Source organism: Streptomyces barkulensis, assembly GCF_002843305.1.
GTDB lineage: Bacteria > Actinomycetota > Actinomycetes > Streptomycetales > Streptomycetaceae > Streptomyces > Streptomyces barkulensis.
In genome coordinates this window covers 1-55,855 of record NZ_PGSG01000009.1, presented here as the reverse complement: position 1 = coordinate 55,855, position 55,855 = coordinate 1, and the positions used below count along the sequence as shown (strand labels likewise).

Below are 55,855 nucleotides of genomic sequence, written 5' to 3'. Positions count from 1 at the left end.
TGCTCGGGTACGACGATCAGCTCGTGGAGATCGAGGCCGTCGCCGCCGTGCTCGATTCCTGAGCCGGCGGCCGCGGCCCGCCCCGAAAGGGTGATCCGGGCGCCCGTGGAACCAGGACGGGCCCCGGGGACGTTGTGATGACGGACGGTGAACGAAGATCTGCGGCCCGCGTCGGGCGGGCGGCGGCCGAGGACGGGATGGCTCAAGTGGCGATGTGGGACCGGCTCAAGGACCAGGCCAGGAACCTCCAGCAGTCCCGGGGCGGGCAGGGCACGGGCGGGCCGGGGGCAGGAGGGCCGGGGGCCGCCGGCCAGGGCGTGGTCGGCCAGGGCCACGGTTCCCGCCCCGGATCCGGCTCCGGCTCCGGAGGGGGGACGAAGGCCCAGCTGGTGGGCCTGCTGAAGTCCCAGCTCGCCTCGGCCAAGGCCGAGTTGAAAAGCGGTGCGTACCGGGACGCGAGCATGGCGATGTGCGCGCTGGTGGCCGCCGCCGACGGACATGTGGACCCGTCGGAGCGGCAGCGCATGGAGTCGATGATCGTCGACAACGACGTTCTGCGGAACTTCCCGCCCGAGCAGCTGCGCCAGCGCTTCAACCGCCATGTGGACCGGCTTACGGCCGATTTCCAGGCGGGCCGGGCGGAGGCGCTGCAGGAGATCGCCAAGGCCGCCAAGAAGCCGGCGGAGGCCAGGGCCGTCGTTCAGACCGGCATCGTCATCGCCGGCGCCGACGGCCACATCGACCAGTCCGAGCAGCAGGCCGTCCGGGAGGCCTGCGCCGCGCTGGGGCTCTCAGCGGCGGAGTTCGGCATGTGAGGACCGGACGGAACCCGGACGGGAGCGCTTAGTCCCGCTCCGGGGCGTGCTCCGGCTCCGGGGTGGCGGGCTCGCGGGGGCCGTCGGGGAGGTCGGCGAAGGTGTAGGGCGGCCAGGGGCCGAGGAAGCGGATGCGGGCGGCGGGCTGTTCGTCCCGGACGGCGGCCAGCACGGCGCCGACCGCCTCGATGTCCTCCGTGCGCACCAGCAGGGCCGCCGAGAGGACGTCCGCCTCGCCCGGGTCGCGCACGCCGCGCGACCGCTCCCGCAGGTCCTCGGCCACGGCCAGCAGCCTGCGGCGCACATCCGCGTGGAGGACGTCGGCCAGGCGCTCGGAGGACTCCCGGCGCAGCTGTTCGAGCTGCTTGGCCAGCAGGCGGCGCAGCCCGGGGGAGCGGCTCGCCATCTCCGCCTCCAGGGCGCGGGCGCGCTCGTCGTCACGGGCGGCCTCCGCGCGGTCGACGGTGATCTCCACCCGCAGTTCCGCCCGGCCCTCCAGCGCCTCCAGCCGGGAGCGGAGCCCGGCCGCGCTGGAGGTGAGCCAGTCGAGCAGGCGCTCCCCGGCGGTGCGGGGGTCCTGGGGTGAGGGAGCGGGGGCGACCAGGACGTTGAACGTCATCGGCAGGAGCGCGCCGGTGCGCTCCCACACGGCCACCACCGCCCGGTCCTGCTCGGCCACCCGGCGCCGTACGTCCTCGTCCGTGCCCTGGTAGGGGGCCGGTTCCGTGTCGTGGACCAGTGCGGCCAGCCCCGTGTCCGGGGCGGCCAGCAGACGCAGAGGGCGCCCGTCGATCCCGGTGACGCCGTCGGCGGCGCCGGGCCGGTCGGGCACCACCGCGTACACGTACAGGGCCTGCTCCGTCACCGCCGTGCCTCCTCGGCCCAGCGGGCGGGGTTGACCAGTTTGTCCACCACGTCGTCCACCACCTCGTCCAGGCCCCGGTGCAGGTCCGCGACGGAGTCGGTGATGCCGTGGTCGGACTTGATCTCCTCGACGGCCTCGTCCAGCTCCAGCAGGGCGTCGCCCAGGCGTTCGAGCTCCTCCTCGGTCAGGTCGCCGCCGTTCATCCGGCGCAGCGCCTGCCGCTCCAGGGCCTCCTGGATCACCTCGACCAGGGTGACGACCAGGGAGAGCACCCCCTGTTTGAGACTCTTCTCGTCGACTGTGATGGCCATGGTCTTCTCCGTCCTTGTCTTCCCGGCCGCTGCCCGCCCGCTGCCCGCCCGCCGTCCTGAGAGGCCGCCGTCCGCGTAGCTCGGGCCGACGTCAGGCCGACGTCAGGCCGAGGGCAGCGGCTGCGCGGTGCGCAGTGAGTCCAGTGCCCCGGCCCAGCGCCCCGGTTCGTCGGCCGTGAGCGTCACCGGCCCCTGCGAGGCCGTCTCCACGGTGACCACCGTCCCTCCGCCGGCCGGTGAGCGCCCGGGCGCGGTACGGACGGCGGTGATGTCGTCGGTGGTCAGGACCAGAGCGGGGCGGGCGTCCAGCGGCGACTTCCACACCAGCGCGTCCGGGGTGAGCCGTCCCTGCCCGCCGCGCCACAGCGGGCCGTCGCGGCGCGGCTCGTGGTACCAGAGGTGGCCTTCGAGGACCGCCCGGCCGCCCTCGCCGCCGTCACCTTCGCCTCCGTCGCCGTCCTCCCGTTCCGGGCCGGCGGGGGACGTCTCCAGCGGGCCGGGGCACGTACCGGCCAGCAGGGCGCGCAGCCTCTCCGGCTCGGTGCAGGACAGCAGGGCCTGGCGTCCGTCCGTCAGGACGACGCGCAGTCTGGTGCGCTGTTCGCCGCCGACGCTCCGCTCGCTCTCCGGCCGCACCGCACGCACCGCCGCCAGCTCCGTCTCCCACAGCACCTCGCGCGGCTCGCGGCGCATCACGACCAGCCGCCGGTCGGTGAGGTGGACGGTGCCGGGGCGCCAGGTGGTCTGGAAGCCGTCCTCCAGCAGATGGCCGCCGCGCATGTGGACGATGTGCCGCTCCCCGGCGCGCGGTTCGAGGTCGCGGTGTCCGGTGGAGCGCTCGGCCCAGGCGCGGGTGTCCTCGTCCCAGCGGCGCAGCATGCCGTACTCCAGCATGGTCTCCATGCCCGCTATCGCGGCGCGCAGACTGACGCCGATCAGCGGGATGTCCGCCACCGAGACGATGAGGTCCAGGTGGAGGACGGCGCCCTTGTTCAGCAGGACCTCGACGAGGTCGTCCAGCGTCACGCGCGGGTCCCTGGTGGGCTTCATCGGCGGGCGTTCAGCCGTCACGGCCACCGCCTCCGCCGCCCTTCGGGTCCCCGCCGTCCTCCGGGTCCCCGCCGTCGTGCGGACCGCCGTCGCCGTCGCCGTCGCCGTCGCCGTCGCCGGCGAGGGCGCGCGGGGCGGCGCGGCCCCGGGCCAGCCGGGCCCGGGCGCTGCGCCAGCCGCACCACGGGCACATGTCCTCCAGCAACTGGTGCACCGGAGAACGCTTTCCGCACTCGGGACAGCTGTCCTTCTCCTCGCGGGCCTCGCGCCAGGCGGCCGTGTCGACATCGGTGCCGGAGGGGAACTCCAGCCCGTAGCGCGCGGCGGTCTCGAAGGAGGCCAGCGCCGCCCGCAGCCGGATGCCGAGGAGTTCGACACCGGCCACCGACACCATGATGTCCGCGTTGAGCACCAGCCCCTTGTCGAGGAGGGTCTCCACCACATGGGCGAGGCTGCCCTCGCCGTCCCGCCGCGGCTCCAGCGGCTGGGGTGTCAGCGTCCGGGCCCGCGGCGCCGCGGGTACGCGCGGCGGCGCGGGCCGGACCGCGTCGGCCTCGGCGGGAACGCCTCTCTCCTGGTAATCGCTCACCCGTTACGCCTATCCGGGTGACCGCCTCCCATGCGTGCGCGGTGCGGGTTCGGCCGGGCGCGCGGCCCGACCCCCCGTCACCCGGCGGCCTCCGCGGCCTCCGCGGCCTCGGCCGCCGCGGCGGCGCGGGCCTCGGCGTAGGCGTCGCGGAGGTCGGGTCCCCAGGCGGGCGCCCGGTCCGAGGGGCGGACGATCCAGCCCCGGTTGCCGATCGGATCCGGTTCGACGACGTCCGGGTGCGGCAGCAGCACCAGGGTGCCGCGGCCCAGGACGGACATGCCGGCGACCTCCAGACCGTCCGCCGAGCCCAGGGCGACGACGAAGTCCGCGCCGAGCGGGGTGGAGAGCACGGGGCCGAGCGGGGCCCGCGCCGCCCGCATCCTGCGGACCGTCTCCCGGGCGAGGGGCAGCGGGATGCGCACCACGTCCCAGGCGATCCCGGCGGGCACCTCGCCCAGTGCGCCGTGCTCCCAGGCGGCCAGGACGGCGGGTACGCGGCCGGTGGGGTCCAGCCAGCCGGTCGGCGGGGGCTGGACGGCGGTGCCGGCCGGAGCGGAGTGCGGGGAGATGGTCACGGTGTCGCCTTCCTGTTCCACTCGGGGGTCTGCCGCAGCAGCCATCGGCAGTCGTGTGCGAGGGACCTCACCTGCTGCCGGGCGGAGTGCAGTCCGCTGTCCAGCTCCCGCCCGGCCTGGTTGGTGATCCAGTCCAGCCGCGCCCGGTAGCGCAGCCACTGGGCGGTGCTGGGGCGCAGGACGGCGGCGCGGGCCCGCGCGATCGGCAGCAGCAGCCGGATGTGGTCGCGCAACCGGGCATCCAGCTCCACCAGTTCCCTGTGGCGCAGGGGCGCGCTGCCGTGGGCCAGGGCGCGGCCGATGGTGTGCTGGACGGCGGCGGCGTCCACCAGGACGGCCGCCTCCGGCGGGTCGGCATCGGCCGCCGGGGCCGGCGGGGCGGTCTCCTCCGGGACGGCCCGGCCGAACGGGCCGTCCCGGCCGGGCGGTTCGCCGGTCGGGGCAGGGGCTGCGGGTGGGGTGGCGTCTGGTGTGGTCTGCACGAGGTCCCCCGGACTTGTCACGGTCGCTTACGGACACAGAGTGGCGGCGCGGCCGGCTCTCAACTGTCACTCTTCGGTGACAGGTGCCGTCGGCGTATGCGCGCGGGCGTGTACGCCCCGGCGTCCGGGGCCGGCCGTCGCACGCCGCCGGACCGTCACACGCCGACCCACGCGGCCATCCGGGTCAGGGTGTCCGGCGACCTGCGCCGCAGGTTCAGCAGGCCGCGCACCGTCTCCCGCACCCGGGGGTGGAAGCGGGTCTGCTGGGGCGCCAGCGCGCGCGCCTGCGCCAGCGAGGCCAGCGCCGCCTCGATCCGGCCGGTCTCCATCTCCGCGCGGGCCCGGTCCACCAGCAGGGCGGCCCGCCGGGAGGCGGCCCAGCCGCGCGGCGGGCGCACCGCGCGCGCCGCGCTCAGCGCCGCGTCGTACTGGCGCAGCTCCAGCCGGGCGAACACCTCGTGCGTCCCGACGTTCGCCGGACCGAAGGACAGCCAGTGCACCGCTCCCACCTCACCGGTGCGCCGGGCGATCTCCCCGGCCCGCGCGAGGTGAAACTCCACGGCCGCCCCGTCGCCCGCGCGGGCCGCGATCACGGCCGCGCCCAGGTGGAGCTGGCCGGCCACCGCCAGGCTCTCGGTGCTCTCCCCGGTCTGGCGCAGCAGATCGTGTCCGACCGCCACCATGCGCAGGCCGATGCGGTGTTCGGCGTCCCGGCTGCGGTAGGACAGGGCCCGCTTGTACTGGCGGATCGCGCCGAGCAGCGGGTCGCCGGCGTGCTCGGCGGCCCAGCCCATCCGGTCCAGCGCCACGACGGCCAGGTCGTAGCTGCCGAGCTTCGTCGTCACGTCGTGCGCACTGCGGTACGCCGACGCCAGGGCGCGCCACAGCTCGGTGCTCGGATGCTCCCGGCAGGAGACGGTCAGGTCCGTCAGGAGGCCCGGCAGGCAGGCGGCCGCCTGGTACAGCCGGGCGCCGCGCACGTCGCGGCACAGCGTGTCGGCGGCCGCGACCAGTTCGGGTGCGGGGAGGGCGGGACCGCAGGGGTCGGGCGGCAGGTCGTACAGGTCGAGCGCCTCGCGGATGGGCCGGACCAGGCCGTCGACGCGGTCGGGCCGGGGAGGGTGCGCGGGCTGCCCCGTCAGGGTGGCGACATCGGTGCGCAGCGCTCTGGCCACGGCGGCCACGAACTGCGGGGAGGCGCTCTTGTGACCGCTCTCGACATGGCGCAGAAGGCTGTAGGAGTAGGGGATGCGCTGGGCGAGCCCCTGTTGTGTGAGTCCGGCGCGCTTGCGCTGGGCGGCGATCCGGTTACCGATGTGCTCGTCGTCGGATGCGGACATACCGGGCCCTCCGTTTCTCGCGGCATCTGAACGGTACCCGCGACCCGCCGCCCGTCCCAGTGAGTTCGCGCTGATCAGGTGTGGTGAACTGCGGAGTATGAGGAACCGAGTCATGTACCTGTTCGGTTGCGCCTCCCCGCCCGTCGTCCACATCGACCGCGCGATCCGCGACGCGCAGGCGCGGGGCTGGCAGGTGTGCCTGGGGCTGACGCCGAACGCGCGGGAGTGGCTGGAGGACCGGCTGCCGGAGCTGGAGGAGCTGACCGGCCACCCGGTGCGCAGCGCCTACCGGTCCTACGACCGGCCCGAGACGTGGCCCGGGACGGATGTCGTGGTGGTGGCGCCGGCGACCCTGCACACGGTCAACGCCTGTGCGCTGGGCATCACTTCGACGTTCGTCGTGGGCTTCGCCGCGGAGGCGATGGGCAAGCGCATCCCGCTGGTGGTGATGCCGTGCCTGAACTCCACCTACGCCCGGCATCCGCAGTTCGAGCGTTCGCTGGAGGTCCTGCGCGGGGAGGGCGTACGGGTGCTGTACGGCCCCGGCGGCTTCGTGCCGAACCCGCCGGGGCAGGGGCGCCCCGAGGAGTACCCGTGGCACCTCGCGCTGGACGCGGCGCACGAGGCGGTGCGGGGGCGCTGACCGGCGGCGCGCCCCGCCCCGGCGCGCCCGCCCGGCGCGCCTGCCGGTACCGGCCCCGCGGCGGCTGCCGGGCGCCCGTGGGCCGAGGGCCGGCGGGGGAGGACCGGCAGGGGAAGGCCCGAGCCGCCCCCACGCGGCTCGGGCCTGGTCCTTGTCTGCAGGGCCCGGGTCCCCTCCCCTCGCCGGGAGGGGACCCGGGCCCTTGCGGTCATCCGGCTCCGGACGGCTCAGGGCCGGATGACGGCCCACACGATGTGGCCCAGTCCGAGTCCTGCGGACTCCACCCCCCAGGCCTGTGTGAGCGATTCGATCAGCTGTAGTCCCCGGCCGCGCTCCTCGTCGGCCCGGGGGAAGCACAGGACCGGGGTGCTGGCGTAGCTGCCCTGGTCGCGCACCTCGATGCGTATCTGGTTGTCGGCGACGTACAGCAGGCAGCCGATGCGGTCGCTGTCCGTGTGCAGCACGGCGTTGGTGAACAGCTCCGAGACCACCAGCCGTGCCGTGCGGCAGACCTCCGGGGAGAAGCCCCACTGGAGCAGCCGCTCGAAGGCGCGGTCGCGGGCGTCGGCGACGGAGAAGGGCTGGGCCGGCAGCTCGAATGTCTCCTGGCGCAGGTCAGGGCACACGCCGACCGGTCCCGGGAGCGTCATCGTGCCTGGGGAGAGCGCCACGACCGTCCGCCTTTCCGTACTTCTGCCTGTGGGGACCCTCACTATCCTCGCTGCGGTAGGCAGAAGGCAAGAGGCGTCTTGCAAATTGCAGAATATTCGAGGCAGGCTGCATACGTCATAGACGGTGTGTCAGACTCACTGTTCGACCAGGGGTTTCGAGGGAGGGAACGTGGCGACCGTCGGGCGGATCGTGCTCGGTCTGCGACTCCGCGACCTGCGGGAAAAGGCCGGATGCTCCTTCGAGGAGGCCGCCGCCGCGCTCAGCGTCAACGCCGCGACGGTACGGCGGATGGAGAAGGCCGAAGTCGGCCTGAAACCGCTGTTCGTGGAGAAGCTGCTGGAGACCTACGGTGTCGAACGGCAGGAGATCGACTCCTTCCTGGCGCTGGTGGAGGAGTCGCGCAGACCGGGGTGGTGGCACCGGTTCCGTGACGTACTGCCCGACTGGTTCGGCCTGTACGTCAGCCTGGAGGGATCCGCCTCCGTCATCCGCGGCTACGAGCCCCACTGCGTCCCCGGCCTGCTCCAGACCGAGGACTACGCCCGCGCCCTGCTGCGCACCGGCTTCCCCAACGCGCCCGAGGACGAGCTCGAACGCCGGGTCGCGCTGCGCCTGGGCCGGCAGCGGCTCATCGCGAAACCGGACGCCCCGCGGCTGTGGGTCGTGGTTGACGAAACGGTCCTTCACCGGCCCGTCGGGGGACCGGAGGTCATGCGGGCGCAGATCGACCGGCTCCTGGAGGCGACCGCGCTGCCGAACGTCACCCTCCAGATCCTGACGTTCGGGGCGGGCCCGCACCCGGGCATGTTCGGGCCCTTCCAGCTGTTCCGCTTCGACATACCGGAACTGCCGGACATCGTCTACACCGAGAGCCTCACAGGGGCCGTCTATCTGGACGAGCGCCCCGACACGGCCGCCTACCTGGAGGCACTGGACCGCATGGGTGCGCAGGCCGTATCAGTACGACACACCGAGGAGTTGCTCGGTGACATTCGCAAGGAGTTCTGACCGATGGGTCACATTTACAACGGAATGCCGGCCAAGGAGCTCGGGACCGAGGGCTGGCACAAGCCGTGGAGCGGCACCAACGGCGGCAACTGCGTGGAAGCGATGAAGCTCGGCGACGGACGGGTGGCCCTGCGGCAGTCCAGCGACCCCGACGGCCCCGCGCTGATCTACACCTACCAGGAGATCGAGTCCTTCATCCGGGGCGCCAAGCTCGGGGAAGCCGACTTCCTGCTCGCCTGAATCCGGTACCACCACCGACCACGACCACCCCCCACGGGAGACCAGATGACCGCCCAGGGCTTCTCCGCCGACGACATCGACACCAGCAGACCGCACTCGGCGCGCATGTACGACTACTTCCTCGGAGGGAAGACCAACTACGAGGCCGACATCCAGGGCGCCGAGGCGGTCATCTCCTTCTGGCCGGGGGTGCGCACCGGAGCCCGCGTCAACCGCGCCTTCATGCACCGGGCGTCCCGCTGGCTGGTGCGCGAGGCGGGCATCCGGCAGTTCCTGGACATCGGCACCGGCATACCCACCGAGCCCAACCTGCACCAGGTCGTCCAGGCCATCGCGCCCGAGGCCCGGGTCGTCTACGCCGACAACGACCCCATCGTGCTGCGCTACGCGCAGGCGCTGCTGCGCAGCACCCCCGAGGGCCGCACCGTGTACCTGCACGCGGACGCGACCGACCCCGGCTCGATCCTGGACCACCCCGAGCTCCACGAGACCCTGGACCTGAGCCGGCCGGTCGGGCTCTCCCTCAACGCGCTGCTCCACTACATCAGCGACGAGAGCGGGCCGCACGAGATCGTCGCACGGCTGGTGGAGGCGATGCCGTCGGGCAGCTACCTCACCCTCACCCACTGCACCCCCGACCTCGACCCCGAGACCTGGGAACGCCTGAGCAGCCTCTCCATGTCCGGCTCCGCGGCCTCGGCCAAGGCCCGGACACACGAGGAGATCCTGCGGTTCTTCGACGGGCTGGAGTTCGTCGAGCCCGGTCTGACCGTGCCGCACCGCTGGCGGCCGGAGCCGGACCAGCCACTCGCGGACGTCTCCGACGCCGAGGTGTCCCTCTACGCCGCCGTCGCCCGAAAGCCCTGACGGGCGGGTCCGCGTCGCAGGCCGTACGCGCAGGCCGCCGCCTCCGCACGGAGGCGGCGGCCTGCGGCGTTCCGGCGTCCGGTGCCGCCGGGGCGGGGACGGCGGGGACGCGGCGGGGGAGGGCGGACACGCGCGCGGCCGGCCCCGGGGAGCGGCCGGGGGGACGTCACCTCCGGCCCGGGGACGGACGGTCCGCCACCGGCGCGGCCCTCTGCGCGGGCGGCCGGTCAGGAGGTCTGCGCCGCCCGCGCCCCCGGCGCCGGTCTGCGCCGCACCAGGAAGGCCGCCAGGGCGCCCGCGCAGAAGAGGGCCAGCACCGAGACCGCCGTCCCCAGCCACGTCGCCCCGAGCCACTGCCCGCCCACATAGCCGGCGCCGACGCCGTATCCGGCCCAGACCAGGCCCGCCAGGGCCGACCACGGCAGGAACTCCCTGGTGCGCCGCTGCTCCACGCCGGCGATCAGGCTCATCACCGAGCGTCCGCCCGGGGCGAACCGGGCGAGGACGACCAGGGGACCTCCGCCGCGCGCCAGCGCGTGGCCCAGCCGCTCCCGGGCGCTCGCCAGTTGCCGTGAGCGGGCGACGGCACGGGCGAAGCGGTCACTGCCGCGCCGGGCCAGCCGGTACACCGCCAGATCGCCCAGGACCGACGCCGCGGCCGCGCACAGCACCAGCGCGCACACGGTCGGAAGCGGGGCGTCCGGGGCCGGCGGGGCGATCGCGGCCGGGTCGGCCGCCGTCCCCGCGGCCGCGGTGCTCGCGGCGGTGGCCGCGGCCGCGATCACGATGACGCCGCTGGGCAGGAAGGGGAGGAAGACGTCGAGCAGCACCGACAGCGCTATGAGCACGTAGATCCAGGGGGCGTAGATCAACTCCCCCAGTGTTTCCTGCACGTTCACTCCCCGGTGCGGCCCCTGTCGCGGGGCGGCCTACCGCCGATCAGAGTACGCCCGCGTCACCCGTGAGGATCAGCTGGGGTGCCGCGGCACGTCATCCGCCCGCCGTCCGGCCGGAGTCGGCGGAGCATGGGCGGCCGTACGGAACGACACGACGAACCGAGCAGGAGGGGCCGACATGTTCAGGGGCAGGAAACCGGCGGACAGGACGGCGAGCAGAGCGGCGAGCGGAACGGGGAGCGGGACCGCCCGCAGGACGGTGGCCGCGGCCGCCGCGACGGCCGCGGCGGCGGCGCTGCTGACCGCCGCGGGACCGGCGGGCGGTGCTGGAGCGGCCGAACCCGTCAAGGCGGCCGAACTCCTCGGCGCCGTCGAGTCGGTCGCGGACATCGGCATCGGCGGTTTCGGCATCGGGGGCAGGCACCGGGTGGCGTGGGCGGGGGCCGAGTTCGCCCCGCCGGGCAAGTCCACCGTGCCGGCCGCGGTGACGTACGACCGGGCCCTCGTCCCCGTCGGAGCCCGGGTCTCGGTGGCCCGGTACGACAGCCGCCAGGGGATGACGGTCGCGCTGGGCGTGCGCGGACTGCCCGAGGACCGCGACTACGGGGCGCACGTCCACACCGAGCCGTGCGGCGCCCGGCCCGGTGACTCCGGCCCGCACTACCGCAACGTCCCCGCCCCGCGGGGCTCGTCCGCCGGCCCCCGCCACGCCAACCCCGAGAACGAGGTCTGGCTGGACTTCACGACCGACGAGCACGGCGAGGGCAGGGCGCTGTCCAGCCACATGTGGCGCTTCCGCGCCGGCGAGGCGCGGTCCGTGGTGATCCACGAGCACCGCACGCGGCACGACCCCGGGCACGCCGGTGACGCGGGCAGGCGGCTGGCCTGCGTCACGGTGGCGCTCGACCCGGAGCCCGGGAGGTAGGGGCGGCGGATTCCGGCAGGAGTACGGCGGGGCCCGGCCGATCGCCTCGGCCGGGCCCCGCCGTCCCGTCATCCCGTCGCGGCTCCCGGCCGCGACGGGCGGGCGACGGGCGCCGCGGTCGGTCAGCAGCCGCTCAGCACGCTGCCGAGCCTGCTCTTCTCGGCGGAGTCCACGGACAGACCGTAGCTGTACTTCACCCAGACCCACATCCGGGCGTAGGTGCAGTGGTAGGCGGAGCGCGGCGGCATCCACTCCGCGGGGTCCTTGTCGCCCTTGGACTGGTTGACGTTGTCGGTCACCGCGATGAGCTGCGCGATGGACAGGTTGTTGGCGAACGACTGCCGCTTGGAGGTGGTCCAGGAGTTCGCGCCCGAGCGCCACGCCTCGGCCAGCGGCACGACGTGGTCGATGTCCACGTCGGAGGCCGCGTACCAGGTGGCGCCGTCGTAGGGCGAGTACCAGCGGCCGCTGGTGGCCCTGCAACCGCTGTCCTGCACCACGCCGGTGCCGTCGCGCTCGAGGACGACCTCACGGGTGTTGCAGGTGCCGCTCTGGGTGATCCAGTGCGGGAACTTGTCGCGGCTGTAGCCGTCCGAGGAACCCTCGGCGCGGACCGTCAGGGAGGCGAGGTAGGAGCGGGCGGTGGACGCGCTCGGCGGAGTGGGGGGCGCGGCCTGGGCGGTGGGGGCGCTCAGGAACAGCAGGCCGGCGCAGAGGGCGACGAGTGCGCCGAGGGTGGTGGATCGACGCGCGTAGAAGCCGCGCCGCGAAGCGGGCAGGCGCATGCCGTGCATACGAACTCCCTGTGAATGGGGGGAAGTTGAGTTGAAGGAACGCCGTCAGGGTGGCGCCGAAAGGTTTCCTCCCGGCGGGCACCAGATGACAGAATGACGACATGGGCACGTCAGATCAAGGCCGTTGCCCGGACCGGTCGACGCGCTCGGAGCACCGGGCCCGCGTGCGGGCCCGGCTCGGAGCGCCGGAGCCGCCGCGCGAGGTGTCTCGGGCCGCCGGGCCGGGGTCAGGGGTCAGGGGGGCAGGAGGGGCAGGGGGCCGCCCGGTTCGGGTCGCCGTGCTCGAGCCGGTGCCGGGTGCCTCCCGGTAGTGCCTGCGCCCGGTGGCCCGGTGGCCCGGTGGCCGCCCGGGGCCGGGTCCGGCGCGGTGCGGGACCGCACGGCTGTGGTTCCGGTCACACCGGCGGTGCGGCCCGCCGCCGCGCGGGCGCGGGCACCGCACCGGCGTCCTCACTGGTCACGGCGGTGTGCCGCCGGCCGGGGGGAGGTCGTACGCGGGCGGCCCGGTCCACGGCGGGCGCGGGAACGCGCGGGGCGTCGCGTAGGCTGGTCGGCGTCTGAAGGGGAGTAGCTCTTCGCCGGACCGTCGACATACTGGCCGCGCCGTACCCGTACGGCCGGCCCGGCGCCCGGAGCCGGTGCTCGCGCACCGTGCCAGCGAGACCTTCGGCCGCAGTGTCCACGGCTTCACACAAGCCACCCGCGACGCTGCCGTGCCGAAGCGTGCTCGCCTCCCGCGGGCCCCTCGGCATGGCGGCCCGAACGACGAGGGGTTCTTCCCGCATGTTCAGCATCACCGCCGCCGCAGTGACCTTCGGCGTCGTCTTCCTCGCCGAACTGCCCGACAAGACGGCGCTCGCCGGACTGGTGCTCGGCACCCGCTACCGGGCCTCGTACGTCTTCGCCGGAGTCGCGGCCGCCTTCGTGCTGCACGTGGCGCTGGCCGTCGCCGCGGGCAGCGTGCTGACCCTGCTGCCGCAGCAGCTGGTGCAGGGGATCACCGGAGCGCTGTTCCTGGCGGGCGCGCTGATGCTGCTGCTGCGGAAGGACGACGGGGACGAGGAGGTCCGCAAGCCCTCCGACCAGTCCTTCTGGAAGGTGGCGGGCAGCGGTTTCATGCTGATCCTGGTCGCGGAGTTCGGCGACCTCACCCAGATCATGACGGCCAACCTCGCCGCCCGCTACGACAGCCCGCTCTCGGTCGCCCTCGGCGCGGTGACCGCCCTGTGGTCGGTCGCGGCCATCGGCATCCTGGGCGGGCGCGCGCTGATGCGCCGGGTGCCCCTGCGGCTGATCTCCCGGATCGCGGCGGGCGTGATGCTGGTGCTGGCCGCCCTCAGCTTCTACGAGGCGTTCACCGGCTGACCGGCTGACCGGCCGCCCGGCCCGCCACCGCCGGTGCCCCGGCCGCCCGGCCGGGGCACCGCGAGTGATCACGCCCCCCACCCGGAACCGGCGGGGAGGAAGGTTCCAGGCGGGGGGCGTGCGTTCGGGGGAGGGGAGGCGGTGCGGGCTCAGCGGGGCCCGGGCGCCAGGTGCAGGCGCAGCCCGCCGCCGGGCAGGGGCTCCACGCGCACCCCCTCCAGCGTCGGCACATGGGCGGTCGGCCCGAAGGCCGCCGCCCGGGGCCCGACGCCGACCACCCGCATGCCGGCCGCGCGGCCCGCCGCGACGCCGGCCCCGGAGTCCTCGAAGACCACGCAGTCCTCCGGCGGGAAGCCCAGTTCGGCCGCGGCCTTCAGAAAGCCCTCCGGATGAGGCTTGCTGGCACCGACCGACTCAGCGGTGACCCGCACCGGCGGCATGCGCAGGCCCGCCGCGTTCATCCGGGCGGTGGCCAGGGGGACGCTGGCCGAGGTCACCAGTGCGTGGGGGAGGTGCTCGATCGCCGCGAGGAAGGCGGGAGCGCCCGGCACCGGCACCACGCCCTCGGTGTCGGCGGTCTCCCGCTCCAGCAGGCGCCGGTTCTCGGCGTGGTTGACCTCCATCGGGCGGCCGGGCAGCAGCTCGGCCATCGTGGCGTAGCCCTGCCGGCCGTGCACCACCTTCATGACCTCGGCCCCGTCCAGGCCGTGCCCGGCGGCCCAGTCGCGCCAGACGCGCTCGACGGCGGCGTCGGAGTCGACCAGGGTGCCGTCCATGTCCAGCAGCAGTGCGCGGGCCGTCAGCGGTTCCGCGGGCCTGCCCCCGGCGGGCCGGGCGTCCTGGACGTCCTGGGCTTTCGGGGAGTCCGGGGTGTCCGAGGGCATGGCGGGTGGCTCCAACGGCTGGAAGGCGGGGCAAGTGGCCCGCCCGCCGGGTCAGGGGCCCCCGTCGTCAGGAACGGGGAACGGGCGGAGCCACTTTGTTCCTCCACGATACAAAGCATTCCGCGTTTGCGCCAATCGGCCCGGCGTCAGTCTCTGCGCGTGACCCTCTCCAGGGCGCGCCGGGTGTGCGGCCCGTAGACGCCGTCGGGGTCGCCCCGCACCCCGTACCAGGTCTGGAACGTAGCCACCCCTTCGGTGACCTCGCCGTCGTACACGCCGTCCACGCCGTGTTCTTGGGCGTCGTAGGCCCCCACCGCGGCCAGCCGGTACTGCAGCTCGGCGACGTCCGGGCCCGAGTCGCCCTCGCGCAGCGTGCGCGGCGGGCCGCCGCCGTCGTCCCCGTCGCCGTCCCAGCCCCCGCCCGGAGCGGTGGGAGCGGAGGGCGCCGGGGAGATGCTCGCGGACACCTCGGCGGTACGGGAGGGAGTGGGGGAGGAGGACGGCGTACGGCTCCGCGAGGGACTCGCGGAGGCGGAGGCGGAGGGGGAGGCCGTGGCCGACGGGGAGGCCGAGGGGGAGGCGGAGCCGTCGGGATCGGTGTCGGCCGACTCCCCGCCCTTGCCGTCGGTGGGCACCACCGCGGTCGGGGCGCCGCCGCGATCGCCGAACCGGGCCTCGTCGAAGGGATCGTCACCCCGTGTGAACAGTCCGGCCACGAGGACGCCGGAACCCACCACGGCCACCGCGGTGCCGCCCACGGCCAGCGCCATGCCGCGTCCGATGCGGCGGCGCGGGGCGGCCCGGCCGCCGGTCACCAGCGGCAGGGGCGCGGTGTCGCCGTCCGCCTGCCGCGCCCCCTCGGGGAACATCGCCAGGTCGGCCGGATCCGGCCCCCGGTCCGGCTGCGTCACCGGCCGCGGCAGCACCTCGACCCCGGCGCACCGGCAGCTCGCCCGGCCGGAGTCGTCCGCGGGCCTGTGGCATATGGGGCAGATGGGCGTATCCGCCACTGAGGGCTCCCCTCCATCGGAAAGTGCCACAGAGGTTACTGGACGCTCTCGGCCCTCTTTGTACCCGCCGGTCACTTCCGTCCGCCCGGTCCCGCGGGGCCGCGCTGCCCGCGGCCCCGGCCCCGGGCGAGACGCCCGGGGCCGGGGTGAATCTCAGTCCTCCGCCCCGGGCTTCGGAGCCGCCTGCTGGACGACCTCGAAGGTCCAGACGGTGGAGTCGGACGCCGCCGGGCCCCGGCCCGCGCCGCCCGGGCTGCCTGAGCCGCTGCCGCCGCCCTGGTGCGCCGACTTCATCGGACCCGACATCCACGCCCGGAACGCGGCCTCGTCGCGCCAGCGGGTGTAGACGAGGTAGCGGTCGGTCCCCTCCACGGGGCGGAGCAGCTCGAACCACTCGAAACCGTCGGAGGACTCCACCGCACCCGCCCGGGAGGCGAACCGCCGCTCGAGTTCCTCCCGCTGCTCGGAGGGGACGGTCAGAACGTTGATCTTCACGATGCTCATGCCCCCATCGTGCCTTCCGCCCCGGTCCGCAGGGACCGCGGCACGGCGGCCGGTCCGGCTTGTGGCGCTCTGCGGCGCTCTGCGGCGGACAACTCCGGGGGCGCGGGCGGCGGTGCGGGTATACGGCGGCGGCCCGGCCCCGTGCCGTGATCGGGGCCGGGCCGCCGGATGCGGCCGCCGGTGCGCAGTCCTCGGCTCAGAGCCGCAGCAGCCGGTCGGCCGCGTCGCGGTACTCCCGCAGCGCCCTGCGCAGATCCTCCGTGTGCTCCGCGGAGTCCTCGCCGTGCCAGGGCTCGCGCAGTCTGCGGTGGTTCTCGGTGAGCAGTTCGGTGATGCGGCGGGAGATCTCCTCGAACACGGCGTCCGCCTCCTCGACCGAGCGCCGGGGCCCGTCGACGAAACCCGTCACCGCCTCGTGCAGCCGCCTGCCGAACCGCTCGCGCTCCCCGGAGGTCAGCAGGCCGGCGCCGGCGTCCCCGCCCTCCGGGCGGTGTCCGTTCGCGTCGCCGTGCGCCGCCGCTCCCGGTCCCGCCGCCGGGTCCGTGGCCGTCCCGGTGCTCTTTCCGGGCGGCCCGTGCGGTGAGGAGGCGGGCGGTGCCTGTCCGTCCGCCCGGTCCGCGGACCCGGTCGGCGCCACCGGCTCGACCGGCTCCACCGCCGCCATCGGTTCCGTCCGGCCGGCTCCGTCGGCCGGGGGCGCGTCGTCCGTCCACTCGGGCCGGCCGGCGCGATCGGCCAGCGGGGCCCGGCGTTCCGCGGGGATGTGTCCGTTCGTGCTCATGCCCTGCCTCCGGAGGTGTCGTGGCGGCGCACCGCTCCGGGCAGGTGCAGCCGCTCGGAGAGGCGGCCGTGGCCCCGGGATCCGGAACCGCCGGCGTGCGCGTGCTCACGGCCGTGGTCGTGCTCGTGGTCGTGCTCGCGGTCGCGGTCGCGGCTGTGGTCGTGCTCGTGCCGCCGCCCGCCGCCGTGGGAGTCGTGTGCGGACTGCTCCATCAGGTCCTCGTACAGGGCGCGGGCGTGCACCAGCGCCTCGCGCAGCCGCTCGGTGTCGGCCTGGCCCTCGCGGGCCAGCACGGCCACGGCGTGCACCTCGCGGTAGCCCTGGACGCGCCGGGGGTGGTGCACGGAGAGCGCGGAGACCTGCTCGTCGTACCCGTCGCCGGGGAAGCCGCGCGCCTCGGCCAGCCGGCTCAGCAGCCGGTCGGCGGAGACGACCGCCTCCACCGGCGCGTCGACGAACCGCTCCTGCACGGCGGCCCACTGGGCCGTGTACTCCTCGCGCTCCTGCGGGCTCAGCGGCTTCGCCCGCAGTTCGCCGTGGCGCCGGAGCCGCTCACTCAGCTCCCGCTCGGCGGCCCTGGTGTCGCCGTTGTGCTGGGCGACGGTCCGCTCGTACTCCGGGCCGAACCGCCGCTTGACGGAGTGCGGTCCACCGCCGCGCCTGGCGAGGAACAGGGCGATCGCGAGGACGACGACCGCCGCCACGATCAATGTGATGATCAAACCTGTGGACATGGCTCGCCTTCCACGAGTGTCCCCTTGCTCGGGCTGTCAACTCTCCGCGTTGCCGCCCTCGCTCCGCGCAAACGGGGCCCCGGTGAAGGCCGCCGGCGCGTCGAACGCCGCCCGCCGTGTGGCGCGGCGCAGCGCCCGCAGCACCGTGCCGCCCACGGTGAGGGTGAGCACCACGGTCAGCAGGGCGCGCGGCAGGTCCCAGCCGAGGGAGGTGGCCAGGACGTAGGCGGTGAACTTGGCCAGCTTCACCTCCAGCGGATCCCCGGGTACATGGGAGATCCCGCCGGCCAGTCCGCTGATGAACGGCCAGCCCTGGAGGTTCATCACCACCCCGTACAGCACCGAGGCGACGGCCCCGTACGCGGCGAGCATCGCCAGCTCCCGCCGCCCGCGCAGACTGTGGGGGCCGGGCAGCAGGCCCGCGCCCATCGCCACCCAGCCCATCGACAGCATCTGGAACGGCAGCCACGGCCCGACCCCGCCGGTCAGCAGCGCCGAGGCGAACATCGACACCGCACCCAGGACGAAGCCGAAGCCCGGCCCCAGCACCCGGCCGGAGAGCACCATCAGGAAGAACATCGGCTCCAGGCCCGCCGTGCCCGCCCCCAGCGGGCGCAGCGCGGCCCCCGCGGCGGCCAGCACGCCGAGCATCGCGACGGCCTTGGCGTCCAGCCCGGTGTCGGCCACGGCCGCCACCGCCACGGCCAGCAGCAGCGGCAGCAGTGCGGCGAACAGCCAGGGCGCGTCCCCGGAGTGGGCCAGTCCGGAGGCGGAGTCGGCCAGCAGCGGCCAGCCGAAGGCCGCCACGCCGATGGCCGAGACGATGCCCAGGGCCGCGGCGGAGCGCGGTCCGATCCGTACGGCGCGCACCTGGCGGTCGGCCTGTCCGGCCTGGCCGGCCTGTCCGGTCTGTTCGGTCTGTTCGTTCCGTCCGGAGCCGGGGGAGCCGGGGGTGTCCGGGGCGCCGGTCACACGCTCACCCCCGCTTCCTCCAGCGCCGTCCGCACCTGGCCGACCGTGAGCCAGCGCCGGGGGGCGAGGATCTTCGCGGTCTGGGGGGCGAAGGCGGGGGAGGAGGTGACGACCTCGGTGCTCGGACCGTCCGCGACGATCTCGCCGTCGGCCAGGATCACCACCCGGCGGGCGAGTTCGGCGGCGAGTTCCACGTCGTGGGTGGCCAGGACGACGGCGTGGCCGTCGTCCGCCAGTGCGCGCAGCACACCCGTCAGCCGCTCCTTGGCCGAGTAGTCCAGACCGCGCGTCGGCTCGTCCAGGAGCAGCAGGGGAGGGGCCGCGGTGAGGACGACGGCGAGCGCCAGGGCCAGGCGCTGGCCCTCGGACAGATCGCGCGGATGGGTGCCGTCGTGGACGTCCGGCAGCAGGGTGGAGACCAGGGCGCGGCAGGTGCCGGGCTCGGCGTCCGCGTCGCGGTCCGCGCCGGCGCACTCGGCGGCGACGGTGTCCGCGTACAGCAGGTCGCGCGGGTCCTGCGGCACCAGGCCGACGCGGCGCAGCAGCTCGGAGGGCCGGGTGCGGTGCGGCACGGCGCCGGACGCGCCGCCCAGGCGCACCGTGCCGCGCGCGGGCTCGTACATGCCGACCAGGGTGCTCAGCAGGGTGGACTTGCCCGCGCCGTTGCGGCCCATCAGGGCGATCGTCTCGCCCGGCCGCACCGTCAGGTCCACCTTCTCCAGGGCGGTGATCCGGCCGCGGCGCACGGTCAGCGAGGAGACCTCGGCCAGCGGTTCGCCGCCGCCCGAGCCGCCCGAGCCGCCCGGTCCGCCCGGCCCGCCCGGCGAGCCGGACCCGCCGGACCCGTCGCGTTCGGCGGGCGGCTCCAGCGCGTCCAGCCGCTCCCGCAGCCCGGCCGCCCTGCGGCGCGCGTCCCGCACCGACAGCGGCAGCGGGGACCAGCCGGCCAGCCGCCCCAGGGCGACGACGGGCGGACGGACCGGGGAGAGCGCCATCACCCCGGCGGGTTCGCCCAGCACCGGCGCGGCGCCGGGCGCGGGCAGCAGCAGTACCTGGTCCGCGTACTGCACCACGCGCTCCAGGCGGTGTTCGGCCATCAGCACGGTGGTGCCCAGGTCGTGCACCAGGCGCTGGAGGACGGCCAGCACCTCCTCGGCGGCGGCCGGGTCGAGCGCGGAGGTCGGCTCGTCCAGCACCAGCACCTTCGGGTGGGTGGTCAGCACCGAGCCGATGGCGACGCGCTGCATCTGCCCGCCGGAGAGGGCGGCGACGGGGCGGTCGCGCAGATCGGCCAGGCCCAGCAGGTCCAGGGTCTCCTCGACACGGCGGCGCATGGTGTCCGGCGGCAGTCCCAGGCACTCCATGCCGTAGGCGAGTTCGTCCTCGACGGTGTCGGTGACGAAGTGGGCGAGCGGGTCCTGGCCCACGGTGCCGACCACGTCGGCCAGTTCGCGCGGCCGGTGCTCGCGGGTGTCGCGGCCGTCCACGGTCACCCGGCCGTGCAGGGTGCCGCCGGTGAAGTGCGGCACCAGCCCGGAGACGGTGCCCAGCAGCGTGGACTTGCCCACGCCGGACGGGCCGACGACGAGCACCAGCTCGCCCTCGGGCACGGTGAGGTCCACCCCGTGCACGACGGGGGCGGCGCCGTCCCCGTAGGTGACGGAGACCTGGTCGAAGCGGATCATGCGCGGGTCGTCTCCTTCGCCGGCGGGGTCTGCCCGGTGCGGGAGACGGACCCGGCGTCGGTTTCGGTTCGGGGGGCGGGTACGGGGGCGACGAAGGCCGGGAGCAGCCCGGCCAGTACGGCCGCGGCGGGCCACAGCGGCAGTTCGGGCGCGGTCAGCGGCACCGGGGGCGGGTCGAGGGCCTCCGGGAGGCGGGAGGCGGCCCAGGCCACGGCCGCGCCGACCGCCGCGCCGGACGCGGACACCAGCCAGGCGCGCGTACCCCAGCGGTCGGGCCGGTAGCGGCTGCGCACCGCGCGGCGCCCGCCCAGCCACAGCCCGCCGAGCGCGGCGGCCAGCCCGAGCAGCAGCACCGGCAGCCCCAGAGCCGCGCCCTGGGCGGCCAGCAGCCCGTACGTGCCGGCGCACACACCCAGCAGTCCGCCCAGGGTGAGGGCGGCGGTGGTGCGGCGCACGGCGGGCGGCACCCGCGCGGTGCGGCCGTAGCCGCGCGCGTCCATCGAGGCGGCCAGCGCCACCGAGCGCTCCAGCGCGCCCTCCAGGACCGGCAGCCCGATCCGCAGCACCGCCCTGATGCCCCTGTCGTCGCGGCCGCGCAGCCGGCGGGCGGCCCGCAGCCGGCGGACGTCGGCGATCAGATGGGGGGCGAACGTCATCGCCACGACCACGGCCATCCCCGCCTCGTACAGCGCGGCGGGCAGGGACTTGAGCAGCCGGGCGGGGCTGGCCAGGGCGTTGGCCGCGCCGACGCACACCAGCATGGTGGCCAGCTTCAGCCCGTCGCGCAGCGCGAACACCAGCCCCTCGGCCGTGACCCGGCCGCCGATGCGCACGCCCTGCGCCCAGTCGGGCAGCGGCACCTCGGGGAGGGTGAACAGCACGGTGGTGCCGGGGATCGGGGAGCCGAGGAAGACGGCGAAGACCAGCCGGATCACCAGCACCGCCAGGGCGATCTTCAGGAAGGCGCCGTAACCGCGCGCCCAGGGCGCGTCGGTGCGGCGGGCCGCGACGACGTACGCCGTGACGGCGATGATCAGGGCCAGCAGCAGCGGGTTGGTGGTGCGGGAGGCGGCGGTGGCCAGCCCCAGCGCCCACAGCCACCACGCGCCCGCGTGCAGCGCGTTGGAGCGCGTCGCACGCGGGGCGCGAAGGGCGCGCAGGGCCGACAGGGGCTGCCGGGGGGTCATGACCGGCGCCGGCGGGCCTGCCGGACGGCCGCGGCGGCGAGCACGGCGACGACGGCGCCACCCCCGATCAGCCCGGCGGAGGGGCCGCCGCCGTCCTCCGAGGCGGTGTCCCCGGGAGCGGCCGAGCCCTCGGACCCACCGGACCCACCGGAGGAGTCCCCGGAGGCGCCGGCCGTCCGTGCCGCGGAGTCGGAGACCTGCTCACCGCAGCCGGTGCGCGGATAGCCGGCGATGGCGCACAGCAGCGAGTCGGAGTTGTACCGCAGTGGTTTCAGCACGGCGGCCAGCGCCTCGGCGGCGGTCCCGTCCTCGGGCACGTGTGCGCACTCGGTGCGGCCCCGGGGCGGCTCCTCCCCCTCGGGCGCGTCGGCCCGGGTGCCGAAGTCGACGCTCAGCGCGATCCGCTTGCTCCCCTCCCCGGCCTCGGCGTCGCCGCAGATCTCCTCGAAGTCGCCGGCCCCGCGGGGCTCGTCGGCCTCGGCGGAGTCCTCGCTGACGGCGAACCGGAAGCCCAGCACGTCGCCGTCCTCGGGCCGCAGCGTGCCCGGTCCCTGGGTGGCGTACGTCCACCGGCCGCCGTCGCGCTCCCAGAAGGACCAGTAGCGGTAGCCGGCGGCGTGCGCGGGGGCGGCGCCCACCGCCGACAGCACGGCGGTGAACAGGACCGCGAGTACGGCGGTGAGCACGCCGGCGGGCACGGTGCGCGGCGCGGTCACCGCGCCCGCCTCTTGCGCATGCTGATCAGGAAGCCGGCGCCCGCTCCGGCGGCCAGGCCCGCGCCGATGAGGTACCACACCACCGGCGAGCCGTCGTCGCCGTCCTCGGCGGCACCCTGACGGCCGCCGTCCTCGCCGCCGTCCGTGCCGGAGGGGACGTGCACCGGGGCCGGGCCGGTGGCGTTCAGCCGCTCGACCAGGTTCACCCCGCCGAAGTCGGCCGGGTCGCCGCCCGCGGCGCGGGCGGCCAGGACGAGCTGGCCCAGGGCGGCCGGGCTGGTGGTGGCCTTGTCCCAGGAGCCGAGGTTCTCCTCCAGCCAGGTCAGGGACTTCGCGGCGGCGTCGCGGTGGCCGCCCGCGGCCAGGGCGATCACGGCGTCGGCGGTGTTGCCGTAGTCCGGCTGCTCCTCGGCGCCGGGCATGGCGGACTTCAGATGCCCGCCGCCCGCCTCCAGCACCCGCGTCAGATACGCGGCGCCGGCGTCGGCGGCCTCGGCCGGGGTGCGCTCCGCGCCGTCCTCGCCGCCCTTGTCACCCTTGTCGCACTCCAGGGTCTTCGGGGCGCCGCGGTCCTCGCCGCCGTCCTCACCGCTGCCGTCCTCGCCGCCCGGCCCGGTGGCCAGGCCCTCGCCGCGGGCGGCCAGTACGGCGGCGGCCGTGGCGTCGTCGTTCGCGGCGAGGCGGCCCTTCTCGTCGGGCTGGTAGGCGAAGGCGCCGCGCTCGTCCTTCCCGGCGTCGCAGCCGAGCTGGAAGCCGAGCAGGGAGTCGTAGGGGGACTTCTCGCCCTTGGCCGAGAGCGCCTTCGCCGGGTCCTCGCCCGCGGCGTCCAGGGCGCCGATCACGACGGAGACGGAGTTGGCGTCGCTGGGGCTGCCGGGGTTGAAGCCCCAGCCGCCGTCGTCGTTCTGGACCAGCCGCAGCCACTGAACGGCCCGCTCCACCCGCTCGCCGTGGCCGCCGAGGGCGGCCAGCGCCTGGACGGCGGCGGCCGTGGCGTTGACGTCGGCCACCGTCTTCGCGGTGCACGCCTCGGTGGGGTCGGGGCGGTAGGAGGCGAAGGAGCCGTCCTCGCACTGCTGGCCGGTCAGCCACGACACGGCCTTGGACGCGGGCTTGACCCCGACCGCGTCCTGGGCGAGCAGGGCCGTCGACTGGCGCCACACGCCGTCGTACTGCGGGTCGTCCTTCCCGTACAGCCCGGAGGGCAGGTCCCGCTGCGCCGGGGCCTGCGCGGACGGCGACTCGTCGGCGGCGGCGACGGGGGCCGCGACCGCGCAGAGCACGGTGGAGGCGGCCAGGGCCGCGGCGGTGCGGCGCAGGGACATGGGCGGGTGCCTTTCTCGCGGCGCAGCCGTGCACGGACGGCCGGCCGCGCTCACCGCACGGGGCACACCGGGCTCGGCTCCGCATTCCTCGACGGTGCCGGTCCGGGGCCGCGCCCCGCCGTGCGGCGGGGACGGCTCCGGGAGCCTTGCGTGCCCGGGCGGGTGCTCCGGCTGTACGGCGGACGGGTCGGTGTCCGCCCGCTCACGGTTGCGGGTCAGCGCCGGATTCGCACCGGCTTCCCCCACTCGGGCACAGGACGTTTCGCGGTTCACTCTAACGGGCGCGGTTCCGGCCGGGCCGCAGGTGGGAGCGGGATCACACCGGCGATCCGGCCCGTGGCGCGCGACGGGGTGTTCCGGCACGGTTCTCCCATCCGTTCCGCAGCCCTTTCCAGTGGTTCACACCAAAGAACTCCCATGGTTCCCGGCGCATTTCGTTGACGCGCGTAGCACGGATCCGCCAGTCTCTGCGGGGGCGCGAATACCCCCGGCGCGGGGACGGTCGCGCCGGGGGTCGTCCGCGCAGGCGGTGACGGCCGTCCGGGCGGCCGGATGCTGCCTTTCGGGCCCTTTCCGGCCTTTTCCGGGTCCCTGTGCGGAATTCCTGTCCGCGATGGACGGGAATCGCCGGGGAAATCCGGGAAATTATTGACGTGTACATGTCTTTCAAGGTAGGAATTCCTTCCGACCACCGGCGTGAGCGAGCGGCAGACGCTCACCCCCCACGCGCATGGCTGACCGGGAGGAAGAATGTTCCGACGCCTCACCACCTGGAGACGGGCGGGCACACCCGTGCTCGCCACCGCGGCCGCCGCGGCGCTGATCGCCACCGGCCAGCCCGCGAACGCCGCCGCCCCCGCCGAACCGGACCCGCGCGCCCCGGTGAACCGGGCCTTCGAGCGGGCGGCCGACGAGTTCCAGGTCCCGCGCGACCTGCTGGTCGCGGTGGGCTACGGGGAGACCCATCTGGACGGCCACGGCGGCGAACCCAGCCACGCGGGCGGCTACGGCGTGATGCACCTGGTCAGCAACCCCGAACGCCGCACCCTGGAGAAGGCCGCCGCGCTGACCGGCGAGCCGGCCGCCGATCTCAGGAAGGACACCGCCGCCAACATCCTCGGCGGCGCCGCCGTCCTGCGCTCCTACGCCGACGAGCTGGGCCTGGACACCGCCGACCGCCGCGACGCGGACGCCTGGTACCCGGTGGTGGCCCGCTACGGCGGCGCGGACGACGAGCGCACCGCCCGGCTGTACGCCGACACCGTCTACGACTTCCTGGAGGACGGCTTCAGCGCCCTGACCCCGGCCGGCGAACGGGTCACCGTACGGCCCAGGGAGACCGAGCCGGAGCTCGGCCGCTACGCGAAGGTCCGGCCGCTGGGCGCCTCGTCCGAGGCGGGCGCGCTGAGCGCCGACTACCCGCCCGCGCGGTGGGTGGCGGCGCACTCCAGCAACTACACCTCCGGCCGCTCGTCGTCGATCACCCATGTGGTCGTCCACGTCACCCAGGGCTCCTACGCCGGCTCGATCAGCTGGTTCCAGAACCCCAGCTCCAACGTCAGCGCCCACTACGTGATCCGCTCCTCGGACGGCGAGGTCACACAGATGGTCCGCGACCGCGACACCGCCTGGCACGCCAAGTCCGGCAACCCGTACTCCATCGGACTGGAGCACGAGGGCTACGTCGACAACCCCTCCTGGTTCACCGACGCCATGTACCGCTCCTCGGCCGCCCTGACCCGCCACCTGTGCGACCGCTACGGCATCCCCAAGGACCGCTCGCACATCGTCGGCCACGTCGAGGTACCGGGCAACGACCACACCGACCCCGGCCCCAACTGGAACTGGACCTACTACATGCAGCTGGTCCGCGACGGTGACGCCACCGCCCCCGTCCAGCTGAACTTCACCTCCTACAGCACCCTGCGCAGCGGCTCGACCGGCGCCCAGGTGAAGGCGGCCCAGCAGTTGCTGAACGACAGGGGCTTCGACGCCGGCGCGGTGGACGGCGTCTTCGGCTCCGGCACCGAGAGCGCGGTGCGGGCCTTCCAGCGCAGCCGCGCTCTGACCGCCGACGGCGTCGTGGGCGCCCGCACCTGGACCGCCCTGCTGTCGGCCGGCACCAAGCCCCTCCTGAAGCGGGGCGGTTCGGGCGCGGACGTGGAGCGGCTGCAGCGCTCCCTGACCGCCGCGCTCGGCCGCACCGTGGGCATCGACGGCGCCTTCGGCCCGAACACCGAGACCGCCGTGCGCGACTACCAGAGCAGCCGCGGCCTGACCGTGGACGGCATCGTCGGCAGCGGCACCTGGGGTGCGCTCCAGGCCGGCCGCTAGGCCCTGCCCTACAGGTCCTGCCCGCCAGGGCCTGGCCCGGGCCGCCCGGGAACCCTCGCCGGGCCCGCCACGTCACACCGGTCCGCACCGCCGCCCGGCGGTGCGGACCGGTGTTTCCCCACACGCCCGCGACGCCCTTTCCCGGCACGGAAATTACTCGTGAGTTCCTCACAGCCGACTCATGACAGCTGTGACTGTTGCGCCCCTTCGGCGCCATGGAAAGGTCTTCCCCAGACGCCGCCGGTGACCGAGAAGGCCGAAGGGGGAACGATGAGCAAGGGCTACGCCGTCTTCTGCGACGCGGACCGCCACTTCTACGACGCCCCCCACCGCCTCCCGGACGAGACCGGACGGGCCGGCACCTACGAGGCCGCCCGCCGCCCGGCCCCCGGAGGCTGGCAGCGCCACCGCTCCGGCGACTGGTTGGCCCTGCGCCCGCTGGACGCCGAACTCCCCGCCCAGGGCTGGAAGATCCACGTCTCGGCCTGCCTGGACAACGCCGAGCGGATCCTGGAGAAGGTCTGGGACTACTGCGTCTCCCGGGGCGTGGCCTTCAAGTTCATGCCCAGCCGCTACCTGCTGCACAACCGCAACGCCAAGTACGCCGACCGCGGCGCCAGCGGCAAGTTCGTCACCGTCTACCCGGCCGGTGAAGAGCAGTGCCGCACCATCGCCGAGGACCTCGACGCGCTGCTGGCCGGCGAGAGCGGCCCGTACATCCTCAGCGACCTGCGCTGGGGGAACGGCCCGGTGCACGTGCGCTGGGGCAGCTTCACCGAGCGGCACTGCTACGAGGACGGCGAGCTGCGTCCCGCCGTCGAGGACGCCGAGGGCCGCCTGGTGCCCGACCGCAGGGACCCGGCCTTCCACGTCCCCGACTGGATCACCCTCCCCGACTTCCTGCGCCCCCATCTGGAGGCCCGCGGCGCGGCGAAGGTCGCCGACATCCCCTACCGCATCGAGAAGGCACTGCACTTCTCCAACGGCGGAGGCGTGTACGTCGGCACCGACACCCGCACCGGCGAGAAGGTCGTCCTCAAGGAGGGCCGCCCCCACGCCGGCCTCGCCGCCGACGGCGCCGACGCCGTGACCCGCCTGCGCCGCGAGAAGGAGGCGCTGGAGAGGCTGTCGGGCCTGCCCCAGACCCCCGAGGTGCGCGACTGGTTCCAGCTCGGCGACCACTGGTTCCTGGTGCTGGAGTACGTCGACGGCCGGCCGCTCAACAGCTTCTTCGCCCTGCGCCACCCGCTGATCGAGGCGGACCCCGGCCCGGAGGCGATCGCCGAATACACCGAGTGGGCCCTGCGCGTCCACCGGCTGGTGGAGGAGGCCGTCGAGGCCGTCCACGCCCGCGGTGTCGTCTTCAACGACCTGCACCTGTTCAACATCATGGTCTCCGAGGACGAGCGGTCGGTGACGCTGCTGGACTTCGAGGCCGCCGCCCACATCGACGAGGGCCGCCGCCAGGTCATCGCCAACCCGGGCTTCATCGCCCCCGCCGACCGCAGGGGGTTCGACGTCGACCGCTACGCCCTGGCCTGCCTGCGCATCGCGCTCTTCCTGCCGCAGACCAGTCTGCTGGCGATCGACCGGGGCAAGGCGTCGCACCTGGCCGAGCTGGTGGCCGAGGAGTTCCCCGTACCGCGCGAGTTCCTGGACGAGGCCGTGGCGGAGATCCTCCGCGGCTGGGAGCCCCCGGAGCCGGACGGCGCCGGGCGCGGGCCGGGCGGCACGGCCCGGGAGGGGACGGCGGGCGCCGCGACGGACGCGCCCGGGCGGGGCTACCTGCCCGTCCACCCCGCCGACTGGCCGCGCAGCCGCGACTCGATGGTGCGGGCGATACTCGCCTCGGCCACCCCCGAACGCGAGGACCGCTTCTTCCCCGGCGACATAGCCCAGTTCGCCGCCGGCGGTGGCGCCTCCTTCGCCAACGGCGCGGCCGGCGTGCTCCACGCCCTGGCCGCCACCGGCGCCGAGAGGTGCTGGGCCGCCGAGGACTGGCTGCTGCGCAGGACCAAGGAACCCGCCTCCGGCACCCCGCTGGGCTTCTACGACGGACTGTCCGGCGTCGCCTGGACCCTGGAGCGCTTCGGCCACACCGACCGGGCCCTGGAACTGGCCGGGACGGTCGTGGAGCAGCCCTGGGACGATCTGGCGCCCGACCTGCACGGCGGGCTGTCCGGCATCGGCCTGGCGCTGGACTGGCTGGCCGCCTCCACCGGAGAGAGCGCCCTGCGCGAAGCGGCGCTGCGCTGCGCCCGCCTCGTCGCCGACAAGGCCGGGCGCGAGCCCGGGCGCGGACCCCGCGCCGGGCTGCTGTACGGCTCGGCCGGCCAGGCCCTGCTCTTCCTGCGGCTGTACGAGCGCACCGGCGAGCCCGGACTGCTCGACCTCGCCGCCGACGCCCTGCGGCGCGACCTCGACCACTGCGTGATCAGCGCCGGCGGCGCCCTCCAGGTGGACGAGGGCTGGCGCACCATGCCCTACCTGGGCGAGGGCAGTATCGGCATCGGGATGGTGCTGGACGACTACGCCGCCCACCGCGACGACGAGCGGTTCGAGCGGGCGCGGCACGACATCGTCAAGGCCGCCCGCTCCAGGTTCTACGCCCAGCCCGCCCTGTTCCGGGGCACGGCCGGGATGATCCTACACCTGAGCCGCACCACCGTCGGCGACCCCGGCTCCCACGAGGCCGACCTGCGCCGCCAGATCGCCTCGCTGACCCGGGCCGCCGTCCCGTACCAGGACCTGCTGGCCTTCCCCGGCGAGCAGATGATGCGCCTGTCGATGGACATCGCCACCGGCACGGCCGGCTGTCTGCTCGCCCTGGGCAGCGCGCTGCACGAGACCCCCGTGCACCTGCCCTTCCTCCCGCCGCCCCCGAGGCGGCCCCAGAGCCGGTCTCTCGTCAGGGAGGCCGTACCGGAAAATCCCGTCCCCACGGAAACGAAAGGAACAGAGAAATGACGCTTCTCGACCTGCAGACCCTGGAGACCTCCGAGGACAAGGGCACCGTCGCCGGCGGCGGCTCCGAGGCCAGCCTGCTGCTGTGCGGTGACAGCTCCCTGAGCGTCACCACCTGCCGCTGACCCCGGCGCCGCGGGGTCTGACCTCGCGGTGGTGAAACGGTCGACGCGGTCCCGGGCGGTCACAGCGCCCGGGACCGCATCGCCGTATCCCAGGTCTACCCCGGCCGCCCCGCGCGTACCCCCGCCGCGCCGCCCACGGACGCGAGGAGCCCACCGCCCATGGCGCCCCAGCCCGCCGCCGATCCCGCCGATGCCGATCCCGCCGCCGACAAGGCCGGTGCGCCCGGTGCGCCCGGTACCGGCACTGAGGCCGGCCGCGTCCTGACGGCCGCGATCCGCCACAGCGCCGGGCGCGCCACGGCGATCTGCCTGCTCGCCACCGCGTCCGCCGCCGCGACCATCGCCCTGCCCGCCGCACTCGGGCACACCCTCGACCTGGCGCTGGACGGCGCCGGGGAGGCCGCCCGCTGGACGGCGCTGTGCGCACTGCTGGTCGCGGCCGAGGTGCTGCTGGACGCGGTGAGCGCCCATCTCACCGGCACCACCGACGCCCGCTCCACCGCCTGGCTGCGCCGCCGCGGACTGGAACACCTGCTGGCCGTGGGCCCCCGGCGGGCGGCCCGCTTCGACCACGGCGACCTGGTGACCCGGCTGTCGGGCAACGCGGCCGAGGCCGGCGGGGCCCCCACCGCCGCCGCCACCACCGTCTCCTCGTTCATCACCCCGCTCGGCGCCCTGGCGGCGCTGGTACTGGTGGACGTCTGGCTCGCCGCCGCCTTCTGCGCCGGGGTCCCCCTGCTGGTGCTGCTGCTGCGCGCCTTCGCCCGCGGCTCCTCCGACAGCGTCTCGCGCTACCAGCGCGTCCAGGGCGAGATCGCCGCGCGCCTGGTCGAGGCGCTGGCCGGTGCCCGTACCCTCGCCGCCGCGGGCACCGCCGACCGCGAACGCGCCCGCATCCTGGCCCCGCTGCCCGAACTGGCCGCCCACGGGCGGCGGATGTGGCAGGTGTACGGGCGGGCCATGGTCGGCGGCGGCGTCCTGGTCCCCCTGCTGACGATCGCCGTCCTGGCGGTGGGCGGGGTGCGGCTGGCGGCCGGGGAGCTGAGCGTCGGCGAACTGCTGGCCGCCTCCCGCTACGCGGCCCTGGCCGCCGGGGTCGGCGCGGTCACCGGCCGGCTCGGCGCCCTGGTGCGCAGCCGCGCAGCGGCCCGCCGGGTGGGCGAACTGCTGGCCGTGCCCCCGGTCGTGTACGGTCGCCGCGCGCTGCCGCCGGAGGGCACCGGACGGCTGGAGCTGCGCGACGTCACCGCCGTGCGCGGCGGACGCGAGGTGCTGCGCGGCGTCGATCTGGTGGTGCCCGGCGGCACCACGATGGCCGTGGTGGGGCGGTCCGGTTCGGGCAAGTCCACCCTCGCCGCGCTCGCCGGGCGCCTGGCCGACCCCGACGAGGGGCGGGTGCTGCTCGACGGCGTTCCGCTGGACGGGCTCGGCCCCGCCGAACTGCGCCGCGAGGTCGGCTACGCCTTCGAGCGGCCGGCCCTGTTCGGGCACACCGTCGGCGAGGCGGTCGCCTTCGGCGCGTACGATCCGGGCCCCGCCGCCGTCGAGGACGCCGCGCGGGCGGCCAGCGCGGACGCCTTCGTCCGCCGGCTGCCCGCCGGGTACGGCACCGCGCTGGCGGACGCGCCGCTGTCCGGCGGCGAGTTCCAGCGCCTGGGCCTGGCCCGGGCCTTCGCCCACGCGGGGCGGCTGCTGGTGCTGGACGACGCCACCTCCAGCCTGGACAGCGTCACCGAACTCCAGGTGAGCCGGGCGCTGACGGGCCGGGTGCGGGCCGGCACCCGGCTGCTGATCGCGCACCGGGTCTCCTCCGCGGCCCGCGCCGATCTGGTGGCCTGGCTGGAGGACGGCCGGGTGCGGGCCGTCGGGCCGCACGAGGCGCTGTGGGAACTGCCGGACTACCGGGCGGTGTTCGCGGCCGGGGGCGACCCGGAGGACCGGGAGGCGTCGCGGGTCCCGGAGGCCCGCGCCGCGGCGGAGGAGAGGCGGTGAGCCCGGTGGACCCGGTGAACCCAGCGAACACGGTGGGCCCGGTGGGCCCGGTGGACCCGGTGGACCCGGTGGACCCGGTGGACCCGGTGGACCGTACCGCCCCGGGCCCGGCCCGCCGCCTCCTGCCGCGCGCCGCGCGCTTCCTGCGCCGCCGCCGGCGCGTCCTGGTCCGGCTCGGTGGCTGGTCGCTGCTGGAGTCCGCGCAGACCTTCCTGGTCGGCTACGGCGTGGCCCAGGCCCTGGACCGCGGCTTCCTGGCCGGGAGCACCGGGACGGGGCTGGCCTGGCTGGCGGTGGCCGCCGCGGCGACCGTCGTCGGCGGCCTGGCGGTGCGGGGGGTCTTCCGCGGGCTGGCCGACCTCGTGGAGCCGCTGCGCGACGGGCTGCTGCGCCATGTGGTGACCCGCGCCCTGCACGGGGCGGTGGCCGAACCGGCCCGGACGGACAGTTCCTCCGTCTCCCGCCTCACCCACCAGACCGAGCTGGCCCGGGACAGCTTCGCCGGGCTGGTGCTGGTGCTGCGCTCCTTCGTCTTCACCGCGGCCGGGGCGCTGGCCGGGCTGGCCTCCCTCCACCCCCTGCTGCTCCTGGTGGTACTGCCGCCCCTGGTGCTGGGACTGCTGCTCTTCACGGCCACCCTGGTGCCGATGGCGGCGCGCCAGCGGGACTTCCTCGACGCGGACGAGGCCCTCTCCACGCGCTACGGAGCCGTCGCGGCCGGGCTGCGGGACGTCGTGGCGTGCGGCGCCGAGCGGCGCACCGCCGGTGAGGCGGACGCTCTGGTGGCCACCGAGGTGGGGGCGGCCCGTTCGCTGGCCCGGTGGGCCGCCGCGCGCACCGTGGCGCTGGGGGTGGCCGGGCATCTGCCCGTCGTGCTGCTGCTGCTGGCCACCCCGTGGCTGCTGGACCGGGGGCTCACGGCGGGCGCGCTGCTGGGCGCGCTGACCTATCTGACCCAGTCGCTGCTGCCCGCCCTGCGGACCCTGATGAGCGCCCTGGGGGCGGCAGGCACCCGGCTGCTGGTGATCCTGGACCGGCTCGTCGGCGCGGACCCGCGGCGGGAGGGCGCGCCGGCCGGCGCGAAGCCGGCCCCCGCGCCGGCCCCCGCGCCCGTACCCGCCGCCCCCGTTGCCCCCGCTTCCGCCCGGTCCGCGGCGGGCTCCCGGGTGGAGCTGCGCTCGGTGACCTTCGCCTACGGCCCCGGCGCCCAGCCGGTGCTGCGCGAGGTGGACCTCACCGTCGAGCCCGGCGAGCATCTGGTCGTCGTGGGCCCCAGCGGCATCGGCAAGTCCACTCTCGCCGCTCTGGTGGCGGGCCTGCTCACCCCCGGCCGGGGTGAGGTGCTGGTGGACGGTGCTCCGCCCCCCGCCGCCGGGAGGGACGCCGGCGAGTCGGCGCGGCGGCGTGTGCTGATCCCGCAGCAGGCGTATGTGTTCACCGGCACCCTGCGCGAGAACCTGCTCTACCTGTGCCCGGACGATCTGCCCGGCGGCCCGCCGGAGAGCGGCCCGGAGGAGAGGGTGGCCGCCTCGGTGGCGGCGGTCGGGCTCGGTCCGCTGGCCGCCGGGCTGGGCGGACTGGACGCGGTGGTCGACCCGGCCGTCCTCTCCCAGGGGGAGCGGCAGCTCATCGCGCTGGGCCGGGCCCATCTGTCGCCCGCGCCCCTGGTGCTGCTGGACGAGGCCACCTGCCATCTGGACCCGGAGGCGGAGGCGCGCGCCGAGCGGGCGTTCGCGGATCGGCCCGGCACGCTGGTGGTGATCGCCCACCGGATCAGCTCGGCGCACCGGGCCGACCGGGTACTGGTGATGGACGGCGCCCGCGCCACCGCCGGAAGCCACCGCGAACTGCTGGAGCGCTCACCGCTGTACCGCGATCTGGTGGGGCGCTGGCACACCGGCCGCGACATCCGGCCCGCCGCCCGGCCGGGCCGGGAGAGCACCCCGGCCTGAGGCCCCGTACCCGAGGCGTACCCGAGGCCCCTGCCCGGACCCCGTACCCCGAGCCCCGTACCCGGGGCCCCGTCCGGCCGGGCGCACGCGTGCCCGCGCACATGTGCGCCCGGCCGGACGACGGTCCGGTCGGGCCCTCGCTCCGCAGGCGCCTACACCCAGCCGGCGCCCTGCGATATGCGTATGGCGTCGATTCTGTTGCGCGCCCCGGTCTTACGGGTTATCGCCGACATGTAGTTGCGTATGGTGCCGTGCGAGAGGTGCAGCCGCCCGGCTATCTCGGACACCGTCGCGCCCTTGGCGGCCAGCGACAGGACGCTCAGTTCCCTCGCCGTCAGGGGCATGTCCGCGGCGCGCAGCAGATCATGGGCGAGGGACTCGTCCACGTATCTCTTGCCCGCGGCGACGTTCCGGATCCCTTCGAGTAACTTCTGCGGGGTGGCGTCCTTGTTGACGAATCCCAGGGCCTGCGCGTCATAGGCGCGGCGCAGCGCGCCGGGCCGTCCGGGAGTGGCCAGAACCAATAGCCCGCATTTTGCCGACGTCATATGCCGGCACAGCTCCGCCATGCCGGCCACGTCCGGGGCCCCGGGGCCGTCCATGTCCACGACGCACACGTCCGCCCGCAGGGCCCGGAGCCGGCCGGGATCGCTGGACCAGGGGACGTCGCGCACCTCCAGGTCGGGTGCATCGTTGAGCAACGCGGCCAGGCCGGACCGCAGCAGGCCGAAATGGTGCACCAGCAATACCTGAATCACGTTCGGATCCTCCAGTGCCCTGATCGGGGGACGGTTGTCGAACACCCGTCAACAGATACCTACAAATGGCACTGGTTAACGCAGAGTTTCGGCCAGTACCGGTAAGTAGGCGGGGGCGCTGGAGGCGGACAGGGGGCGCGCGAACCGCCGGTTCGAACTACCGGCGCACTTCACTGATCGTTTCCGCGGTGATCAATGTGCAAACCGTTTCGATGTCTTCTTGGACCTGTTCGATCGAAATACGTCCGGAAAGCCATCCGATCAGTGCCGAATGCCAGGTGTGCGCGATGACGCGGACCGCCGAGAGCCGCTTCGGCGTCGGCGCGTCCCGCGCCCCCACGGCGTCCAGGATGATCTCGGTGGTGAGCCGGGAGACCGCGTCGACCTCCGCGCCGGCCGAGCGGTCGGCGAAGGTGAACGCCCGCAGCATGGCCTCCGCCAGGTTCGGCTCCCGCTGGAGCGCGCGGAAGGCGCGCATCAGCGTCACCGCGACCCGGGCGGCGGGCTCCGGCTCCCTCGGGGGGTGCCGGTGCAGCGTCTCGTGCAGCCGCTCCAGCTGGTCGTGCATGGTGGCGACCAGCAGATGCACCTTGGAGGGGAAGTAGCGGTAGAGCGTGCCCAGCGCGACGTCCGCGCACTCGGCGACCTCGCGCATCTGCACCGCGCCGAAGCCCCCGCGCCGGGCCAGCCCGGTGCTGGCCGCCAGGATGCGGCGGCGGCGCGCCTCCTGGCGCTCGGTGAGCGCGGGGGCGGAGGGGAAGCCGGGATGTGCCGTCAAGTCTCTCCTGCCGTCTGTCCCGTCGGGCCCGGGCGGCCACCGCCGCGGACCCGGGCCGCAAGGGGCCCGGAAGGCCGCATCCTCGCAGGGCGGAGCCGTGGCGTGAATCACCCGGACCGGCTCGGTCCGGAACTTCTACCGGCCGGTAATCTTGCGAGCCGGACCCGCCCCGCCCCCCGAGGCGGACGGGCCCGGGCGCGGGCCGGGCGTGCCCGGGGCATCATTGAAACTTGTTCCAGAATATCGCCGGCGGTTACGCTCCGGCGGAAAATCGCCGCGAGGACCTTCGAGAAGGGGGCCGTGAGTGACGGCAGAGGCCACCTGGGGCGCCGCGCCCGGACCCCTGGCGGGCGAGGCCGCCGACGGCGGCCGGCCGCTGCGGATCGCGCTGCTCACCTACAAGGGGAACCCGTTCTGCGGCGGCCAGGGCGTCTATGTGCGCCATCTGTCGCGCGAGCTGGCCCGGCTCGGCCACCGCGTCGAGGTGATCGGAGCCCAGCCCTACCCCGTACTGGATCAGGAGGACGGCCTGCCGGGTCAGGTCACCCTCACCCGCCTGCCCAGCCTCGACCTCTACCGGCAGCCCGACCCCTTCCGCACCCCGAAGCGCGGCGAGTACCGCGACTGGGTCGACGCGCTGGAGGTCGCCACCATGTGGACCGGGGGCTTCCCCGAGCCGCTGACCTTCTCGCTGCGCGCCCGCCGCCATCTGGCCGCCCGGCGCGGCGAGTTCGACGTCGTCCACGACAACCAGACCCTCGGCTACGGACTGCTCGGCCTGGACCGGATCGGCTTCCCCCTGGTCACCACCGTCCACCACCCCATCACCGTCGACCGCCGCCTGGACCTGGCCGCGGCCGAGGGCTGGAGACGCCGGGCCTCGGTGCGCCGCTGGTACGGCTTCACCCGTATGCAGAAGCGCGTCGCCCGGCGGCTGCCCACCGTGCTGACCGTCTCCGGGTCCTCCCGCCGGGAGATCACCGAGGACCTCGAAGTGCGCCCCGAGCGCATCCACGTCGTGCCCATCGGCGCCGACACCCGGCTGTTCTCGCCCGACCCGGCCGTCCCCGGGATCCCCGGCCGCATCGTCACCACATCCAGCGCCGACGTCCCCCTCAAGGGGCTGGTCCACCTCGTCGAGGCCCTGGCCAAGGTCCGCACCGAGCACGAGAACGCGCATCTGGTTGTCGTCGGCAAGCGCCCGGAGAAGGGTCCGGTGGCCGAGGCGATGGAGCGCTACGGACTCGACGGCGCGGTGGAGTTCATCAAGGGCATCAGCGACCGGGAACTGGCCGACCTGGTGCGCGGCGCCCAGATCGCCTGCGTGCCCTCGCTCTACGAGGGCTTCTCCCTGCCGGCGGCCGAGGCCATGGCCACCGGCACCCCCCTGGTCGCCACCACCGGCGGCGCCATCCCCGAGGTCGCCGGCCCCGACGGCGAGACCTGTCTGGCGGTGCCCCCCGGCGACGCCGGTGCGCTCGCGGCGGCGCTGGGCAGGCTGCTCGGCGACGCGGAACTGCGGGCGCGTCTGGGCGCGGCCGGACGGGAGAGGGTGCTGCGCCGCTTCACCTGGGAGCAGGCCGCCCGCGGCACGGTGGAGCACTACCGGGCCGCCGTCGCGGCCCGCAACCCCGCCGCGCCCGTTCCCCGCTAGCCGCAGCCCCACGCTCCCGGCCCGTCACCGCACGCACCGCCCCGCATAGCACCGCACCGCATAGCACCGCACCGAGGAAGGCAGACACCAGTGCTGACCGTGGACTTCTCCCGCTTCCCGCTCGCCCCCGGGGACCGGGTCCTGGACCTGGGGTGCGGCGCCGGACGCCATGCCTTCGAGTGCTACCGGCGCGGCGCCCGCGTCGTCGCGCTGGACCGCAACGCCGAGGAGATCCGCGAGGTCGCCAAGTGGTTCGCCGCCATGAAGGAGGCGGGCGAGGCCCCGGCGGGCGCCGAGGCCACCGCGATGGAGGGCGACGCCCTGGCCCTGCCCTTCCCCGACGACAGCTTCGACGCCGTGATCATCTCCGAGGTGATGGAGCACATCCCCGACGACAAGGGCGTCCTGGCCGAGATGGTCCGGGTGCTGCGCCCCGGCGGCCGGATCGCGGTGACCGTGCCGCGCTACGGGCCGGAGAAGGTCTGCTGGACGCTCTCCGACGCCTACCACGAGGTCGAGGGCGGCCACATCCGCATCTACCGCGCCCACGAACTGCTGGCGAAGATGCGGGGTGCGGGCCTGAAGCCGTACGGCACCCACCACGCGCACGCCCTGCACTCCCCGTACTGGTGGCTCAAGTGCGCCTTCGGGGTGAACCGGGACGGCGACGAAGCCGCGCTGCCGGTGCGCGCGTACCACAAGCTGCTGGTCTGGGACATCATGAAGAAGCCGCTGGCCACCCGCCTGGCCGAGGACCTGCTCAACCCGGTGATGGGCAAGAGCTTCGTGGCCTACGCCACCAAGCCGCACCTGCCCGCCGCCGACGCCGAGGCCGACGCCACCGAGGCCGACGCCGCCGTCGGCCGGGAGACGGCGTGACGAGCCCGGGCCGCACCGAACGGCTGGTCCTGCCCGGCGTCCTGACCGCCGAACAGGCCGAGCGGACCGTCGCGGGCATCGCCGCCCTCCAGCGCGAGGACGGCGCGATCCCGTGGTTCCGGGGCCACCACCTCGACCCCTGGGACCACGTCGAGGCCGCCATGGCGCTGGACGCGGCCGGGGAGCACGAGCGGGCCGAGGCCGCCTACCGCTGGCTGGCCGAGCACCAGAACGCGGACGGCTCCTGGTACGCCGCCTACGCAGACGGGGACGCGGCCCGCCCCACCGACCTGGGCAAGGAGACCAACTTCTGCGCCTACGTGGCCGTCGGGGTGTGGCACCACTACCTGGCCACCGGCGACGACACCTTCGTGGACCGCATGTGGCCGGTGGTCCGCGCGGCCGTGGAGTTCGTCCTGGAACTCCAGCAGCCCGGCGGGCAGATCGGCTGGAAGCGCGAGGCCGACGGCACCCCCGTCACCGACGCCCTGCTGACCGGCAGTTCCTCGATCCACCAGGCGCTGCGCTGCGCGCTGGCCCTGGCCGAGCACCGCGAGGAGCCGCAGCCGGACTGGGAGCTGGCACTGGGCTGGCTGGGCCACGCGGTGCGCCACCACCCCGAGCGCTTCCTGGACAAGGACCGCTACTCGATGGACTGGTACTACCCCGTCCTGGGCGGCGCGGTGACCGGGGCCGCGGCCAAGGAGCGCATCGAGTCCGGCTGGGACCGCTTCGTCGTCCCCGGCCTGGGCGTGCGCTGCGTGCTGCCCAACCCCTGGGTGACCGGCGGCGAGAGCGCCGAACTCGCCCTGGCGCTGTGGGTGATGGGGGAGTCCGACCGGGCGCTGGAGATCCTGCGCTGGATGCAGCACCTGCGCGCCGAGGACGGCCTGTACTGGACCGGCTACGTCTTCGAGGACGAGGCCTTCTGGCCCGAGGAACTGACCTCCTGGACCGCCGGATCGCTGCTGCTGGCCGTGGCCGCGCTCGGCGGTGACGAGGCCACGGTGTCGGTCTTCGGCGGCGAAGGGCTGCCGGCCGGGCTGGAGCCGGACTGCTGCTGAGCCGGATCCGGCCCGGCGGAAGCCGCACCGCCTCCCGCCGCACGTATACGGCAGGCCCCGCCCGGTACCGGGCGGGGCCTGCCGCGTGTCTGCTCGGATGTCCGCCGCGGGTCCGGGCGGGGTCAGCCGCGCTGGATGCCGGAGGTGTCCTGCAGAACGCCCCGGCGGCCGTCCTGCGTCTGCGCCACCAGCGCCTGGCCGCGCTGCTCCACCGCCAGGTACCAGGTGCCCGGGGCCAGTTCGGCGACCGGGGAGGGGGAGCCGTCCTCGCCGTACAGCGGCCGGGCGACCGGGACGGCGAACCAGAACGGCTGGAAGTTCGGGTCGGCCGGAGCGCCCCCGCCCGCCGGGGCCGCCTGCTGCTGCTGCGGCGTCGGCTGGCCCCCGCCGTACGGCTGCTGCGGCTGTCCCTGCATCGGCTGTCCCTGCATCGGCTGCCCCTGTGCCGGCTGGCCGGGCTGACCCGGCTGCGGGCCGCCCGGGTAGCCGTAACCGCCCTGCGGCTGCCCCTGCATCGGCTGACCGGGCTGACCGGGCTGACCGGGCTGGCCGGGCTGGGCGCCGGGGTAGCCGTAGCCGCCGGCCTGCGGGCCCGGACCGTAGGGGTTCGGGGCCTGCGGGGAGGGGGCCGGCAGCAGCGGGGCCTTGAGCGCGCCCACGGTGTTGCCCAGGACGGCGAAGGCCGCCAGGAGCAGACCGCCGATGAGGGTCAGCCAGGCGCCCGCACCCAGGTCGATGTTGCGGTTGAGGTCCAGGCCCTCCGGGTCCGGCGCGATGGTGGCGAACACCGACCACAGTGCCGCCCAGCCGACGAAGACCGCCAGCGCGGTGCCCCACTGGTCGAGGCCGAGCCCCGCCACCTTGCGCTCCCCGGGCATGATCCGCCCGAGGACGAGCAGGGCGGCCGCGATCAGCGCGGCGAGCGTCACGGTCGGCAGCAGCGGGAAGAGTGCGGGCTCCCAGCTGCTGACCGTGCAGTTCTCGGTGCAGTCGTCGGCCTTGAAGAAGGCGAGGAACGAGGCGATGAACAGCAGTACCGCTGCTCCGACAACCGCGCCATCGCTTCGGGTGAGCGAGCGGATGTTCACGTAAGATCCTTAATCGGTTTCGTCATGGTCTGGTCAGACGGGGGCGGGCCCTATCGTACGGAAGGACGCTCCGCGGAGTCCGGCGGGTTCTCCCGCCCGGCCCGGCCCGTCCCGCCGGTTCGGCTCACCGGTTCGCGCGCCGCTTCACGCACCGTCCCCGACGCCGCTTCGCGCCCCGTCGCGCTCGCCGAGCAGAAAGGCCTCGACGCCCTCGGCGATGCCGCGGGCCGCACTCTGCCGCCACTTCGGGTCGGACAGCCGCCGGGCCTCCCGCGGATCGCGCATGTTGCCGCACTCCAGGAAGACCTTGGGCACCCGGGAGAGGTTCAGCCCGCCCAGGTCGTCGCGGACGGTCAGGCCGGTTCCGGCCACCGAACCCCCCAGGTAGTCGGCGGGCCCGGAGCCCGTGGCCTCGGCGAAGGCGCGCACGAGGTGTTCGCCCAGCCGGCGTGAGGGGCCGGTGATCCGCCGGGTGTCGGCGGAGCCCTCGGTCACCCGCGCCGGGAGGATGACGTGGAAACCCCGGTTGCCCTCGCCCGATCCGTCGGCGTGCACCGAGACCACCGCGTCGGCCCCCGCCTCGTTCCCGGCCCGGGCGCGTTCGTCCACACACGGCCCGTAGGGGCGGTCGCCGTCGTGGGTGAACTCCACCTTCGCGCCCAGTCCTTCGAGGAGGGTGCGGGCACGGCGGGCGACGTCGAGGGTGAAGGACGCCTCCGCGTAGCCGGAGCCGGTGGCCGTGCCGGTGGTGTCGCACTCCTTGCGGTGCGTGCCGGCGTCCACCCGGCGCGCGATCTCGCGGGGGTGCTCGCGGTTGTCCGGGTTGTGCCCGGGATCGAGCACCACCACGGCGCCGTCCAGGGGTCTTCCCTCCCCGTCCGGCTCCCCGCTCTCCTCCGGCTCCCCGGGAGAGGCGCCCGGGGAGGGCGCCTCGGAAGCCGCGGGGGCGCCGGGCGCCCCGCCGGCGTCCGCGTCCCGCGCCGAACGCCACACCAGCAGGCCCGCCAGGAGGACGGACAGCACGATCGCGAGGATCACGGCGGGAGTGGACAGTCGTCGGCCGAGGGACATGATCGGATCGTAGCGCCGCGTCCTACAGGCCCGGACCGGTACGCCGCAGAACGCGCAGCGAGCGGAGGGCGTACTCCTCGGCGAAGGCGCCGGACTCCAGCGCGCGGCGGTGGATGCGGTGGGGCGCCTGACCGCCGTCGGCCGGGTCCGGGAAGACGTCGTGGATGACCAGCAGCCCGCCCTCGGCCAGGTGCGGGACCCAGCCCTCGTAGTCGGCCCTCGCGTGCTCGTCGGTGTGCCCGCCGTCGACGAAGACCAGGCCGAGCCGCCCGCCCCACACCGACGCCGCCCGCGGCGAGCGTCCGACGAGCGCGACGACGTACTCCTCCAGTCCGGCGGCGTGCAGGGTGCGGCGGAAGAAGGGCAGGGTGTCCATCAGCCCCACCTCGGGGTCCACCAGGGAGGGGTCGTGGTACTCCCAGCCCGGCTGCTGCTCCTCGCTGCCCCGGTGATGGTCCAGGGTCAGGACGGTCACGTCGCCGTCCGCGCGGCGGGCGGCGTCGGCCAGCAGGATGGTGGAGCGGCCGCAGTACGTGCCGATCTCCAGCAGCGGCAGCCCCAGCCGAGCCGCGTCGCGGGCGGCCGCGTACAGCGCCATCCCCTCGTCGGCGGGCATGAAGCCCTTGGCCGCCTCGAAGGCGGCGACGACCTCGGGCGCGGGGCGCGCTGCGACATCCATGGGCTGGGCCTCCCTGACCTGTGGTGCGGCCGACCATGCTGCCGTACGCGCGTCCCGGCCGACGAGGCGGGTGGGCGCGGCGCACGGGGTGCGCCCCGCGTCCGGCGGAGAGCGCCCCCGCGTCCGGCGGACGGAGAAGGCCCCGGGCGCCGCACGGGACCGCGGCGCCCGGGGCCCGCGAGGGGGCGTGCCGGGGCGGGATCAGTCCTCCCGCGGCTCCTGCCGGGCGGGACGGCGGTGGCGTCCCCGCACGGGCACCGAGGCCTCCTCGCCGACGGCGGCCGGGCCGCGGTGCCGGCCGTGGTGCTCGCCGGTCTCGGCGCTCGTCTCGCTGCTCGTCTCGGTCTGGGTCTGGGACATCGCGGGAATACTCCGTGGATTCGAGGCTTCTTCCTCCGTACCCGACCAGATCGTAGTAGTTCTACGATCTTCGCTCCGCATCGTTCCGGGCCAGTGGCGCCTGCTGGAGCGGCACCGGGACGAAGGCCGTCGTCCGCACCGCGAGCGGACCGCCGCCCTCCGCCGAACCGTCCCCCGCCGAACCGTCCCCCGCCGGGCCGCCCTCCGCCGAACCGTCCCCCGACCGGCCGCCGTCATCCGCCGAGCCCTCCTCCGCCGAGCCCTCCTCCGGGGTGCGCTCCGCGCGCCAAAGGGGCGGCGGATCGGGCTCCGGCGACGGCGTGATCCGGGCCAGACCGCACTGCGTCCGCCCCGCCCGGCCGCCGGCGCACGGCAGCCGCAGCTCGCCCTCCGCCGTCCACAGCCCTGTCCCCCGCACCCACCCCACCGGGGCCGGCAGATGCCGCAGCCGCCGCTGCGAGGGGCGCCACACGGCCACCCACGTCCCGTTCGGGCCGTCCGCGCGCAGCGCCACCGCGCAGCCCTCGGGGGTGAGGGCCTGGCCGGGCTGGACGGCGAACGGGGTCAGCGCGACGCCCGGCGGGCGCAGGGCGTCGGGGAAGCGCACGGGCCGGTGGCTGCCGAGCACACCCCAGCCCAGCCGCACCTCTCCCGGCGCGTCGGAGCGCAGCAGCAGCAGACCGCTGTCCGGGTCGGCCAGCAGCAGCCGGTCGTCGCTGTCCTCGGTGAGCTCCAGCAGCGGGAAGACCTCGCCGCCGCGCCCCAGGTCGACGGCGACGGTCTTGGTGCGGCCGGCGGCGTCGGTGCGGTCCAGGGCCAGCAGGCGCCCCTCGCGGTCCAGCCAGGTGCCGCCCGAGCAGCGGCCGGGCACCTCGGCGACCGGCTCCGGGCCGCGGGCGCCGCCGTGCACCAGCCACACCGTCGAGCCGTGCTCGCCGGGAGCGAGCGCGTGGACCGGCGAGCCGTGCGAGCCGTGCGGGGCGGGCGGCAGCAGCCGCAGCCCCTCGCGGTCCACCGAGCCCAGCGGGAGCTCGCCGGTGCCCGGGCCGGTGGGGTAGAGCAGCGCGAGGTGGTGCCGCCCGCCGACCGCGCGGCGGATCAGCACCCGCCCGTCGGGCAGCGGCAGCACCTCGGAGCCCGGCCCCTCCGGGCGGGGCCCCGGCAGCGGGACCGCGTACGGCTCCGGGCCGTCCAGCGTCCAGCGCTCCGGGATCAGGCCGCGCCCGTCCCCGGCCGGTACGAGCCGGGCCGCGTAGGAGCCGTCCGCGGCGATCGTGAGGCCGGGATGCGCCGCGTTCGCGCCCTCGCTCCGGGCGGCCTCGACGGTACTGATGGTCATCAGCCCATCACCTCCGGTGAGGACGGTAGTTTTCGCGCTCCCCGCCAGGCGGTCCGAGCCGGACGCCTTCACACGTACGGGGGACGGTGGCCCGTTTCGCGGGGAGAGGAGGCGCCCGGTGTGCTCCGCCCGGCCCCGCACACCGGGGCGCACGGCAGGTAACCTCTCACCCGTGCCTGCACTCTCCGATGTCATCGCCGCACTCGACGAACTGTGGCCCCCCGAGCGGGCCGAGCAGTGGGACGCCGTCGGAACGGTCTGCGGAGACCCCGGCGCCGAGGTCGGCCGGGTGCTGATCGCCGTCGACCCGGTGCGGGAGACCGCCGACGAGGCGGTGGAGCTCGGCGCCGATCTGCTGCTGACCCACCACCCCCTCTACCTGCGCGGCACCACCACGGTCTTCGCCGGAGGCTTCAAGGGCCGGGTCGTGCACGACCTGATCCGGGCCGGCGCCGCCCTCCACGTGGCGCACACCAACGCCGACCGCGCCGACCCCGGCGTCTCCGACGCCCTCGCCCGGGCCCTCGGCCTGCGGATCACCGGCCCGCTGGTGCCCGACTCCACCGACCCGGCCGGACGGCGGGGCCTGGGCCGGATCTGCGAACTGGACGCCCCCGAGCCGCTGGCCCGCTTCGCCGAGCGGGTGGCCGCCCGGCTGCCCGCCACCGCGCAGGGGGTGCGGGCCGCCGGCGACCCGGACCGGCCGGTGCGCACCGTCGCGGTCTGCGGCGGCTCCGGCGACAGCCTCTTCGACCAGGTGCGGGCCGCCGGCGTCGACGCCTACGTCACCGCCGACCTGCGCCACCACCCGGCCTCGGAGGCCGTGCAGCACGGCGGCCCCCACGCGGGGCCGGCGCTGGTGGACGCCGCGCACTGGGCCACCGAGTGGCCCTGGTGCGAGCAGGCCGCCGCCCAGCTCGAAGCGGTGTCCGAGCGGCACGGCTGGGGGCTGCGCGTCCACGTCTCCCGCACGGTCACCGACCCCTGGACCGTCCACGCGGCGTCCGCCCCCGCCCAGGGCGCCGCCCCCGCAACCACCATCACAGGAGCCCCCAACTGAACGCCGAGCCCGCCGACCAGATCCGCCTCCTCGACGTCCAGGCCCTCGACGTCCGGCTCAGCCAGCTCGCCCACCGGCGCAGGAACCTGCCGGAGCACGCCGAGATCGAGGGACTGACCGCCGACCTCACCCAGGTGCGCGACCTGCTGGTCGCCGCCCGGACGGAGGAGAGCGACACCGCCCGCGAGCAGACCAAGGCCGAGCAGGACGTCGACCAGGTGCGCAAGCGCGCCGCACGCGACCAGCAGCGCCTGGACTCCGGCGCGGTCACCTCGCCCAAGGACCTGGAGAACCTCCAGCGCGAGATCGCCTCCCTCTCGCGTCGCCAGAGCGACCTGGAGGACGTCGTACTGGAGATCATGGAGCGCCGCGAGTCCGCCCAGGAGCGCGCGGCCGAGCTGGCGCAGCGGGCCGACTCCGTCCAGGCCCGGATCGACGACGCGGCGGCGCGGCGCGACGCGGCGCTGACGGAGATCGACGCCGAGACCGAGACCGTCACCAAGGAGCGCCAGGTCGTGGCCGCCTCCGTCCCGGCCGACCTGATCAAGCTCTACGACAAGCTGCGCGAGCAGCAGGGCGGCGTCGGCGCGGCCCGCCTCTACCAGCGGCGCTGCGAGGGCTGCCGCCTGGAGCTGAACATCACCGAGCTGAACGAGATCCGCCAGGCCCCGGCCGACGCGGTGGTGCGCTGCGAGAACTGCCGCCGGATCCTGGTGCGCACCCCCGAGTCGGGACTGTGATGCCAGGTCCTCAGGACGTCCCGGGCTCCCCGGATTCCCCGGGCTCCCGCACGGCCTTCGTCGTCGAGGCCGACGGCGGCTCCCGCGGCAACCCGGGCCCGGCCGGCTACGGCGCGGTCGTCCGCGACGCCGGGACGGGGCGGACGCTGTCGGAGGCGGCCGAGTACATCGGCACCGCCACCAACAACGTCGCCGAGTACCGGGGCCTGATCGCCGGGCTGCGCGCGGCCCACGCGCTCGACCCGCGGGCCCTGGTGCGGGTGCGGATGGACTCCAAGCTGGTCGTCGAGCAGATGTCGGGCCGCTGGAAGATCAAGCACCCCGCCATGCGCCCGCTGGCGCTGGAGGCAGCCTCCGTCTTCCCGCCGGAGTCGGTCACCTACCAGTGGATCCCGCGCGAGGAGAACAAGCACGCCGACCGGCTGGCGAACGAGGCCATGGACGCCGGACGCCGCGGTGAGACGTGGCGGCCGGCCGACTCCACCGCCGAACTCGACGCCGGCGCCCACGCCGACACCCTCCCCGGACTCCCCGGACTCCCCGGCCCCTCAGCGGCCTCCGGGGCCCCGGCGGCCACCCCCGAGAGCTCGGCCGAGGCGCGGGCGGCGGCGCGCGCCGCCGTACGCCAGGCCGTACGGGAGACCCACCGGACGGCGTCCGCCGCCGAGCGGGGCGCCGGGACGGACGACCCGACGGCCCTGACCGCGGCCGACGAACTGCCCGTGGAACCGGCGGAACCCGCGCCCGCGGAGCGCGGGGAACCGCGCACCCCGCAGGTGGGCTGGGGCGCCGACATGGGCACCCCCACCACCCTCGTCCTGCTGCGCCACGGCGAGACCCCGCTCACCCCCCTCAAGCGGTTCTCCGGCAGCGGCGGCACCGACCCGGAGCTGTCGGCGACCGGGCTGCGCCAGGCCGAGGCCGCCGCCTCGGCCCTCGCGGCGCGCGGCACCGTCCAGCAGGTGGTCAGCTCGCCGCTGGCGCGCTGCCGCCGGACCGCGCGGGCGGTCGCCGACCGGCTGGGACTGGGAGTCGAGGTCGAACACGACCTGCGCGAGGCCGACTTCGGCGCCTGGGAGGGGCTGACCTTCGCCGAGGTGCGCGAACGGTATCCGGAGGATCTGGACGCCTGGCTGGCCTCGCCCGAGGCCGCGCCCACCGGCGGGGAGTCCTTCGCCTCCGTCATCCGCCGGGTCGAGGCCGCCCGCGACCGGATCCTGGCCCGCCACGCCGGCCGCACGGTGCTGCTGGTCACCCATGTCACACCGGTCAAGGTGCTGGCGTGCACGGCCCTGGGCGCACCGCCCGAGGCGCTGTTCCGCATGGAGCTGTCGGCGGCCTCGCTGTCGGCGGTGGCGTACTACGCGGACGGCAACGCCTCGCTGCGGCTGCTCAACGACACCGGCCACCTGCGCTGACGCCCCCGCCGCCCGTGCCGCCCTCGCCGGTGCCCTCGCCGGCGCCCGCGAGTGCGCCCAGCCGGGCCGCCTCGCGGGCCAGGCGCTCGACCCGTTCCCAGTCCCGCGCCCGCACCGCCTCCGGCGGAAGCATCCAGCTGCCGCCCACACAGGGCACGTTGGGCAGTGCCAGATAGTCCGCCGCCGAATCCGGCCCGATGCCGCCCGTCGGGCAGAACCGGGCCCGGGGCAGCGGCGAGGCCAGCGCCCTCAGATACGCCGGCCCGCCCGCCGCCCGGGCCGGGAAGAACTTCATCTCCTCCACCCCGCGCTCCAGCAGCGCCATGACCTCCGAGGCGGTGGAGACTCCCGGCAGCAGCGGCAGGCCCGCCTCCCGCGCCGCAGCCAGCAGCCGGTCCGTCCAGCCGGGGCTGACCAGGAAGCGGGCGCCGGCGTCCCGGGCCGCCACCGCCTGCCGCGCGGTGAGCACCGTGCCCGCGCCGACCACGGCCCGCGGCACCTCCGCCGCGGCCCGGCGCACCGCCTCCAGGGCGCCCGCCGTCCGCAGCGTGATCTCGACCGCCCGCAGCCCGCCCGCCACCAGCGCCCGCGCCAGGGGGACGGCCTCGGCCGGATCGGCCCCGCCGTCGAGGACGACCACCGGCAGTACGGGGCCCAGGGCGAGTACGGAGGGCAGGGGCGCGGACGGCGTGGGCGGTGCGGGCGCGTCTGTCATGGCGGCCATCCTGCCCACCCCGCTCACACGCCGCAACGCCCGTTGCGCATCGTGCAACGGGATGGAGTCCGGGATCCGCTCAGAGCTCGGTGACCACCACGTCCAGCCGCCACGGCGTCCCGCCCTTCGCCGGAGGCTCCACCTCCACCGCGTACCCCAGACCGCGCAGCGCCTCGGCCAGCTCCGCCGGGCCGCCCGGCTCGACGCCCTCGCGCAGCAGCGCACGGACCATCCGCCCCTTGGTGGCCTTGTTGAAGTGGCTGACCACCGACCGCTTCTCCACACCGCCGACGATCCTGGACTGAAGCACCCGCACCGTCGCCGTCCGCCCGGCCAGAGCGCCCTTCGGCTTCCACATCGCCCCGTACGCCGCCGACCGCAGGTCCAGCACCAGCCCCTCGCCCGCCGCCTCGGGCAGCACCGACTCCAGCGGCTCCCGCCAGTACCGGCCCAGCGGGCCCAGCGCCGGCAGCCGCACCCCGCCCGAGCAGCGGTAGGGCGCGATCGGGTCACCGGGCCGCACCGCGCCCCACAGCCCCGAGAACACCAGCAGCCACCGCCCGGCCCGCTCCCGCGCCGCCGCGTCCAGCGTGGCCAGGTCCAGCGCGTCGTAGAGCACACCGGTATAGACCTCGCCGGCGGGGCGCGTCGGGGCCCCGTACAGCGCCGCGTTCCTCGCCACCTCGCCGCGCAGGCCCTCGCTCAGCCCGAGCACCTCGCGCGCCTTGTCCTCGTCGGCCGAGCACAGCTCCACCAGCTCCGCCAGCACCGCCTCCCGCGCGGCCGTCAGCCCCGGCAGCGACAGCGCCCCCGGATCGAGCGCGGGACCGGACGCCCCGGCGGCCTTCCCCTCGGACGGCGGCAGCAGTACGAGCACGGTGGTTCTCCTCACAGGCGGTACACGCGCCGGGTCGCGTTCCTCCGCGCCGACGCCACAGCAGCGTATGCGCTCCTCCCACCCGGCCGCCCCGCCACCCCGCCGCCCGGCCGGGGCATCGGATCCGGCCGGTGCGGTACCCGGCGCGGCGTGAACCCTTTCCAGCACGACCGGAAGACCCGCGCGGCGTCCTCCCGCCCACCGCTGTGGGTGTGGCCGACCGCCGGAGGCGCCGTCGCCCTGGTCGCCGCGATCCTCCTGGAGCAGTTCCGGCCCCGGCCCGGAACCGGTCCGGCCAACCTCTGGCCGGGCGGTCACGAGTCGGCCTCCTCGATGCTCCAGGTGGTGGCCACCTCGTCGGTCACCGTGGCGACCCTGTCCCTCAGTGTCACCGTGGTGACACTGCAACTGGCCTCCCAGCAGTTCTCCCCCCGGCTGCTGCGGCGCTACGCCCACGACCCGGTGCTCAAGGCCGTCCTGACGGTACTGCTCACGACCCTGGTGTTCGCGCTGGCCACCCTGTCCTTCATGAGGTCGGGGGAGGCGCTGCCGGTGGTGTCCCTGGTCCTCGCCTCCGCGCTCGGCGTCGCGTCCCTGGCGGCGGTGCTCGGCTTCCTCAACCACATCATCCGCAGGCTGCGGGTGGACTCCATGATGCTCGACACCCACCAGGAGACCGGCGACGCGATCCGCAGACGCCATCCCGCCCGCGACGATCCCTCCCCGGTCCCCCCGGTCCCGGACCCGGAACCGGTACGCGGTGCGGTGGTACGCGCCCGCCGCAGCGGCTTCCTGCGGGCGGTGGACACCCGGGCGCTGGTGGCGTGCGCGCGCCGCACCGACACCTTCGTCCGGATCGGCGTCCGGCCCGGCGACCTGATCGTGGCGGGCAACCCGGTCGCGGTGGTGTGGGCGCGCGACCCCGCCGACCGGATCCCCGACCTCGGGACCGACGGCACCGCCGAGGAGATCGAGGCGGCCCTGAGGACCGGCTTCGAGCGGACCCCCGACCAGGACGTCGCCTTCGGTTTCCGGCAACTGGAGGACATCGCGGTCAAGGCGATGTCCCCGGGGATCAACGACCCCGTCACCGCCTGCACCGCCGTCGGCCACATGGCCGACCTGCTGGTGCGGCTGGCCGGCCGCCGGCTGGGGGACGTCCCGCACGAGGACGAGGACGGCACCGTGCGGGTGGTCGTGCCGGACCGGGACCTGCGCTACTACCTCGACCTGGCCTGCGGACAGCTCAGGCGCTACTCCTCGGACGAACCCTCCGTGCTCGCCGCCCTGCTGCGCATGCTCCGCGACCTGGCCGCGGCGGTACACCGGGAGGGCGGGGGAGGCGGGGAAGACGGCGGGGCGGACGCGGCCGAGGTCCGGCGGGCGGCGGAACTGATCATGGACACCATGGACTCCTCCGTCGGCCCGGCGGACGCCGCGCAGGTGCACGACCTGAACGGCCGCGTCCTGGCGGCGCTGGAGGGACGCCTCCTCGACGCCTACGCCGACCGCAGCGGCGAGACACGGTCGGTGTGACGTACCCGGTGCGGCGGCCGGCCGGAGCCGGGGCCGCCGCCGGTCCGCCCGGCCCGGGCGCCTACCGAAGCCCCGCCCCCGTCCCCGTCCCCGTCCCCGCCCGCAGCGCGGCCACCGCCGCCCGCGGGTCCTCGGCGTACAGCCGCAGCACCCGCGCCCGCTCCCGGCCCCCGAGCGGACGGACGACCTCCACCGGCGCGGCCAGCTCCACCGTCACCGTGGTCTGCCCGCCCACGGCCAGATCCAGCACCCCGTCGGCGACCTCCACCGGACGTCCCGAGGCGAAGCGGCGCTCGACGCGGACGGCGGCCACCGAACCCGCGGGCACCGCCACGTCCACCAGCGCGCCGTAGCGCACCCGCAGCGAGCCGTCCGCGCCCACCACATGCGGGCGCACCGCACAGGCGGCCTGGAAGCCCAGCACCAGCAGCACGCTCCACGCGTCCAGCACCAGCACCACCGCGTGCGCCACCGGCCACCGGGCCAGCAGCACCCCCAGTACGGCCGTCTCCACCACGACCGCGAACAGCAGCCCGTACACCAGCGCGGCCTGCCCGCCCGCGTACGCGACCGGCGCGTCTCCCGGCCCCACCCCGTGCGGACGCCGGGCAACCCACCGCACCAGGCTCGCCGTCACCCGCGCCTCGTGCACCAGTAGCCGCCGCACCGGCACGGGTACGGCCGCCGCGGCCGCCCGTACGGCCTCGCCCGCCGCCGCCCGGCCGCCCAGCCCCCGCCGCCGCGCCGCCCGCCAGGCGCGCACCAGCACCACCGCCTCGGCCGCCACCACGCACGCGACCGCCGCCTCGGCCGCCACGAGCACCGGCCACGGCACCCGCACCCCCGCCACCAGGCACACCACCAGCGCGACCTCGGCCGGTACCACCGTCAGCGCACCCCACCGCAGCACGCGCCCCCCGCCCGCCGCACGTCCCCGGCTCACCGGGCACGCTCCACCAGCAGCCGCATCGCCTGCCGCACCGCCTCCGCCTGGGCCGGGGCGAGGTCGGCGAACACCTCCCCGGCGAAACCGCCATCCGCCTCCCCGCCGTGCCCGCCGTGCGGGAGTCCCCCGGGAACGCCCCCGACCGCCTCCAGCACCGCCTCCGGCACGCACTCCGCCACCGCCCGGGCCGCCCGCGCCACCCGCGGATCGTCCACGTCCGCCTCCACCAGTTCGTCCAGCAGGGCGTACACCCGGTACATCCGGTCCATCGCCGCCGGGTCGGCGCCCGCGACGCCGAGCGCCGCGACCACCTCCCGGCCGGCCCGCGCGGGCGCGGCCGTCTCCAGCAGGGCCAGCAGCTCCCGCTCCTTCGCCGCCATCGCCGGCTCCGGCCCCGGCAGCCGGGCCCCGGCGCGGGCCATCTCCCCGAAGAGCGCGGCCAGTTCGGAGGAGACCGGCCCCTCGGCGGGCAGCTCCCCGCGTTCGGCCAGCTCCAGCAGCTCCCGCACCCGGGCCCGGCGCCCGCGCAGCGCCTCCTCCTGCCGGGCCAGGTCCGCGTCCAGCTCGGTCAGCACCTCGTGCAGCTCGCGCCCCGCGTCCGAACCCCGCGCGGCCAGGACGTCGCGCACCTCCTCCAGACTCAGCCCCAGCCCGGTCAGCCGCCGCACCCGCGCCAGCGCGACCGCGTCACGCAGCCCGTACTCCCGGTAGCCGTTCGCCCGCCGCGCGGGCTCGGGCAGCAGCCCCAGATGGTGGTAGTGCCGCACGGTGCGGGTGGTGACGCCCGCCAGCGCGGCCAGCTCGCCGATCCTCATGCCGCGAGTGAACACCTTGACGTCGCGGCATGGTCAAGGCGCGGTCCGCGCCGCCCACGGCGGCGGGATAGCATGGGCGGTACGGCAGACGAGTCGTGCGGGCGGTCGCGGCGCGAACCCTTACGGGGTGAACGTCGAGGAACGTCCGGGCTCCACAGGGCAGGGTGGTGGGTAACGCCCACCCGGGGTGACCCGCGGGAAAGTGCCACAGAAAACAGACCGCCGGGGGCCTCACCGCCCCCGGTAAGGGTGAAACGGTGGTGTAAGAGACCACCAGCGCCCAGGGTGACCTGGGCGGCTCGGTAAACCCCACCCGGAGCAAGGTCAAGAGGGGCCGTCGCCCTACTGGGACGGCGGCCCTGCGCGGATGTCCGAGGGCGGCCCGCCCGAGTCCGCGGGTAGACCGCACGAGGCCGGTGGCGACACCGGTCCCAGATGGATGGCCGCCTCCCGGCGGGCCGCGAGGCCCACCGGAGACAGAACCCGGCGTACAGCACGGCTCGTCTGCCGCTTACCGCTTCTGCCCGCCGCAGCCCCCGCCCCCCCTACGCCTGGCACGGCAGTCGACGTATCCGTTGTGTCGACTGCCGCGCCAGGCGTAGGGGAGAGTCAGTAAGCGATGACCAGGCGGACGGACGGCTTGTCGATGATCTGCCCGTCGGTCGGATTCCCGGTCGGAGTTCCTGACGGGTAGGCGGCGATCGACGGCAGTAGGGTGCGGTCGTTGCCCCAGGCGCGCAGCTGCACGCTCAGCCGCTCGGCCAGTCCCTGACCGGCCGGTCCGTACCCGGCGGCGCCCAGCCGGTACCGCTTGCCGCTCCGCACATCGACCGGTTCGAGAACCAGATACGCCAGGGAATCACCTTCGACGAGGGCGGGGCTCAGCGCGGGGACGGCCGGGCGGTGCAGTCCGGCGGTGCCGGTGAATGCTTCGGGGCGGACTGTGATGCGGCAGGTCGCCGGGTCCAGAGCGCTGAGACGGAGCCAGATTCCGTCGAGCGGTTCCTCCGGTGCGACCACGACATCGGTCCACAGGAGGTGTTCCTCCGCCTCGGCCAGGCTTCTACGCAGGCTGAGCGGGTGGATGGGCTGGTCGGCGTCCCAGTACAGCTTGACCAGGCGGGACTCGTCCACATAGCCCTCGCGTTCGCCGTCCTGGCCGATCATGGGCAGGAAGCCGCAGGTGGCCAGGGACTCCGAACGCAGGCGGTCGGTTTCGCGGACGAAGCCGACGCTGCGGGTCAGACCGCGCCAGCGCAGCGGAAGTACCATGCGGCCACCGACGGCCAGTTGTTCCCACCAGGATGCGGGTAGGTCCCAGACGCCTACGGTGGCGATGAGCCGGTCGTACGGCGCGTATTCGGGGGCCCCGAGGGCGCCGTCCCGGGTGAGGACCCGCACGTCGCCGAATCCGGTCGCGTCGAGTCGCTGCCGGGCATGGGCGGCGACGTCCTCGTGGTAGTCCAGGGTGGTGACACTCCCGGCCGGGCCGGTGAGGTATCGCATGAGCGCGGCGTTGTAGCCGGTGCCCGCGCCGGCCTCCAGAATGTTGTCGCCCGGCTGGATGCCCAGCTGGGCGAGCATGAAGAACACCACGTCGGGCTGTGATGCGCAGCTGAGGGGCAGGGCGTCGGGGTCGGGATTGTCCTTGATCGTTACGGCCTGGTTGGCGTAGGCCAGTTCCAGGGATGCCCGGGGAATGAAGTCGTGCCGGGGAACCGCGCGCATCGCCTCCTCGACGCGAGTGTCGTAGAGGCCGGGGGGACTGGCCTTCACGATCTGGTCGACCAGATGATTGCGTAGTTCATGCGGAATGCTGTGCTTGGTCATACATGTCCTTCCGGGAGACCCGGTTCGTTCTGGGCGGAGCGCGGGCAGAGCCTGGTTACATCGTGGAGGTGTGAATCGGTGGTGAATCGGATCAGCCGCTCAACAGCAGGCAGAGGTCCCAGCGTGTCTCTTGTGTAGTGCACTTGAGGTCTTCGAGCTGGATCAGATCCAGCCCGGCGGTACCTTCCATGAGCGTGGGGCGGGCCGGCGGCCCATGCTCCTTCAGGTACGTGGTGAGCCCGGACCGTAGCCTCGGGAGCAGGACGGGGAGCTGCCCGTCCTGCTCGTCCTCGGCGGCACGCCGGGCGGCCTGTATGAGCCCGGACCACCCGTGGCACAGGGAGGCATCGGTGAGCAGGGAGAGCTGCTGCGGGTCCAGCAGGCATCCGGCGAGTGCCTGTTCGGCCTGCTTCCGAAGCACGGTGTCGCCGAGAGCGCGCCCGGCGAGCTGCAGCGCACGGGCGATCCCCGGGGTGCCGTAACACCACGACGGTCGCTTCGGGCCCGTGCGCCCGGTGCTGCCGTGCCGCTGCTCCCGCAGGTCGATCCACTCCGGCCAGCGGGCGGAGTACCCATTGCCGCTCTTCCAGTCGTCCATCCACTGGCCGATGCGAGTAATGGCACGTTTCTGGCCGGCCACGGTGTACCCGTGCAGAGTGGAGGTGGAGAGCAGCGCGAGGGGCCCGGTGATGCCGTGGGCGAGGCCGAAGTTGCCGTGCCCGTCGGCCGGCCACGCAGTCCCCGCTTCGCCGATGCTCCACCAGCCGGGTAGCCTCCGCCCGCCGATGGTGATGGGTTCGCAGAGCTGAACGAGGTAGGACAGGATGCCGTACAGCTCGGCGGCGTTGCCTTGACGCAAGTGGTAGACGCCCAACCCGGTCAGCCCGCTGATCAGGTCGAACTCGGCAGTCTTCGCGGTCCGCCCGCTTTCCAACCGGGCGCGGGCGCCTTCCAGTCGCGAGGCCGTGATGCGCCGTACATGACCATCGAGGACAGACAGGAGCCGCCCGGCGGAGGGGGTGTCCGTGAAAGTGAGGACGTAGGCGACTGCTGGGGCACCCTCGTACAGGCCGAATCCCTCGGGGCCCGCCATGATCGGCATACGGAACATGGACTCGGCGCACGCCCGCATCGCTTCTGTGTCACCCACGCCGACACGCTCTCTGACCGCATGTAAAAGGGTGAGGCCGGCGGCTCCGGAGTACAGCGACTGCGGCCGGCCGGGCACCGCCTGGGTTGTGGAGTTCACTGCTATGCCTCCGGCCACGCGAGGCACGCGATGGCAGTCTGACGGGCGATACGGCGGCAGGCCTTCTCGTCGTCGCGGTTGACGCCGCGCATCCGGTTGTGATGCATGTGCAGCAGCGACTCCAGCACCGCATCAACATCCATGGCATCATCCAGATACTCACGGTAGCGGGTCAGAGCGTCACCGCGACGGTGCCATGCGTCGGTGAGGGACGCGGGCCAGCCATGCGAGGCTGGACTTCCGGTTCGAACGAGAGCGATGGCCTGGTCGGTCGCAGCGCGTCCTGCGGCAGCCGGCACCGGACGTTCGGCCAGCCAGCGCAGGCCCTCGTCGTCACCGAGCAGACCGCGGGCCATATCGACCATTCCGACGGCCGTGAGCGCTTGGCCGTCGACGCCTGGCGTTGCGACACCGCCGAGGGCTGTGGCTGCGAAGTACGAATCGGCGACGAACACGGCTTCCGCATGGGCCATGGCTCGACCGTTGCCGTAACGGCCGATTTCGGGAGTGTAGGTGGTGAATGCCAGGTCACTGATCACGCCGTGGTCGTGCAGTATCGCAGCCCAGTTGCCGATCGCTTCGGTGTAGGCGCTGCGTTGGCCCGCGCTCGCGGCGCGAATGCGCAGGCGGATGTGGTCGGCGCCGTGTGGGGTGCGGTAGCGGATGAACCACCAGTCAGGACAGCCATGCAGACGCGGAGTGAAAGCGGTCAGGCTCTGGGTGATCAGCTCATCGTGGAGGTCGGGGTGCGCGTACAGCCGCACGTTCACCCAGAACGCGTTGGGCGCGGCGGGCAGGGGGCCGAGCGTACGGTTGCGCTGCACGGGCAGGCGGCCGGTGAGGGGATTGGGTGAGGGTGGCCGGGTGCTGGTCATGGGCACGGCTACCTCGTGGACACGGCCGCCGATCCAGCCGAACCCGTCCTCCGGCGGTGCCTCGGTGAGCACGGCCTGCCCGTTACGGTTCAGGTGCTTCCGCAGGATCGCGGCATGTGCGGGTACGTCGAGCGTCAGCCGTAGGGCACGGTCGTCGTCGCGTAGCTCGACGGGCCCCTGGCACTGCCACGTCTTCCGCCAGGAGGTGAGGGCATCCATCCACGGTCCGCTGTGAGCTGTACTGATCTTCGTGGAGTCCCTCAAGCCTGGGTTACGCTTCCAGGCGTAAGGAGAACCACGAGCAATGCCAGCACCCCGTAAGTACCCCGATGAGCTGCGTGAGCGGGCGGTGCGCGAGGTCCGCGCGACCGGCCGCCCTGTGGCCCACGTCGCCCGCGACCTCGGCATCCACAAGGAAGCCCTGCGGTCCTGGGTCCGCCAGGCCGAGGCGGACGCCGGCGAGCGTGACGACCGGCTGACGACCGCCGAGCGCGACGAGTTGAAGGAACTCCGCAAGGAGAACGCCGAGTTGAGGCGGGCCAACGAGATCCTGAAGGCCGCCTCGGTGTTTTTTGCCCAGGAGATCGACCGTCCCCGGACGAGGCCGAGCAGGTGATCGACCACCTGCGCGACAAGGGCCTCGGGGTCGATCCCGTCTGCCGGGTGCTGGATGTGTCGCCGTCGACGTACTTCGCGCGCAAGACGCGGCCGAAGTCGGCCCGACGCCTGCGCGACGAAGAACTGATCCCGCTGGTCACAGCCGCGTGGGAGGACTCCGGGCGCACCTACGGCGCACGCCGCGTCACCCGCGCCCTGGTCCGCGCCGGACACACGGTGGCCCGCTGCACGGTCGAGCGGCTGATGGGCGAGCTCGGCATCGAGGGCGTCATCCGCGGGCAGCGCCGCCGCACCACGGTCCCCGAGCCGGCCGCGCCGCGCCCGCCGGACCTGGTCAACCGCCGTTTCACCGCCGAGCGGCCCAACCAGCTGTGGCTGGCGGACCTGACCTACATCCGCACCTGGTCGGGGTGGGTCTACGTCGCGTTCGTCCTGGACGCGTACTCACGCCGGATCGTGGGCTGGCAGGCCGCCACGCACCTGCGCACGGACCTGCCGCTGGACGCACTGGAGATGGCGCTGTGGCGGCAGAGGATCAAGAAGGACGCCGATCTCATCCATCACAGCGACCGCGGGTCGCAGTACGTATCCATTCGGTACACGGAACGTCTCGCCGAGGTCGGTGCCTCGGCGTCGGTCGGGTCCGTCGCGGACAGTTATGACAACGCGATGGCCGAGGCCCTCAACGGCACGTTCAAAGCCGAACTGATCGAACATCAGGGGCCATGGCGGGACTTCGACCAGGTCGAGCGGGCCGTCTTCCAGTGGGTCGCGTGGTACAACGGTGAACGACTCCACTCCGCCCTGGGCTACGTGCCGCCCGACGAGTACGAGCAGACGTACTGGGCGTACCTGGAGGAAGTCCCGCAGACCGCTTGATCACACGATCGCGGACTCTACGAAA

At 74.9% G+C, this 55,855-nt stretch carries 55 protein-coding genes, 1 other RNA gene and 1 riboswitch (1 of these 57 cut by a window edge); of the genes, 22 read left to right on the top strand and 34 right to left on the bottom strand.

Features of this window, described 5'->3' with window-relative positions:
- Both CUT83_RS02030 and CUT83_RS02025 read left to right on the top strand, forming a co-directional pair.
- On the top strand, positions 1-62 hold the 3' portion of the coding sequence (locus CUT83_RS02030; protein ID WP_101254145.1) for a RidA family protein. Its footprint begins 349 nt before the window's first position; only the last 62 of its 411 coding nucleotides appear in the window; its start codon lies beyond the left edge, outside the window; its stop codon occupies positions 60-62.
- 144 nt (positions 63-206) lie between these two features.
- On the top strand, positions 207-815 hold the full coding sequence (locus CUT83_RS02025) for a tellurite resistance TerB family protein (RefSeq protein ID WP_101254144.1): 609 nt from the start codon (positions 207-209) through the stop codon (positions 813-815).
- Positions 816-843: 28 nt separating this feature from the next.
- Here the strand turns inward: CUT83_RS02025 and CUT83_RS02020 are convergent, their stop codons facing one another.
- The 7 genes from CUT83_RS02020 to CUT83_RS01990 all read right to left on the bottom strand — a co-directional run bounded on the left by CUT83_RS02020 (position 844) and on the right by CUT83_RS01990 (position 6,027).
- A complete protein-coding gene (locus CUT83_RS02020; protein WP_101254143.1) occupies positions 844-1,680 on the bottom strand; it encodes a GvpL/GvpF family gas vesicle protein in 837 nt (278 codons plus the stop codon).
- Entirely contained in the window at positions 1,677-1,991 is a 315-nt protein-coding gene (locus tag CUT83_RS02015; protein ID WP_093848949.1) for a gas vesicle protein K, read from the bottom strand. The genes CUT83_RS02020 and CUT83_RS02015 overlap by 4 nt, the downstream gene beginning before the upstream one ends.
- 102 nt (positions 1,992-2,093) lie before the next feature.
- Positions 2,094-3,062, bottom strand: a complete 969-nt coding sequence (locus CUT83_RS31320) for a gas vesicle protein (protein ID WP_277347731.1) — start codon at positions 3,060-3,062, stop codon at positions 2,094-2,096.
- A complete protein-coding gene (locus CUT83_RS31315) occupies positions 3,052-3,630 on the bottom strand; it encodes a gas vesicle protein (RefSeq protein ID WP_277347730.1) in 579 nt (192 codons plus the stop codon). Before CUT83_RS31315 ends, CUT83_RS31320 begins: the two co-directional genes overlap by 11 nt.
- Before the next feature lie 77 nt (positions 3,631-3,707).
- A complete protein-coding gene (locus CUT83_RS29985; RefSeq protein ID WP_101254141.1) occupies positions 3,708-4,205 on the bottom strand; it encodes a hypothetical protein in 498 nt (165 codons plus the stop codon).
- Positions 4,202-4,687 (bottom strand): DUF6415 family natural product biosynthesis protein, encoded by a 486-nt coding sequence (locus CUT83_RS29980; RefSeq protein ID WP_101254140.1) that lies wholly within the window; start codon positions 4,685-4,687, stop codon positions 4,202-4,204. The genes CUT83_RS29985 and CUT83_RS29980 overlap by 4 nt, the downstream gene beginning before the upstream one ends.
- A gap of 155 nt (positions 4,688-4,842) precedes the next feature.
- Positions 4,843-6,027, bottom strand: coding sequence for a helix-turn-helix domain-containing protein (locus tag CUT83_RS01990; protein ID WP_101254139.1), 1,185 nt, complete (start codon positions 6,025-6,027; stop codon positions 4,843-4,845).
- A gap of 112 nt (positions 6,028-6,139) precedes the next feature.
- On the opposite strand from CUT83_RS01990, the gene CUT83_RS01985 reads away from it, so the two are divergent.
- Positions 6,140-6,670 carry a flavoprotein gene (locus CUT83_RS01985; RefSeq protein ID WP_240958133.1) on the top strand — a complete coding sequence of 177 codons (531 nt, stop codon included), beginning with the start codon at positions 6,140-6,142 and terminating at the stop codon, positions 6,668-6,670.
- Between the two features lie 227 nt (positions 6,671-6,897).
- Here CUT83_RS01985 and CUT83_RS01980 read toward each other — a convergent pair whose 3' ends face one another.
- A complete protein-coding gene (locus CUT83_RS01980; RefSeq protein WP_143688464.1) occupies positions 6,898-7,341 on the bottom strand; it encodes an ATP-binding protein in 444 nt (147 codons plus the stop codon).
- A 169-nt stretch (positions 7,342-7,510) separates the two neighbouring features.
- Here CUT83_RS01980 and CUT83_RS01975 point away from each other — a divergent pair, with 169 nt between their 5' ends.
- The 3 genes from CUT83_RS01975 to CUT83_RS01965 are packed head-to-tail and all read left to right on the top strand — an operon-like array spanning position 7,511 to position 9,457.
- On the top strand, positions 7,511-8,350 hold the full coding sequence (locus tag CUT83_RS01975; RefSeq protein ID WP_240958131.1) for a Sco1979 family transcriptional regulator: 840 nt from the start codon (positions 7,511-7,513) through the stop codon (positions 8,348-8,350).
- Positions 8,351-8,353: 3 nt separating this feature from the next.
- Positions 8,354-8,590, top strand: a complete 237-nt coding sequence (locus CUT83_RS01970; RefSeq protein WP_093654814.1) for a DUF397 domain-containing protein — start codon at positions 8,354-8,356, stop codon at positions 8,588-8,590.
- Positions 8,591-8,635: 45 nt separating this feature from the next.
- Positions 8,636-9,457 carry an SAM-dependent methyltransferase gene (locus tag CUT83_RS01965; protein ID WP_101254136.1) on the top strand — a complete coding sequence of 274 codons (822 nt, stop codon included), beginning with the start codon at positions 8,636-8,638 and terminating at the stop codon, positions 9,455-9,457.
- A 227-nt stretch (positions 9,458-9,684) separates the two neighbouring features.
- Here CUT83_RS01965 and CUT83_RS01960 read toward each other — a convergent pair whose 3' ends face one another.
- Positions 9,685-10,350, bottom strand: coding sequence for a DedA family protein (locus CUT83_RS01960; protein WP_101254135.1), 666 nt, complete (start codon positions 10,348-10,350; stop codon positions 9,685-9,687).
- Positions 10,351-10,531: 181 nt separating this feature from the next.
- On the opposite strand from CUT83_RS01960, the gene CUT83_RS01955 reads away from it, so the two are divergent.
- Positions 10,532-11,278: a superoxide dismutase family protein gene (locus tag CUT83_RS01955; RefSeq protein WP_101254134.1), complete on the top strand. Its 747-nt coding sequence runs from the start codon at positions 10,532-10,534 to the stop codon at positions 11,276-11,278.
- A 122-nt stretch (positions 11,279-11,400) separates the two neighbouring features.
- Here the strand turns inward: CUT83_RS01955 and CUT83_RS01950 are convergent, their stop codons facing one another.
- Positions 11,401-12,072: an HNH endonuclease family protein gene (locus CUT83_RS01950; RefSeq protein ID WP_173915007.1), complete on the bottom strand. Its 672-nt coding sequence runs from the start codon at positions 12,070-12,072 to the stop codon at positions 11,401-11,403.
- Between the two features lie 783 nt (positions 12,073-12,855).
- On the opposite strand from CUT83_RS01950, the gene CUT83_RS01945 reads away from it, so the two are divergent.
- On the top strand, positions 12,856-13,437 hold the full coding sequence (locus tag CUT83_RS01945) for a TMEM165/GDT1 family protein (protein ID WP_101254133.1): 582 nt from the start codon (positions 12,856-12,858) through the stop codon (positions 13,435-13,437).
- Positions 13,438-13,586: 149 nt separating this feature from the next.
- On the opposite strand, the gene CUT83_RS01940 is transcribed toward CUT83_RS01945, so the two are convergent.
- From CUT83_RS01940 to CUT83_RS01895, 10 genes are all read right to left on the bottom strand, one after another.
- Positions 13,587-14,321: an HAD-IA family hydrolase gene (locus tag CUT83_RS01940; RefSeq protein WP_101254132.1), complete on the bottom strand. Its 735-nt coding sequence runs from the start codon at positions 14,319-14,321 to the stop codon at positions 13,587-13,589.
- A gap of 146 nt (positions 14,322-14,467) precedes the next feature.
- Positions 14,468-15,331, bottom strand: a complete 864-nt coding sequence (locus CUT83_RS01935) for a peptidoglycan-binding domain-containing protein (RefSeq protein WP_206606924.1) — start codon at positions 15,329-15,331, stop codon at positions 14,468-14,470.
- Between the two features lie 153 nt (positions 15,332-15,484).
- The gene (locus tag CUT83_RS01930) at positions 15,485-15,835 is read right to left on the bottom strand and encodes an antibiotic biosynthesis monooxygenase family protein (RefSeq protein ID WP_101254130.1); all 351 of its coding nucleotides are present in this window, start codon (positions 15,833-15,835) and stop codon (positions 15,485-15,487) included.
- A gap of 196 nt (positions 15,836-16,031) precedes the next feature.
- Positions 16,032-16,616, bottom strand: coding sequence for a hypothetical protein (locus CUT83_RS01925; RefSeq protein WP_101254129.1), 585 nt, complete (start codon positions 16,614-16,616; stop codon positions 16,032-16,034).
- Positions 16,613-17,350, bottom strand: coding sequence for a GAT domain-containing protein (locus CUT83_RS01920; RefSeq protein ID WP_143688462.1), 738 nt, complete (start codon positions 17,348-17,350; stop codon positions 16,613-16,615). Before CUT83_RS01920 ends, CUT83_RS01925 begins: the two co-directional genes overlap by 4 nt.
- A gap of 36 nt (positions 17,351-17,386) precedes the next feature.
- Positions 17,387-18,220, bottom strand: a complete 834-nt coding sequence (locus tag CUT83_RS01915; RefSeq protein ID WP_240958163.1) for an ECF transporter S component — start codon at positions 18,218-18,220, stop codon at positions 17,387-17,389.
- 98 nt (positions 18,221-18,318) lie between these two features.
- Positions 18,319-20,007 carry an ABC transporter ATP-binding protein gene (locus tag CUT83_RS01910; protein ID WP_101254126.1) on the bottom strand — a complete coding sequence of 563 codons (1,689 nt, stop codon included), beginning with the start codon at positions 20,005-20,007 and terminating at the stop codon, positions 18,319-18,321.
- Positions 20,004-21,194 (bottom strand): energy-coupling factor transporter transmembrane component T, encoded by a 1,191-nt coding sequence (locus CUT83_RS01905; protein ID WP_101254125.1) that lies wholly within the window; start codon positions 21,192-21,194, stop codon positions 20,004-20,006. The genes CUT83_RS01910 and CUT83_RS01905 overlap by 4 nt, the downstream gene beginning before the upstream one ends.
- On the bottom strand, positions 21,191-21,910 hold the full coding sequence (locus tag CUT83_RS01900; protein WP_240958129.1) for an SCO2322 family protein: 720 nt from the start codon (positions 21,908-21,910) through the stop codon (positions 21,191-21,193). The genes CUT83_RS01905 and CUT83_RS01900 overlap by 4 nt, the downstream gene beginning before the upstream one ends.
- The gene (locus tag CUT83_RS01895) at positions 21,907-23,235 is read right to left on the bottom strand and encodes an SCO2321 family membrane protein (RefSeq protein WP_101254124.1); all 1,329 of its coding nucleotides are present in this window, start codon (positions 23,233-23,235) and stop codon (positions 21,907-21,909) included. The genes CUT83_RS01900 and CUT83_RS01895 overlap by 4 nt, the downstream gene beginning before the upstream one ends.
- Positions 23,236-23,424: 189 nt before the next feature.
- Positions 23,425-23,477, bottom strand: a riboswitch (cobalamin riboswitch).
- 508 nt (positions 23,478-23,985) lie between these two features.
- Here CUT83_RS01895 and CUT83_RS01890 point away from each other — a divergent pair.
- The 5 genes from CUT83_RS01890 to CUT83_RS01870 all read left to right on the top strand — a co-directional run bounded on the left by CUT83_RS01890 (position 23,986) and on the right by CUT83_RS01870 (position 32,602).
- Positions 23,986-25,569: a peptidoglycan-binding protein gene (locus CUT83_RS01890; RefSeq protein WP_101254123.1), complete on the top strand. Its 1,584-nt coding sequence runs from the start codon at positions 23,986-23,988 to the stop codon at positions 25,567-25,569.
- Between the two features lie 270 nt (positions 25,570-25,839).
- A complete protein-coding gene (gene lanKC, locus CUT83_RS01885; protein ID WP_101254291.1) occupies positions 25,840-28,536 on the top strand; it encodes a class III lanthionine synthetase LanKC in 2,697 nt (898 codons plus the stop codon).
- Positions 28,533-28,658 (top strand): SapB/AmfS family lanthipeptide, encoded by a 126-nt coding sequence (locus tag CUT83_RS01880; RefSeq protein WP_093654844.1) that lies wholly within the window; start codon positions 28,533-28,535, stop codon positions 28,656-28,658. Before lanKC ends, CUT83_RS01880 begins: the two co-directional genes overlap by 4 nt.
- Positions 28,659-28,817: 159 nt before the next feature.
- Positions 28,818-30,650 carry an ABC transporter ATP-binding protein gene (locus tag CUT83_RS01875; protein ID WP_101254122.1) on the top strand — a complete coding sequence of 611 codons (1,833 nt, stop codon included), beginning with the start codon at positions 28,818-28,820 and terminating at the stop codon, positions 30,648-30,650.
- Between the two features lie 86 nt (positions 30,651-30,736).
- Positions 30,737-32,602 carry an ATP-binding cassette domain-containing protein gene (locus CUT83_RS01870; protein ID WP_101254290.1) on the top strand — a complete coding sequence of 622 codons (1,866 nt, stop codon included), beginning with the start codon at positions 30,737-30,739 and terminating at the stop codon, positions 32,600-32,602.
- 152 nt (positions 32,603-32,754) lie between these two features.
- Here the strand turns inward: CUT83_RS01870 and CUT83_RS01865 are convergent, their stop codons facing one another.
- The gene (locus tag CUT83_RS01865) at positions 32,755-33,360 is read right to left on the bottom strand and encodes a response regulator transcription factor (protein WP_173915006.1); all 606 of its coding nucleotides are present in this window, start codon (positions 33,358-33,360) and stop codon (positions 32,755-32,757) included.
- Positions 33,361-33,517: 157 nt separating this feature from the next.
- Entirely contained in the window at positions 33,518-34,138 is a 621-nt protein-coding gene (locus tag CUT83_RS01860; protein WP_101254121.1) for a TetR family transcriptional regulator, read from the bottom strand.
- Between the two features lie 304 nt (positions 34,139-34,442).
- Between CUT83_RS01860 and CUT83_RS01855 the strand changes: the two genes are divergently transcribed.
- From CUT83_RS01855 to CUT83_RS01845, 3 genes are all read left to right on the top strand, one after another.
- The gene (locus CUT83_RS01855) at positions 34,443-35,792 is read left to right on the top strand and encodes a glycosyltransferase family 4 protein (protein WP_101254120.1); all 1,350 of its coding nucleotides are present in this window, start codon (positions 34,443-34,445) and stop codon (positions 35,790-35,792) included.
- 90 nt (positions 35,793-35,882) lie between these two features.
- Positions 35,883-36,671: a class I SAM-dependent methyltransferase gene (locus tag CUT83_RS01850; protein ID WP_101254119.1), complete on the top strand. Its 789-nt coding sequence runs from the start codon at positions 35,883-35,885 to the stop codon at positions 36,669-36,671.
- Positions 36,668-37,735, top strand: coding sequence for a prenyltransferase/squalene oxidase repeat-containing protein (locus tag CUT83_RS01845; RefSeq protein ID WP_101254118.1), 1,068 nt, complete (start codon positions 36,668-36,670; stop codon positions 37,733-37,735). Before CUT83_RS01850 ends, CUT83_RS01845 begins: the two co-directional genes overlap by 4 nt.
- A gap of 122 nt (positions 37,736-37,857) precedes the next feature.
- Here CUT83_RS01845 and CUT83_RS01840 read toward each other — a convergent pair whose 3' ends face one another.
- From CUT83_RS01840 to CUT83_RS01825, 5 genes are all read right to left on the bottom strand, one after another.
- Positions 37,858-38,823 (bottom strand): DUF5336 domain-containing protein, encoded by a 966-nt coding sequence (locus tag CUT83_RS01840; RefSeq protein WP_101254117.1) that lies wholly within the window; start codon positions 38,821-38,823, stop codon positions 37,858-37,860.
- Positions 38,824-38,967: 144 nt separating this feature from the next.
- Positions 38,968-39,894, bottom strand: a complete 927-nt coding sequence (locus CUT83_RS01835; RefSeq protein WP_101254116.1) for an N-acetylmuramoyl-L-alanine amidase — start codon at positions 39,892-39,894, stop codon at positions 38,968-38,970.
- A 22-nt stretch (positions 39,895-39,916) separates the two neighbouring features.
- Positions 39,917-40,573, bottom strand: coding sequence for a class I SAM-dependent methyltransferase (locus CUT83_RS01830; protein WP_101254115.1), 657 nt, complete (start codon positions 40,571-40,573; stop codon positions 39,917-39,919).
- A 201-nt stretch (positions 40,574-40,774) separates the two neighbouring features.
- Complete coding sequence (locus CUT83_RS30235; RefSeq protein WP_165869552.1) at positions 40,775-40,933, bottom strand: hypothetical protein; 159 nt, start codon at positions 40,931-40,933, stop codon at positions 40,775-40,777.
- Positions 40,934-40,994: 61 nt separating this feature from the next.
- A complete protein-coding gene (locus CUT83_RS01825; RefSeq protein WP_240958127.1) occupies positions 40,995-42,272 on the bottom strand; it encodes a hypothetical protein in 1,278 nt (425 codons plus the stop codon).
- A gap of 172 nt (positions 42,273-42,444) precedes the next feature.
- On the opposite strand from CUT83_RS01825, the gene CUT83_RS01820 reads away from it, so the two are divergent.
- From CUT83_RS01820 to CUT83_RS01810, 3 genes are read left to right on the top strand one after another with little or no spacing between them, the layout of a single operon-like run.
- Positions 42,445-43,332 carry a Nif3-like dinuclear metal center hexameric protein gene (locus tag CUT83_RS01820; protein ID WP_101254114.1) on the top strand — a complete coding sequence of 296 codons (888 nt, stop codon included), beginning with the start codon at positions 42,445-42,447 and terminating at the stop codon, positions 43,330-43,332.
- Positions 43,329-44,072 (top strand): zinc ribbon domain-containing protein, encoded by a 744-nt coding sequence (locus CUT83_RS01815; protein ID WP_194074694.1) that lies wholly within the window; start codon positions 43,329-43,331, stop codon positions 44,070-44,072. Before CUT83_RS01820 ends, CUT83_RS01815 begins: the two co-directional genes overlap by 4 nt.
- Positions 44,072-45,490, top strand: a complete 1,419-nt coding sequence (locus CUT83_RS01810; RefSeq protein WP_101254113.1) for a bifunctional RNase H/acid phosphatase — start codon at positions 44,072-44,074, stop codon at positions 45,488-45,490. The genes CUT83_RS01815 and CUT83_RS01810 overlap by 1 nt, the downstream gene beginning before the upstream one ends.
- Here the strand turns inward: CUT83_RS01810 and eda are convergent.
- Positions 45,465-46,214: a bifunctional 4-hydroxy-2-oxoglutarate aldolase/2-dehydro-3-deoxy-phosphogluconate aldolase gene (gene eda, locus CUT83_RS01805; RefSeq protein ID WP_101254112.1), complete on the bottom strand. Its 750-nt coding sequence runs from the start codon at positions 46,212-46,214 to the stop codon at positions 45,465-45,467. The genes CUT83_RS01810 and eda overlap by 26 nt on opposite strands.
- Positions 46,215-46,284: 70 nt before the next feature.
- Positions 46,285-47,082 (bottom strand): peroxide stress protein YaaA, encoded by a 798-nt coding sequence (yaaA, locus tag CUT83_RS29975; protein WP_158238956.1) that lies wholly within the window; start codon positions 47,080-47,082, stop codon positions 46,285-46,287.
- A gap of 150 nt (positions 47,083-47,232) precedes the next feature.
- Here yaaA and CUT83_RS29970 point away from each other — a divergent pair, with 150 nt between their 5' ends.
- A complete protein-coding gene (locus CUT83_RS29970; protein WP_158238955.1) occupies positions 47,233-48,618 on the top strand; it encodes a DUF2254 domain-containing protein in 1,386 nt (461 codons plus the stop codon).
- Positions 48,619-48,679: 61 nt separating this feature from the next.
- On the opposite strand, the gene CUT83_RS01795 is transcribed toward CUT83_RS29970, so the two are convergent.
- Both CUT83_RS01795 and CUT83_RS01790 read right to left on the bottom strand, forming a co-directional pair.
- Positions 48,680-49,561, bottom strand: coding sequence for a hypothetical protein (locus CUT83_RS01795; RefSeq protein WP_241524761.1), 882 nt, complete (start codon positions 49,559-49,561; stop codon positions 48,680-48,682).
- Positions 49,558-50,379: a MerR family transcriptional regulator gene (locus tag CUT83_RS01790; RefSeq protein WP_101254109.1), complete on the bottom strand. Its 822-nt coding sequence runs from the start codon at positions 50,377-50,379 to the stop codon at positions 49,558-49,560. The genes CUT83_RS01795 and CUT83_RS01790 overlap by 4 nt, the downstream gene beginning before the upstream one ends.
- An 89-nt stretch (positions 50,380-50,468) precedes the next feature.
- Between CUT83_RS01790 and rnpB the strand changes: the two genes are divergently transcribed.
- Positions 50,469-50,886: RNase P RNA component class A (gene rnpB / locus CUT83_RS01785), an RNA gene on the top strand.
- Between the two features lie 102 nt (positions 50,887-50,988).
- Here rnpB and fxlM read toward each other — a convergent pair.
- From fxlM to CUT83_RS01770, 3 genes are all read right to left on the bottom strand, one after another.
- A complete protein-coding gene (gene fxlM / locus CUT83_RS01780) occupies positions 50,989-52,209 on the bottom strand; it encodes a methyltransferase, FxLD system (protein ID WP_093852553.1) in 1,221 nt (406 codons plus the stop codon).
- A 91-nt stretch (positions 52,210-52,300) separates the two neighbouring features.
- Complete coding sequence (locus tag CUT83_RS01775) at positions 52,301-53,458, bottom strand: lanthionine synthetase C family protein (RefSeq protein ID WP_240958161.1); 1,158 nt, start codon at positions 53,456-53,458, stop codon at positions 52,301-52,303.
- Positions 53,459-53,460: 2 nt separating this feature from the next.
- Positions 53,461-54,552: a thiopeptide-type bacteriocin biosynthesis protein gene (locus tag CUT83_RS01770; protein ID WP_101254107.1), complete on the bottom strand. Its 1,092-nt coding sequence runs from the start codon at positions 54,550-54,552 to the stop codon at positions 53,461-53,463.
- A gap of 85 nt (positions 54,553-54,637) precedes the next feature.
- Between CUT83_RS01770 and CUT83_RS01765 the strand changes: the two genes are divergently transcribed.
- Positions 54,638-55,830, top strand: a protein-coding gene (locus tag CUT83_RS01765; RefSeq protein WP_101253822.1) for an IS3 family transposase whose coding sequence is annotated in 2 segments (ribosomal slippage) — positions 54,638-54,902 and positions 54,902-55,830 — 1,194 coding nt in all. Because the reading frame shifts where the segments join, the coding sequence is not laid out codon by codon here.
- The last annotated feature ends 25 nt before the right edge of the window (positions 55,831-55,855 follow it).

What these genes read in the sequence shown, in the direction of transcription:
- CUT83_RS01925 (WP_101254129.1), bottom strand. Translation starts at nt 16,616, where the DNA reads ATGAGCACGAACGGACACATCCCCGCGGAACGCCGGGCCCCGCTGGCC.
- fxlM (WP_093852553.1), bottom strand. Translation starts at nt 52,209, where the DNA reads ATGACCAAGCACAGCATTCCGCATGAACTACGCAATCATCTGGTCGAC.
- CUT83_RS01930 (WP_101254130.1), bottom strand. Translation starts at nt 15,835, where the DNA reads ATGAGCATCGTGAAGATCAACGTTCTGACCGTCCCCTCCGAGCAGCGG.
- CUT83_RS01910 (WP_101254126.1), bottom strand. Translation starts at nt 20,007, where the DNA reads ATGATCCGCTTCGACCAGGTCTCCGTCACCTACGGGGACGGCGCCGCC.
- CUT83_RS01880 (WP_093654844.1), top strand. Translation starts at nt 28,533, where the DNA reads ATGACGCTTCTCGACCTGCAGACCCTGGAGACCTCCGAGGACAAGGGC.
- CUT83_RS01955 (WP_101254134.1), top strand. Translation starts at nt 10,532, where the DNA reads ATGTTCAGGGGCAGGAAACCGGCGGACAGGACGGCGAGCAGAGCGGCG.
- CUT83_RS01990 (WP_101254139.1), bottom strand. Translation starts at nt 6,027, where the DNA reads ATGTCCGCATCCGACGACGAGCACATCGGTAACCGGATCGCCGCCCAG.
- CUT83_RS01940 (WP_101254132.1), bottom strand. Translation starts at nt 14,321, where the DNA reads ATGCCCTCGGACACCCCGGACTCCCCGAAAGCCCAGGACGTCCAGGAC.
- CUT83_RS01875 (WP_101254122.1), top strand. Translation starts at nt 28,818, where the DNA reads ATGGCGCCCCAGCCCGCCGCCGATCCCGCCGATGCCGATCCCGCCGCC.
- CUT83_RS01920 (WP_143688462.1), bottom strand. Translation starts at nt 17,350, where the DNA reads ATGTCCACAGGTTTGATCATCACATTGATCGTGGCGGCGGTCGTCGTC.
- CUT83_RS01965 (WP_101254136.1), top strand. Translation starts at nt 8,636, where the DNA reads ATGACCGCCCAGGGCTTCTCCGCCGACGACATCGACACCAGCAGACCG.
- CUT83_RS01835 (WP_101254116.1), bottom strand. Translation starts at nt 39,894, where the DNA reads ATGTCCCTCGGCCGACGACTGTCCACTCCCGCCGTGATCCTCGCGATC.
- CUT83_RS01810 (WP_101254113.1), top strand. Translation starts at nt 44,072, where the DNA reads ATGCCAGGTCCTCAGGACGTCCCGGGCTCCCCGGATTCCCCGGGCTCC.
- CUT83_RS01905 (WP_101254125.1), bottom strand. Translation starts at nt 21,194, where the DNA reads ATGACCCCCCGGCAGCCCCTGTCGGCCCTGCGCGCCCTTCGCGCCCCG.
- lanKC (WP_101254291.1), top strand. Translation starts at nt 25,840, where the DNA reads ATGAGCAAGGGCTACGCCGTCTTCTGCGACGCGGACCGCCACTTCTAC.
- CUT83_RS01825 (WP_240958127.1), bottom strand. Translation starts at nt 42,272, where the DNA reads ATGACCATCAGTACCGTCGAGGCCGCCCGGAGCGAGGGCGCGAACGCG.
- CUT83_RS01970 (WP_093654814.1), top strand. Translation starts at nt 8,354, where the DNA reads ATGGGTCACATTTACAACGGAATGCCGGCCAAGGAGCTCGGGACCGAG.
- eda (WP_101254112.1), bottom strand. Translation starts at nt 46,214, where the DNA reads ATGGCCGCCATGACAGACGCGCCCGCACCGCCCACGCCGTCCGCGCCC.
- CUT83_RS01985 (WP_240958133.1), top strand. Translation starts at nt 6,140, where the DNA reads ATGTACCTGTTCGGTTGCGCCTCCCCGCCCGTCGTCCACATCGACCGC.
- CUT83_RS01945 (WP_101254133.1), top strand. Translation starts at nt 12,856, where the DNA reads ATGTTCAGCATCACCGCCGCCGCAGTGACCTTCGGCGTCGTCTTCCTC.
- CUT83_RS30235 (WP_165869552.1), bottom strand. Translation starts at nt 40,933, where the DNA reads ATGTCCCAGACCCAGACCGAGACGAGCAGCGAGACGAGCGCCGAGACC.
- CUT83_RS01830 (WP_101254115.1), bottom strand. Translation starts at nt 40,573, where the DNA reads ATGGATGTCGCAGCGCGCCCCGCGCCCGAGGTCGTCGCCGCCTTCGAG.
- CUT83_RS01770 (WP_101254107.1), bottom strand. Translation starts at nt 54,552, where the DNA reads ATGGATGCCCTCACCTCCTGGCGGAAGACGTGGCAGTGCCAGGGGCCC.
- CUT83_RS01950 (WP_173915007.1), bottom strand. Translation starts at nt 12,072, where the DNA reads ATGCACGGCATGCGCCTGCCCGCTTCGCGGCGCGGCTTCTACGCGCGT.
- CUT83_RS01895 (WP_101254124.1), bottom strand. Translation starts at nt 23,235, where the DNA reads ATGTCCCTGCGCCGCACCGCCGCGGCCCTGGCCGCCTCCACCGTGCTC.
- CUT83_RS01790 (WP_101254109.1), bottom strand. Translation starts at nt 50,379, where the DNA reads ATGAGGATCGGCGAGCTGGCCGCGCTGGCGGGCGTCACCACCCGCACC.
- CUT83_RS02015 (WP_093848949.1), bottom strand. Translation starts at nt 1,991, where the DNA reads ATGGCCATCACAGTCGACGAGAAGAGTCTCAAACAGGGGGTGCTCTCC.
- CUT83_RS01890 (WP_101254123.1), top strand. Translation starts at nt 23,986, where the DNA reads ATGTTCCGACGCCTCACCACCTGGAGACGGGCGGGCACACCCGTGCTC.